This is a genomic window from Lampropedia cohaerens, assembly GCF_001005215.1.
Classification (GTDB): domain Bacteria; phylum Pseudomonadota; class Gammaproteobacteria; order Burkholderiales; family Burkholderiaceae_C; genus Lampropedia; species Lampropedia cohaerens.
In genome coordinates this window covers 1-55,096 of sequence record NZ_LBNQ01000033.1, presented here as the reverse complement: position 1 = coordinate 55,096, position 55,096 = coordinate 1, and the positions used below count along the sequence as shown (strand labels likewise).

Genomic DNA, 55,096 nt, shown 5'->3' with positions numbered 1-55,096 from the left:
TTCCACCCCCTGGGGCAGTACTTGCCCCAGCGGGCGGTGCTGTTCCCGTTCATCCGAGGACACCACCATGCCCGCAAACACTTCTTCCACGCTGTACCGCATCGACGAATGCCCGGACGTGATGGCCGACGCCTGCGTCGGCGATGACCAGGGCAACCTGATCTTCCTGTCCATCTGGGCGCGGGACACCGCCGTCCAGCAGTTCCTCGCTCGCCTGACCCTCGGGCGCGACGAGCAGGGACTGGACCAGTTCCACGTCATCACCGACCAGGGCGGCAGCGTCCCGGTATTCATCGGCAACGTCGATCGCCTGGAAAAGCGCATCACGCGCGCGTACCGGCGGACGCTGTTCGGCTCGCTGTCCAACGTGTGGCTGTTCGACCGGCGCTGCGTCAAGCCCGACAAGGCCAACGCCAGCGCATTGGCACTGCTGCCACGCGACAGCGCCCACAGGCTTGACCGCCTGTGGATGCTGGTGCGGGACACCTGCCCGTTGCCGCTGCTCGATCACTGGCGCGAGACCGTGCTGGAACTGCTGCAAACCCGCGAGATGCTGGCCCGCCTTCCGTTCGCCCTCGGGCCGCTGGAAGGCCATCGGCTCGCCATCGACGTGCCGGCGCTGACCCTGGCGCTCGGCTCCCTGATCCGCAGCGACGCGCTCACCGCCTATCCGTATCCGGCCAAGATTTGGACGCCGGAAGCGGTAGCGGCTTGACCCACCCTCGGAGGCACGCCTTGGCGTACTTCCGTGTTTCATCCCCGCCAACCAGGAGACTTCCATGGCCCTCATGTTCCCGCGGCTCGCCCGCAATTTCGTCAAGAACGGATATTTCCCGACCGACGAACCCACGCTCGAAAGAGCGCTCAACGCACTGATGCCCAGCGACGGGCCGATGTGCATCCTCGATCCCTGCGCCGGCGAAGGCGTGGCGATCGCCGAAGCCGCCCATGCCCTCGGGCGCGAGCAGGCAAAGGCGTTCGCCGTCGAGTTCGACGCGGAGCGGGCGCGCCATGCCCGCGGCCTGGTCGATCACTGCCTGCACGCGGACCTGATGGACACGATGGTCTCCAAGCAGTCCTTCGGGCTGCTCTGGCTCAACCCGCCGTATGGGGACCTGTCCAAGGACGTCAACGGCAACATCGGCTATCAGGGCCAGGGCCGTGCCCGCCTTGAAAAGCTGTTCTACCAGCGCACGCTCTCGCTGCTGCAATACGGCGGCGTGCTGGTTTTCATCGTCCCCGGCTACGTGCTCGACGCGGAGTTGGTCGGCTGGCTGACGCGCCACTACACGGACCTGCGCATCTACCGAGCGGTGGAGACGCAGTTCAAGCAGGTGGTGATCTTCGGACGCCGGGTGCGCCAGCGCGAGCAGGTGCCCGATGGCGTCAAGGCCGTGCGCAATCTGCTGTTGCAGGTAGGGCAAGGCGAAGTCGAAGCCGAGGAACTGCCGAGCGAGTGGCCGTTCCTGCCGTACATCGTCCCCGCCAGCCCGGCCGAGCCAGAGCATTTCTTCCGCGTGACGATGGAGCCCGAGCAGTTCGCCGATGAGGTTGGCAGGCTGCAAGGCTTGTGGCCATCGCAGGACACGCACCTGGGGGCTGCGCAGCAATCGCTGCGTCCACCGGCGCGGGCCTTGTCCCGCTGGCATCTCGCCCTGGCTCTGGCCGCGGGTGCGATCTCGGGGGTTGTGCGCTCCAAGACCGGGCGCGTGCTCGTCGTCAAAGGTGACACCCACAAGGACAAGACGCTCCAGCGGGAGTTCACCGAACGCGAAGACGGCTCCATCGCCGAGACCCGCATCCTCACCGACAAGTTCGTTCCCGTCATCCGCGCGTGGGACATGACACCTGGCTCCGCGACACGGGGCGAGGTGTTGACCATTCGCTGATCCACCGGACGCGCTGCCGTCCTGCTGTACCAACTCGAAGGAGAAACACCATGATCCCCAATCCGTTCAAGCGGCCTGCGCCGCACAAGCAACCGTTGTTCGCACCGAGTACGTTGAAGTTGAGCGAGAAGGTGCATTGGCTGGCCCGGCGAGGCCTGATCGACCCCTTGGCCTATGTCCAGCGCCATGTGCGCGGGGACTGGGGCGAGATCGATGAGGCCACACGCCAAGCCAACGACGTGGCGATCCAACAGGACAACCTAATGATCTCGCAGTTCAGGATCACGCCGGACCTGGCGCTGATCGTCAAGACCAGCGAGGACCACCAGACCACGGTGGTCCAGCTTCCCGAAGAGCGGGACCTGATCTGAGGCCCCACATCGTCATCCTCATCCACCTGACGGAGCCACTTCACTCCGGCAGGGGTGTCGTGGCTCAATGACTCATCAAGGAGGAGCCCATGGCATCGCATCGCATCGAAACCTACTGCCAGCGGCTGGCGTTCCCCATCGGGGCGCTCATCTTCAGCAGAGGTATCAACCGCCTGTTCAACGCGGGTCGCCTGGACCCGATTCCGTACTTCAGACGGCACGCCCGCGGCGACTGGGGCGACGTCACCGCCCAGCAATGGGAGGCCAACAGCTCTGCGCTTCAATCAGGCGCGCCGCTGGAATCGCACTACGTGATCCACCCGGGACTCGCCATTCGCATCATCACCGATACGGGGCGCAGCATCACCGCCATCGTGCTGCCGTCCGAGGACTGAGCACGGTTCACCCGCGGGCCACCCAGGCCAGCATCTTCAACCACCTTCGGCCACGCGCCGATTCTCCTCCCACCACGGGGCATGCCATTGCCCCGCTGGGGGTGGTGCATGCCCCATTTTTCTTTGGAGCATCACCATGTCCCTCGATCTCGAAACCACTGCCGCTGAAGCCACGCCCGTGCAGGGCGAACTGCTGGACGCGGAATCCAACCCTCTGACCCTGAGCCTTCAGGATTTCGTCGGCGAGTTCGGCGACGAACTGCTCGACGCCCTCAACAGCGCCAACCCGCCGGTCTATACCGGCCAACCGCAGGCGCACCGGCAACTCGTCGTCGCCAGCCTCAAGCGCAAGCTGTTCCCAGCACAGGCCGAAGTCGTCCACGCCGCCGCCGAGCTGCTGATCGACCGTGGCGAACGCGCCGCGATCGTCAATGGCGAGATGGGCTGCGGTAAGACGACCGTCGGCATCGCCGCGGCCGCCGTGCTCAACGCCGAAGGCTACCGCCGCACTCTGGTGCTGTCGCCACCGCACCTGGTTTACAAGTGGCGGCGGGAGATCCAGGAGACGGTGGCCGGCGCCAAGGTATGGGTGCTCAATGGGCCGGATACGCTCGTCAAACTCATCAAGCTGCGTGAGCAGTTGGGTGTGCAGCCCACGGGCCAGGAGTTCTTCGTCCTGGGGCGCGTCAGGATGCGGATGGGTTTCCACTGGAAGCCTGTCTTCACCACGCGACGCACCCGCCACGGCGACGTGGCGGCTTGCCCGGACTGCGGCACGGTCATCACCGACCTCGACGGCGAGCCGGTCAACCCGGTCGCTCTCCAAGCCGATGAGTACCGCAGGAAGTGCAGCCATTGCGCCGCGCCCCTGTGGACGCTGATCCGCCCGCGCAGCCTGTCCGGCAGCGATCAATCCTCGGCCGTGCTCAAAGCCTTAAAGCGCATACCGACCATCGGAGAGGTCACCGCGCAGAAGCTGATGCAGAAGTTCGGGGACGGGTTCCTGGCATCGATGCTCGGCGACAACATCCACGAGTTCATCAACTTGATGGACGGCAACGGCGAGCTGGTGTTTTCTGACCGTCAGGCCACGCGCATGGAACGTGCGATGGCCAACATGGAGTTCGGCTTCGGCGAGGGCGGCTACCAACCGTCCGAGTTCATCAAGAGGTACCTGCCGCAAGGCACGTTCGACCTGCTGATCGCCGACGAGGCCCATGAGTACAAGAACGGCGGCAGTGCCCAAGGCCAGGCCATGGGCGTGCTGGCGGCGAAGGCTCGCAAGACCTTGCTGCTGACTGGCACGCTGATGGGCGGCTATGGGGACGACCTGTTCTATCTGCTGTTCCGAGCCCTGCCTGGGCGGATGATCGAAGACGGCTACCGCCCGACCACGAGCGGCAGCATGACCTCGGCTGCGATGGCGTTCATGCGCGATCACGGGGTCTTGAAGGACATCTACTCCGAGAGCACCGGCACGGCGCACAAGACGGCCAAGGGCACCAAGGTATCGGTGCGCACGGTCAAGGCCCCGGGCTTCGGCCCCAAGGGCGTCTTGCGCTGCATCCTGCCGTTCACGATCTTCCTCAAGCTCAAAGACATCGGCGGCAACGTCCTGCCGCCTTATGACGAGGAGTTCCGTGAAGTCGCGATGGACACGGCACAAGCCGCGGCCTACCGCGATCTGGCGGGTCGGCTGACCGCCGAGCTGAAACAGGCTCTGGCGCGACGCGATACGACCTTGCTGGGCGTGGTTCTCAACGTGCTGCTGGCCTGGCCGGATTGCTGCTTCCGGTCGGAGACCGTGGTGCATCCGCGCACGCGCAACACCTTGGCGTTCGTCCCGGCTCAGTTCAACGAGTTCGAGGTGACACCGAAAGAGCGCGAGCTGATCGACATCTGCAAAGAGGAGAAGGCACAGGGTCGCAAGGTCCTGGCCTACACGGTCTATACCGGCACGCGCGACACCACGTCGCGCCTGAAGGTGCTGCTGGAGCAGGAGGGCTTCAAAGTGGCGGTGCTGCGCGCGAGCGTGGACGCCAGCCGCCGCGAAGACTGGATCGCCGAGCAACTGGACCGTGGCATCGACGTGCTCATCACTAACCCCGAGCTGGTCAAGACGGGGCTGGACCTGTTGGAGTTCCCGACGATCGTGTTCATGCAGTCGGGCTACAACGTGTACTCGCTCCAGCAGGCGGCACGCCGCTCCTGGCGCATCGGGCAAAAGCAGCCCGTGCGCGTGATCTACCTTGGCTATGCCGGTTCTTCGCAGATGACCTGCCTGGAGCTGATGGCCAAGAAGATCATGGTCTCGCAGTCCACCTCGGGCGACGTGCCTGAATCCGGGCTCGATGTTCTGAACCAGGATGGTGATTCCGTCGAGGTCGCACTGGCCCGGCAATTGGTCGCCGCCTGAACTTCACACAATGCCGACGACCGAGAGGTCGTCGGCTTTTTTCAGTGCCTCGCAGCGTCAAATTGCACCTTGCCGTACACGCTTGGACAGTGATTCAGCGCCCTCTTTGCGCTCGCTGTACCGATCCACCAGATACGGGACCGCGTCGCGCGTGAGCAGCGTGAACTTCATCAGTTCTTCCATCACGTCCACGATGCGGTCGTAATAGGCCGAGGGCTTCATGCGCCCGACCTCGTCGAACTCCTGGTATGCCTTGGCGACCGAGGACTGGTTCGGGATGGTCAGCATCCGCATCCAGCGGCCGAGCACGCGCATCTGGTTGACCGCGTTGAAGGACTGCGAGCCGCCCGACACCTGCATCACCGCCAGCGTCTTGCCCTGGGTCGGGCGCACCGCGCCGACCGACAGCGGAATCCAGTCGATCTGCGTCTTCATCAGGCCGGTCATCGCGCCGTGGCGCTCCGGCGAACTCCACACCATGCCTTCGGCCCATTGCACCAGTTCGTGCAGTTCCTTGACCTTGGGGTGATCAGCGGGTGCATCGTCCACCAGCGGCAGGCCGGACGGATTGAACAATCGGGTTTCACCGCCCAGCGCCCGCAGGATGCGGGCGGCTTCTTCGGCTGCGAGGCGGCTGAACGAGCGTTCGCGCAGCGAGCCGTAGAGCAGCAGGAAGCGCGGCGCGTGGGTGGTCCGTGCCGGCGCGAACAGGTGTTCGGCGTCTGGTTGCTGGAACAGCGCCGCGTCGATGTTTGGCAGGTCGAGGCGGGCTTCAGACACGACGGCCTTTCTCATCAACCAGCGGCTCGCCGTCTTCCTTGTTGAACGCGCCGCGCTGCGGTTGCGGCAGAAGGTCGAGCACGGCTTCCGATGGCCGGCACAGGCGCACACCCAGCGGCGTGACCACGATCGGCCGGTTGATGAGAATGGGATGCTGGAGCATGAAACCGATCAGGTCGTCGTCGCTCCACTTCGGGTTGCCCAGGTCGAGTTCGGCATAGGGCGTACCTTTCTCGCGCAGTATGTCCCGCACCGGCACGCCCATCGCCGCGATCAGCGCCTGGAGCGTGTCGCGGCCGGGCGGCGTCTTCAGGTACTCGATGATGGTCGGTTCCTCGCCGCTGTTGCGGATCAGGCCCAGCACGTTGCGCGATGTGCCGCAGGCTGGGTTGTGGTAGATCGTGATGGTGCTCATGGATGCCTCTTGGAGATTACGAAGTGGTCGCGCGGCGTTCGTACCAGCCGCGTGAGCGGTTGACCACCCGCACCACCAGCAGCATGACCGGCACCTCGATGAGCACGCCGACCACTGTTGCGAGTGCCGCACCGGAATGGAAGCCGAATAGGCTGATGGCGGCGGCCACGGCCAGCTCGAAGAAGTTGCTGGCACCAATCAACGCGGATGGCCCAGCGACGCAGTGCTTTTCGCCCGCCTGGCGGTTGAGCCAGTACGCCAGCCCGGAATTGAAGAACACCTGGATCAGGATCGGCACCGCGAGCATGGCGATCACCAGCGGCTGCCGGATGATGGCCTCGCCTTGGAAGGCGAACAGCAGCACCAGCGTCAGCAACAGCGCGGCGATGGACAACGGGCCGATGCGTTCCAGTGCCCTGTCGAACGCGGCCTGTCCCTTGCGCAGCAGCGCCCGGCGCCAAAGCTGGGCCAGGATGACCGGAATGACGATGTACAAACCCACCGACACCAGCAAGGTGTCCCACGGCACCGTGATCGAGGACAGGCCCAGCAGCAGGCCGACGATGGGTGCGAAGGCGAGCACCATGATGGTGTCGTTCAAGGCCACTTGCGACAGCGTAAATGCCGGATCGCCGCCAGTCAGTCGGCTCCAAACGAAAACCATTGCGGTGCACGGTGCGGCAGCCAGCAGGATCAGGCCGGCGATGTAGCTGTCGAGTTGGTCGGCGGGCAGCCAATCAGCAAAAGCGTGGCGGATGAAGATCCACGCCAGAAGTGCCATTGAGAACGGCTTGACGGCCCAATTGATGAACAGCGTGATCCCCATGCCTCGCCAATGCTGGCGCACCTGGCCGAGCGCGGCGAAGTCCACCTTCAGCAGCATAGGGATGATCATCACCCAGATCAGCAAGCCCACCGGCAGGTTGACTTGAGCGATCTCCATGCGGCCGATGGCCTGGAATGCGGCGGGCGCGAACTGGCCCAGAGCGATCCCCGCGATGATGCACACCGCCACCCATAGCGTCAGGTAACGCTCAAAGCCGCTCATGGCGGAGTTTGCTGGCGCGGGGCCGGCAGTATCGGTTGCGCTCATCGGGCGGGCCTCACTGGCGGCCGATGTCGCGCAGTTCACGCTGCAACGACATGGCATCGAGACTCTTGATCGGAAGCGACAGGAACAACTCGATACGTCGGCGCAGCGTCATGGCGGTATCGAAGAACGCCTTGCTTTGTCGTTCCAGGGTGCCTTCCACGGCTGCCGGGTCAGGCACGCCCCAATGCGCCGACACCGGCTTGCCCGGCCACAGCGGACACGCCTCGCCGGCTGCGTTGTCGCAGACGGTGAAGATGAAATCGAACACCGGCGCATCGGGCTTCACGAACTCGTCCCAGCTCTTGCTGCGGTAGCCCGTTGTCGGAAGGTGCAGCCGCTCCAGCGTGGCGAGTGCCAGCGGGTGAACTTCGCCTTTCGGATGGCTACCTGCCGACCAGGCGTGAAACCGCCCTTGGCCCATGTCGTTGAGGATGCCTTCGGCGAGGATGGAGCGGGCCGAATTGCCCGTACAGATGAACAAGGCGTTGTAAGTGGTATCGGTCATGGTCAGCAGCAGGTCTTGGATGGAGAAACCTCGCATACGCCACCTTGGCAGCAATGCTCGGTCAGGTAACCGATCAGACCGTCCATGCGGCCGTACTCGGCGCGATAAATCAGGTTGCGGCCCTGCTGCTCGATGCTGACGAGGCCAGCATGGGCCAGTTCCTTCAAGTGGAAGGACAAGGTGTTGCGGGCCACGTCGAGCTGGTCAGCTAGCGTGCTCGGCGTCAGTCCGCCCGGGCCAGCAACGACCAAGGCGCGGAACACGCGCAGGCGCTGGGTGTGAGCCAGGGCGTTTAAGGCGGAAATGGCTTGATCCTCTTTCATGATTCGATAATACAACATTTATAGAATTAATGTGCAAACCACAGTTGGATTTGCGGGTTGCGCTATGTGTTGGACTGCAAAAGCGGGCACCCCCCAGTTCGCATTTCTGACTGACCGCGCAGCCGCGCGCAGCCAAGGTATCGGCATCGCAACAGAAGAGCCGATGCCATGCCTGCAATCCATGTATCCCGGTGTCTGGTCGGTACCAGCCTCCTGGCCGCAGCCTTGGCCAGCGGCTGCGCGACCACGCCACCGCCGCTGGCCGCCAGCACCGTCGAGGACGTCCCACCCGCGCCCGAGGCTGCACCGCCCGAGTTCATTCCCGTCGTGCGCTATGGCCGCTACACCCTGGTGGAGCTGGCGCCGATGGCGGCGCAGCGCGATCTGCTGGTGCAGACCATCGACGTGTCCATGCCCGAGGAGGTCCGCGCCACGGTCGGCGACGGGCTGCGGCATGTGCTCAAACGCAGCGGCTACCAGCTTTGCGAGACCCCGCATGCGGTGATCGAGCTGTACGCGCTGCCGCTGCCGGCGGCGCACTTGCATCTCGGCCCCATGACCTTGCGCGATGCACTGCTCACCCTGGCCGGTCCGGCTTGGGAACTGCACGCCGATGACCGGACGCGGCAGGTCTGCTTCGAGCGGCCTGGTCGCGACACCGGTGCCGAGCCGGTGTCCGAGCCGCCTGCTGCCGAGGCCGTGCAGACGTTCCCCTTTGCGGGAGGCCAGCCATGAACGCGGCACAGCCGCTCCGGCGCCCGACCGCCGCCGTGGTGTTGCAAAGCCTGCTCTGGCTTTGGCTGCTGGGTCTCAGTGTCTTCGCGATCCTGGGCCACCAGACGATGACCGATCAGGCCGACCAGCAGCAGCTCGATGTCCGGTTGCAGCGCCTCGAAGCCCAGGTGACCGGGCTGGCCGAGACCACGCGGGCCTTGCAGCAGCAGCCCGCAGCCGCCACCGCCGCAGGCCTGCAAGACGCTCGGCAGGCAATGGAGGCGCGCATCGTTCAAGCCGAACAGGCGCTGGGTGGCTATGCCACCGCCGAGGACGTTCAGGCGCTGCGTACCGAAGTCGAGCAGATCAAGGTGCGCCAAGCGACTGCGCGTGCAGCGGCGCCTACCCAGCGGCGCACCCCGAGCCAACCGGCCACCGCCAAGTCCGAACCGCCGCCGCTGCCATTTCGTGTCGTCGGCGCTGAGCTGCGCGCGGGTCAGCGCAGCGTGTCCGTCGCCCCGAGTGCCGGAGATTTCACGCCCGATCAGCTCCAGGTGCTGCTGCCGGGTGATGCGCTGGGTCCGTGGCGCCTGCAGGCGATCGAGGGCAATGCCGCGGTGTTCCAGGCCGGCGACCAGACCCGTCGCGTGGCGATTCCTTGACCGGAGCCCACCACATGAAGCCGTCGATCATCCTGTACGCGTTCCTGCTGGGCTCCATGCAGTTGCCCGCCTGGGCGCAGCAGCCCGCCACGACCCCCGCCCGCAATGCGCAGAGCCAGGAGCGCCCGCTGGCCGCCCGCATCCTGGACGACCGGGTGGCAGGCGAATGGGGCCTGCAACCGCAGGAATGGGCGCGCTATCGCGACTTGATGGATGGGCCGCTGGGCATCTACTCGCCAAATCTGGACCCGCTGTCCGCCCTGGGCATCGAGGCGCGCACCGACGAAGAACGGCGGCGCTACGCAGAGCTGCAGGTGCAAGTCGAAGCGCGCCGCGTGGAGAAGCTGCTCGCGTACCAGCGCGCCTACGACGAGGCCTGGCAGCGCCTGAACCCCGGCATGCAGCGGGTGAACCTGTCTGACGAGAGGCCAGGCGCCGCCGCTGCGCGGGGCAGCGGTCGCACGGCAGTGTTCATCAAGGACGGCTGCGCGGCTTGCGGGCAACTCGTCCAACGCCTGCAATCCTCGGGTGCCGAGTTCGACCTTTACATGGTCGGCAGCCGCCAGGACGATGCGCGCATCCGCGACTGGGCCAAGCGCGCCCAGATCGACCCGGCCCGGGTGCGCAGCGGCGGCATCACGCTCAACCACGACGGCGGCCGCTGGCTGTCGCTGAGCCTGCCCGGCGATTTGCCTGCGGTTGTGCGCGAAGTGAACGGCCAATGGCAACGCCAGCCGTAACGGCGCTGCTGCGCGCACTGGCGCTCACTGCGGGCCTGTTCGCCTGCGCCGCCCATGCCCAGGAGGTTCCGCCACCGGCCTACCAGCTTGCCGCACAGCGCGCGGGCATTCCCTCGACGGTGCTCTACGCCGTGGCCTTGCAGGAGAGCGGCATGCGACGCAATGGACGCATCGTCCCATGGCCGTGGACCCTGAATGTCGCCGGCCAGTCGCGGCGCTTCGCCACCCGTGCCGATGCCTGCGCCGGTTTGCAGCAGGCGATGCGATCTACGCCACCCACGCGCATCGACGCGGGCCTGGGCCAGATCAACCTGGGCTACCACCCGCACCGCTACACCCATGCCTGCGACTTGTTGGACCCGTACCGCAATCTCGCCAGCGCCGCCGAGATCCTCAAGGAGCAGTACACCCCCGGTGAAGACTGGCTGCTGGCCATGGGCCGCTACCACCGGCCCGCGGGCGGTGAGCCTGCCGCCCGCTATCGACGCAGCGTATCCCGACACCTCGCCCGCGTGCAGGGCACGCACTCAATCGCCACGGCGCGAGCCGTGCGTCAGGAGTCGACCCCATGACGAAACCGCTCTGGACCCTGCGGGGCCTGCTCGCGCTGCTGGCGGCGCTGCCGTTGGTCGCGCATGCCGCCGAACCGCTGATCGTGGTCGAGGACCGCGGCGGCGCGTCGGCGCTGCCGTACTACGAAGCGCTTAACCTGCAGCCACGCGCCAACAGCGCGTTGCGGCCTCCCATTCCGACGCCGCAGATTCCCGCCACCCCCGCTGACGAGGCAGCGATGCTGCCGGTACGCAGCGCGAAGCTGATGCCCGGCTTCGTCGCGCGGCGCGTGATCGAGGCACCGGGCCTGCGGCCTTTCGTGGTCATCGGCGACGATGAGACCTCGCAAGCCTGGCTGCGCCGTCACGCGGCGTCGCTGCACGACCGCGGCGCGGTCGGCCTGGTGGTCAATGTCGAGACCGCGCAGGCTTTGGCGCGGTTGCGCGCACTGGCGCCTGGCGTGCCGATGGCCCCCGTGGCCGGCGATGATCTGGCCGAACGCCTGGGCCTGCGGCACTACCCGGCGCTGATCACGGCGACCGGCATCGAGCAATGAGGCCATGTCGGGGAAACAGCCCGTCGAAGTCCTGTTGCGCCCAGCGGTGGAGCTATACACCGTCGCGGCATGTGCGGGCGCCGCGTTTCTGTCCCTGGTGGCCCCGTGGTCGCTCGCGCTGAGCCCAGCCATGGGCGTCGGTGCCGCACTGGCGTTCGGCGCCTATGGCGCGATCCGCTACCGCGATGCGCGGGTGATCCTGCGCTACCGCCGCAACATCCGGCGCCTGCCGCGCTACGTGATGACGAGCAGGGACGTGCCGGTCAGCCAGCAGCGCCTGTTCGTGGGGCGCGGTTTCCTGTGGGAACAGAAGCACACCCACAGGCTGATGCAGACGTACCGGCCGGAATTTCGCCGCTACGTCGAGCCAACACCGGCATACCGGCTGGCGCGACGCCTGGAGGAGCGGCTGGAGTTCGCACCGTTTCCACTGTCTCGCCTCGTACGGCTCACGGGCTGGGATGTGTCATTCAACCCCGTGCGGCCACTGCCACCGGTAGGCGGCCTGCCGCGATTGCACGGCATCGAACCCGACGAGGTCGACGTCAGCCTGCCACTGAGTGAGCGCGTCGGCCATTCGCTGGTGCTGGGCACCACGCGCGTGGGGAAGACGCGGCTGGCCGAGTTGTTCGTCACCCAGGACATCCGTCGCACGAATGCAGACGGTGAGCATGAGGTCGTGATCGTCATCGACCCCAAGGGCGACGCGGATCTCTTGAAACGCATGTACGTCGAAGCCAAGCGAGCGGGTCGCGAGGGCGAGTTCTACGTCTTTCACCTCGGCTGGCCCGAGTTCTCTGCACGCTACAACGCGGTGGGGCGCTTCGGACGCATCAGTGAAGTCGCCACGCGCATTGCCGGGCAACTCTCCGGCGAGGGCAACAGTGCAGCGTTCCGCGAGTTCGCATGGCGCTTCGTCAACATCATTGCGCGCGCATTGGTGGAACTGGGGCAGCGCCCGGACTACATGCTGATCCAGCGGCACGTAATCAACATCGACGCGCTGTTCATGGAGTACGCCCAACACTACTTCGCCAAGACCGAGCCCAAGACCTGGGAGGTGATCGTCCAGATCGAGGCCAAGCTCAACGAGAAGAACATCCCAAGGAACATGATCGGGCGCGAGAAGCGTGTGGTGGCGCTGGAGCAATACCTCTCCCAGGCGCGCAACTACGACCCTGTGCTCGATGGCCTGCGCTCGGCGGTGCGCTACGACAAGACCTACTTCGACAAGATCGTTGCATCGCTGCTGCCGCTGCTGGAAAAGCTCACCAGCGGCAAGATCGCCCAACTCCTGGCGCCGAATTACTCCGACCTGTCTGACGCGCGCCCGATCTTCGACTGGATGCAAGTCATCAGGAAGCGCGCCGTGGTCTATGTCGGCCTGGATGCGCTGTCGGATGCTGAAGTCGCCGCGGCGGTCGGCAACTCCATGTTCTCCGACCTGGTGTCGGTAGCCGGGCACATCTACAAGCACGGGATCGACGACGGCCTGCCGGGTGCCTCGGCTGGCACGCGCATTCCCATCAACGTCCATGCCGACGAGTTCAACGAACTGATGGGCGACGAGTTCATCCCCCTTATCAACAAGGGCGGCGGTGCCGGGCTGCAGGTGACCGCGTATACGCAGACGCTCTCGGACATCGAGGCCCGCATCGGCAACCGCGCGAAGGCCGGCCAGGTGATCGGCAACTTCAACAACCTGTTCATGCTGCGGGTTCGGGAAACCGCCACCGCGGAATTGTTGACCCGTCAATTGCCCAAGGTGGAGGTCTATACCACCACCATCGTCTCCGGCGCGACCGATGCCTCGGACATCCGCGGGACGACGGACTTCACCAGCAACACGCAAGACCGCATCAGCATGTCGAGCGTGCCGATGATCGAGCCATCCCACGTCGTCGGCCTGCCCAAAGGCCAATGCTTCGCGCTGCTGCAGGGTGGTCAGCTCTGGAAGGCCCGGATGCCACTGCCAGCGCCTGACCCCGATGAAGTGATGCCGGCGGACTTGCAGCAACTGGCTGGGTACATGCGTCAGAGCTACAGCGAGGCCACGCAATGGTGGGAGTTCACCAGTTCCCCAGCCTTGCAGGAGGCTGCCTTGCCCGACGACCTGCTGGATGACGCCGCTCCGGCCGAGCCTGACGCGGTGGCCACCGGCGCCGACGACAGCACCGGCGAGGCCGCACCATGAAGGATGCCGCCTCGACCGCGCAGCGGGAGCAGAACCAGCGCCAGGGGCTGATCGTCGGCACCATCACCTTGCCGTTCAGGCTGCTCGGGGTGCTGATCGGTTCGCTGCTGTTCTCGATCGTGGTGGAGTGCGTCGGCATGCACCTGTTCTGGAAGGACCAGGGCTGGCGCCACTCCCAGCAGATGCTGCAGTACGAACTCGGGCACCTGTCGAACCACTTCACGCGCAGCGTGGTGGTGCAGGAGCCCGGGCGCACGGCGCACGAGCTGGTGGATACCGGGTACGGGTGGGTGTTCGTGCGCTCGGGGTTGCTGGAGCGCATGAGCCAGACCGCCGAGCGCGCCCGTGCGCCCAGCCGCGAGCCGACGCGCAACTTCCGCTATTACATCAGCCAGGCCTATGTCTGGGCCGAGAGCTACCTGATCGCCGCGGCCTTCACGACGCTCACGTTCCTCGTGCGCCTGCTGGTCCTGGTGCTCACGCTGCCGCTGATCCTCACTGCGGCATTCGTCGGCCTGATCGACGGCCTGGTGCGGCGGGACGTGCGGCGGTTCGGCGCGGGCCGGGAATCCGGCTTCATCTACCACCGCGCGAAAGCGAGCCTGATGCCGCTGGCCGTGCTGCCCTGGATCACCTACCTCGCGCTGCCGATCTCGGTGCATCCGCTGCTGATCCTGCTGCCCAGCGCAGCCTTGCTGGGACTGGCCGTGAGTCTGACCGCGGGCAGCTTCAAAAAGTACCTCTAGGCCATCAATCCGGTCGCTTCCGGGTTCCTATTGTTTGCGGCCTGAAACAGCCCTGATCTCCACGATCAACCCATTGCTGATCACACAGGAATGGCGCGATGTTGGCTTCGATCTGGCTGCGCGCCGCGCATCGCGGCGTGCCCACTTTTCTCGTGACGGCCCTCGTGCTGGGCCGGTCCCCGATGGCCTTGGCCGAGTCCCCGGCGCAGCGCCAGGAGTTGGTCGCCGCGCTGCGCCAGCTCGACGCGCTGGAACGCACCGTCGCGGACAGCGCCGCGCATACCCCCATCACACCGGGCGAGCGCTACCACTTCGATTACCCGCGGCTCCAGGCTGACTTGGCGCGCGTGCGCGCCGGCATCCAATTTCACCTGACGCCATCGCGCGCTCAACCGCGCGCCCCCTCCGAACTGGCCGGCGAATACCGCACCGAACGGGCGACCGAGCCGCTGCCGGCGACGACTGCGGAGGGCAAGCAATGAACGGCGCCCAGGTCTCGGCATTTCAAGCCAACAGCGGTATCGCGCCTTCCGCGATGGCGACCGTTCTGGTCGGCGTCGTGTTCGCGGTCCTGCTCGTGTGGGGCGTCTGGGCCATCCGAACGGCCTACGTGGGGTGGTCCGAGAGCCGCCTCAACCAGCGCCAGTTCCTCGGCGTCTGCATCCGCTTCGTCGCGATGTACCTCGTCCTGAGTTTCTTCCTTCTGTCCTGACCTGAAAGGCCCGACCATGCACAACCGCAACCTCACTTCCCGTTTTGCCCAGCGCGCCGCCGTGGCCCTGGGCGCCGCCGCGCTGCCGGCGCTGTCGTTCGCGCAAGGTCTGCCGCAATTGGAGAACCCCACGCGCGGCACCGGCAACGGCATCATGGAGACGATCCGCAACTACGGCTACGACATCATCATGCTCGTGGCCCTGCTGGTGGTGGCGTCGATGTTCATCGGCGTCTGCTACCACGCCTACGGGACCTACGCGGAGATCCACACCGGCCGCAAGACGTGGGGCCAGTTCGGCCTCACGGTCGCTATCGGCGCCGTGCTGCTTGTGATCGGCATCTGGCTGCTCACCGAAGCCACCGGCATCCTGTAAGCGAGGCCGGTATGTCCGAGCAGCAGCACGTCCGTGCGGACGGAACGGTCACCTTCCTTCCGCACCGGCTCAACCGCCATCCCGTTGTGGTGCGCGGCCTCACCGCTGACGAACTCTGGATTTGCTGCGGCCTGTCCGGTGCCGCCGGCCTGCTGGTCGGCGCGCCGCTGTCCTGGGTGTTCCGCACGATCGCGCTGGCGCCGACCTTCGTCGTCCTGGGCGTGGCGCTCGGCGTCTTCATCGGCGGCGGCATCCTGCGCCGCCTCAAGCGTGGGCGTCCCGACACCTGGCTGTATCGGCAACTGCAATGGCGCATCGCCACGCGCCATCCGCTGATGGCCGGCTGGGTGGGTGGCCATGTGCTGATCTCGCGCTCGGGCTTCTGGTCCACCCGCAGGAGCATGCGATGAGCCGCTTCAAAAACGAGATCACCCACCTGCAGGCGCACATCAAGACCTTGCGGCTGGCCGCGGGCGCGCTGGTCGTCGTCGCCCTGGTCATGGGCGGCGGCTGGTGGAGCGCGCCGCGCGACCTGACCATCCACGTCCCGCCCGACCTGCGCTCTGGCAGTACCCGCAAGTGGTGGGAAGTGCCGCCCGAATCGGTCTATGCGTTCACGTTCTACGTGTTCCAGACGCTGAACCGCTGGCCAACCAATGGCGAGGAAGACTACTCGCGCAACCTCCACACGCTCTCGCCGTACCTCACCCCGTCCTGCCAGGCCTTCCTGCGGGCGGACTATGACTACCGCCGCTCCACGGGCGAGCTGCGTCAGCGCGTGCGCGGCATCTACGAGATTCCCGGCCGCGGCTATGGCGACGACCCCACGGCGCGCGTGCGCACCGTGTCCGATCGCGACTGGGTGGTGACGCTGGACATCACGGCGGACGAGTACTACGGCGCCGAGCAGGTCAAGCGCGCCCTGGTGCGCTATCCGATCAAGGTCACGCGGGTGGACGTCGATCCCGCCCGTAACCCGTTCGGCCTGGCGCTGGACTGCTACGACGGCGCGCCCCAGCGCATCAGTGCACCGGAGCCGACGCGCCCGGCGCCGAGTGGCCTGTCTCCGCAAGCGCCTCAAGGAGGAAACACCCCATGAAGCACCCTGTACTCGCGCTGCTGGGGCTACTGGCCGTGGCCGCGGCACCCGTCGCCCATGCAGTGGAAATCCTGCGCTGGGAACGCATGCCACTGGCAGTGCCGCTGAAGGTCGGTCAGGAACGCATCGTGTTCATCGACCGCAACGTGCGCGTGGGCGTGCCCGCGGGCGTGGGCGAACGCCTGCGCGTGCAGAGTGCGGGGGGCGCGGTGTACCTGCGCGCCAGCGAGCCGATCGAGCCCACGCGGTTGCAACTGCAGGACGCCGACACGGGCGCGCTGATCCTGCTGGACATCGCAGCCGAACCACCCAAGGACGGGGAAGCCGAGCTGGAGCCGGTGCGCATCGTCGAGGGTGACAGCGCACCGGGACGCTATGGCGAGCAGGCCGACAGTGCCGAGGCCCCGGCACGCGCCCAGGGCCAAGCAGGTGCGCGGACCGCGCGGCGCGAAACTCCGGTCCCTGTCGTGCTGACGCGCTTCGCCGCGCAGAACCTCTACGCACCGCTGCGCACCGTCGAGCCGCTTCCGGGCGTCATGCGGGTCAACCTGCCCCGCGACCTCGACCTGGACACACTGATGCCAACGCTGCCCGTGCGCGCGGTCGCACTCGCGTCGTGGCGCCTGGAGGACCAGTGGGTCACTGCCGTGCGCCTAACCAACGGCAGCGGCGGCTGGATCACGCTCGACCCGCGCGTGCTGCAAGGCGATTTCCTCACCGCCACCTTCCAGCACGAGGCGCTGGGCCCGCGCGGCACGCCCGAGGACACGACCGTCCTGTACCTGGTCACGCGCGGCCGCGGTCTCGCGCAGTCGCTGCTGCCGGCGATTCACCGCTTCGACCCGGCCGTGCATCTGCCGCAGCCGGACGGCGACGAGAACACCAAGGAGGCCCGCCATGCGCAGTAACGGCCTGCTCAAGTGGCTGATGATCCCTGTTGCCATCCTGGTGCTGTTCGTCGGTATCCGGCTGTTCTCGGGTGGAGGCAGCACGGCGCCACCCGCGGCGGACAACGGCGCCCAGCTCACGCCCGATGAAATGAAGGCGCTGGGCATCGAAGGCGACACCCCGCGCGACACCGTGGCGACGCTCGTTGCCCAAGTGAAGCAGTTGCGCACCGAGCTTCAGACCGCGCTCTCGGACAACAAGTCGCAGCGTGAAGAGAACCAGCGACTGCGCCAGCGCGAGAACTCCATCGACCAGCGCATCAACTCGGCGCTCGAATCCGAGCGGTCCAACCTGCGCCGCGACCAAGAGCAGGCGGCCAGCGCGCGCCAGCAGACCGAAGGGCTGCTCGCCGACCTGCAGCGGCGTCTGGACAGCATCGGCGGGCGCGGCGGCGGCCATGCGGACCTGCCCGTGGGCCTGGGGCTGCAGGGCGGCGACGAGGCAGGCATGGAGGGCGGCGTGCGGTGGGTCGAGCCGGACGACGCAAAGCCCGCCGAGGGGCGCAACGGGGGGCGTGGCGCGAGCGGCGGCATGAGCTTCCCCACGAGCTTCGGCCCGGCGCAGAGCACGCTCGAAACCACTGCGGAAACCGTGGCCAACGCGGGCGCCCGCGCCGCCGGGGTCAAGAGTGCCAAGCCGGTCTACACCGTGCCGACCAACTCCACGCTCATGGGTTCGGTCGCCATGACAGCGCTGATCGGCCGCGTGCCGATCGACGGCACGGTCAACGATCCCTATCCGTTCAAAGTTCTGGTCGGGCCGGACAACCTGACCGCCAATGGCATCGACATTCCCGACGTGGCCGGCGCCGTGTTCAGCGGCACCGCTTCGGGCGACTGGACGCTCTCGTGCGTGCGCGGCCAGGTGCGCAGCATCACGTTCGTCTTCCACGACGGCACGATTCGCACGATCCCCGAAGACCGCGAGGGCAACCAGCAGAACAACCAACAGCGCGATGGCTTGGGCTGGATCAGCGATCCCCACGGCATTCCTTGCGTCAGCGGCGAGCGGCGCAGCAACGCCCAGCAATACCTCGGCTCGCAGGCCCTGATCACCGCGGCCGGCGCCGGTGTGGCCTCACTCATCGAGAGCGACAGCGGCCGCATGTCCTATGTCGGCTCGGACGGCTCCATCGGCACCGTGGGCATCACCGGCCAGGAAGCGGTCGGCCAGATTCTGGCGGGCGGCGTGCGGGACATGTCGGCCTGGGTCAACAAGTTGTACGGCCAGGCGTTCGCCGCCGTCTATGTCCAGCCCGGCGCCAAGGTTGCCGTCCACCTCGAAAAGCCGCTCGCCATCGACTTCGATCCCGAAGGCCGCAAGGTCGATCACCGCGCAGGAGAAAGCCATGCACTCGAACTTGACTAACCTGGCCCGTGGCCTGGCACTGGCCCTCGCCGTCGCGGTGCTTGGCGGCTGCGCCACCAGCAAGGAAAAGCTGCTGACCCACGGTGACCGCACGATGATGGACATCTGGCAGCAGGAGGCCGGCGACGGCGGTGGCGCAGCCGGACGGAACGCCGGCCGCCAGCTGCTCGATGCGCGCCAGAGCCTGCGTCGGCCCCTGACCGACGCCGACGTGCAGGTCGCACCCGTCGAGCAGATGCGCTACACGCGCACCGCGCGCAATGAGGTCCACCGCCAGTTCCAGCGTCTGCCCAATCCCGATCTCGTCATGTACGTGTATCCGCACCTGGCGGGCACGGACCCCGTGCCGGTGCCGGGCTACACGACGGTCTTCCCGCTCAACCAGCGCATCCAGTACGCCATGCCAGGCGAGCGCGTGGAGGCCTACTGATGCGGTGGAAACTTCCCTGGCCTAAGCCGGCCGCGCCGAAGCTGGCCGCATCCGGCGCTGGTGATGATGAGCAGCCGGACGGCTGGCAGCGCCACGTCGAGGCCTTGCGGCAGGTCGGCATCCCCGAACCCGGCTCGGCAGTCCGGGGCCGCAAGCCGGCGACGGAGGCCGACGAGCAGGCGCTGTACGACGTCGCACCGTCCTTCGTGGAACTGCTGCCCTGGGTGGAGTTCTTGCCCGAGTCGAAATCGATGCTCCTGGAGGACGGCCAATCGGTGGCCGCCTTCTTCGAGCTGGTGCCGCTGGGGACCGAGGGCCGGGAACCCGGCTGGCTCGCGCACGCCCGCGACGCCTTAGAAAACGCGCTCCAGGACAGCTTCGATGAACTGGACGAGAACCCCTGGGTGTTGCAGCTCTACGCCCAGGACGAACCGAGCTTCGACCAGTACATGCAGACGTTGCGCGACTACGTGCAGCCGCGCGCCCGTGGCACGGTGTTCACGGAGTTCTACCTGCGGTTCTTTGCCCACCATCTGCGCGCGGTGGCCAAGCCCGGTGGCTTGTTCCAGGACACGGTGGTCACACGCTTGCGCTGGCGCGGCCAGACGAGGCGTGTGCGCATGGTCGTCTATCGCCGCGTGACCGGACAAGGACAGGGCCAGGCAAACCGCCGGGGCCAGACACCCGAGCAGATGCTGAACATCGTCTGCGACCGCCTGTGCGGCGGGCTGGCGAACGCCGGCATCCAGGCTCGCCGCCTGGGTGCGGCAGACGTCCATGACTGGCTGCTGCGCTGGTTCAACCCGCGTCCGACGCTGCTCGGGCCTGGGGTCGAGGACCGGGAGCGCTTCTATGCGTTCGCGCGCTACCCCGCCGACACCGAGGCTGGCGAGATCGAACTGGCGAGCGGGCGGGATTTTAGCCAGCGGCTTTTCTTCAGCCAGCCACGCTCGGACGTGGAGCATGGCACCTGGCACTTCGACGGCATACCGCACCGTGTGTTGGTCACTGACCGGCTGCGCATGCCGCCCGGAACGGGACACCTGACTGGCGAAACCCGCAAGGGCGATGCGATCAACACGCTGTTCGATCAGATGCCCGAGGACACGACGATGTGTCTGACCATGGTGGCGACGCCCCAGGACATTCTCGAATCGCACCTGAACCACCTGGCGAAGAAGGCAGTCGGCGAAACACTGGCATCGGAGCAGACGCTCAAGGACGTGCAGGAGGCGCGCTCGCTCATCGGCAGCGCGCACAAACTCTACCGCGGCACGCTGGCCTTCTATCTGCGCGGACGCGACGAAGCCGAGCTTGACCGGCGCGGTCTGGACCTCGCCAACGTGATGCTCAACGCGGGGTTGCAGCCCGTTCGCGAGGACGATGAAGTCGCGCCGCTCAACAGCTATCTGCGCTGGCTACCGTGCTGCTACAACCCCGCGCAGGATCGGCGAAACTGGTTCACCCAACTGATGTTCGCCCAGCATGTGGCGAATCTCTCGCCGGCGTGGGGTCGCAGCCAGGGTACGGGCCATCCGGGCAACACGTTCTTCAACCGCGGTGGCGGGCCGATCACGTTTGATCCGCTGAACCGCTTAGACAGGCAGATGAATGCCCATCTATTCCTGTTCGGCCCCACCGGCTCGGGCAAGAGCGCCACGCTCAACAACCTGCTGAACCAGGTCACGGCCATCTACCGGCCGCGCCTCTTCATCGTGGAAGCCGGCAACAGCTTCGGGCTGTTCAGCGACTTCGCCAGGCGCCTGGGCCTGACGGTGAACCGGGTCAAGCTGGCCCCCGGATCGGGCATCAGCCTGGCACCGTTCGCGGATGCCCGCCGGCTGATCGAAACACCCAGCGACGTGCAGACGCTCGATGCCGATGCGTTGGACGAAGACCTGCCACCGGATGCCTCGGTCATGGAGGCAGACGAACAGCGTGACGTGTTGGGCGAGTTGGAGATCACGGCACGGCTGATGATCACCGGCGGCGAGGACAAGGAGGAAGCCCGGATGACGCGGGCCGACCGTTCGCTGATCCGCCAGTGCATCCTCGACGCCGCCGAACACTGCGTGGCTGAGAAGCGCACGGTGCTCACTCGCGACGTGCGCAACGCGCTGCGCGCCCGCGGTCAGGACTCGACGCTTCCCGAGATGCGGCGCATGCGGCTGCTGGAGATGGCGGACGCGATGGACATGTTCTGCCAAGGCACCGATGGCGAGATGTTCGACCGCGATGGCACGCCGTGGCCCGAGGCCGACATCACGCTGGTGGATCTGGCGACCTATGCCCGCGAGGGCTACAACGCGCAGCTCTCCATCGCCTACATCAGCCTGATCAGCACGGTGAACAACATCGCCGAGCGCGACCAGTACCTGGGTCGTCCGATCATCAATGTGACCGACGAAGGCCACATCATCACGAAGAACCCGTTGCTCGCGCCCTACGTCGTGAAAATTACCAAGATGTGGCGCAAATTGGGCGCCTGGTTCTGGCTGGCGACCCAGAACATCGACGACCTGCCGCGTGCCGCAGAGCCCATGCTCAACATGATTGAGTGGTGGATCTGCCTGTCGATGCCGCCCGATGAGGTCGAGAAGATTGCACGCTTCCGTGAACTCTCACCAGCGCAGAAAGCGCTGATGCTTTCTGCGCGCAAGGAGGGGGGGAAATTCACCGAGGGCGTGATCCTGTCGAAGTCGATGGAAGTGTTGTTCCGCGCGGTGCCGCCGAGCCTTTACCTCGCGCTTGCGCAGACCGAACCCGAGGAGAAGGCCGAGCGCTACCAGCTCATGCAGCAATACGGCTGCACCGAGCTGGAAGCCGCCTTCAAGGTGGCCGAGAAGATCGACCAGGCACGCGGCATCGAGTCGCCCGCCTTGGAACTGTCGTAAGCCGGAGAACGCCATGGAACACAAACATCCTTCCATCCCGATGCAGGTGCAGGCGTTCCGCCGTCGGCGCTGGGGGACCCGCTGGCCGTGGGCGTTGGCTGCAGTGCTGGTTGCGCTGCTGCTGATCTGGCTCGTGTCCCGTTCGCCAGGCGGGTCCACACCTCAGACTTCGGCGCCAGTCAGCGAGACACAGGTGGCAGGGCCTCCGTGGCAGATGGGCAATCCGGAAGGTCGTTTCACACTGACGCTGTACGCGGACCTCGAATGCCCGTTCTGCCGGTCCTATTTCCCTGTGCTCAAACGTTGGGTGGCCGGCAATGCCGACGTGGCCTTGCAATGGCACCACCTGCCGTTGGCCGCACATGAACCGGCCGCTTCTGCCGAAGCGCGTCTGGCGGAATGCGCCGGCGAAGCCGGCGGGCATGCCACCTTCTGGCAAGCCGTCGAGTGGGTATATGCCCACACGCGCAGCGACGGCCAGGGCTTGCCCGAGGACCTGCGCTACCCCGACCTGACGCCAGCCATCGAGCAGTGCATCGCGAGCGAGCGGCCCGACGCGGCGATTCGTACCCAAACTGCGGAAGCCACGAACAGCGGCGTGACCGCCACGCCGTCGCTGCGGCTGCACGATCGCGAAAGCGGCAAGGCGATCCTGCTGCAGGGTCCGATCGAGGGCGATGCCTTGCTGTCAGCCATGGACATGCTCGCCGCCGGCGATCCCGCCACCACACCCACATCGGAAATGCCTGCCGACGTCGTCGGCGACATGCCCAGGTAGCCCCGGTCTTCAAGGCTACGGCGCAGTCCGCTGCGCTGACCGCAACCCGTTCGCCTCGCGTCCTGGCCGCGAACGATCACCGCTACCGCGGTGATGGATGCACCTTGTTCGTTCCCCAGGAGGGCTTGCCCTCCCAGGGCGCGCGCCCTCCGATCTCACCGTCTGGAGGTTCGCCATGTCTTTCGTCGTCAATGACTCCTACCTGGAGTCGCTTTCCGCCATCGCTACCCAACACGAGGACTGGATCATCCAGCAAGCCATCGTGCTGCTGGAGAGACGGATCTTCAAAGCTGGACCGTGCCTCAGCCGACCGGCCGCTGTGCGGGACTACCTGCGTCTGAAACTGGTCGCTGAGCCCAATGAGATATTCGCCGCTGTGTTCCTGGACAGCATGCACCAGGTGCTGGCCTACGAGCCGTTGTTCAGGGGCACGATCAACTCGACATCGGTCTATCCGCGTGTCGTCGCGCAGCGTGTGCTGGAGTTGAATGCCGCCGCGGTGGTCTTCGCGCACCAGCACCCCTCGGGCATTTCCGAGCCGTCGAGCGCGGATCGCATGCTGACCCAGCAACTGCAGGCCGCGCTGGCGCTCATCGATGTGCGGGTACTGGACCACATCATCGTCGGCCAGGGTGCCCCGTTCTCCTTTGCGGAGTCCGGCCTGCTGTAAGGGTTGCACTGCTTCGTTGATCAGCGCGGAGGCTTCGGCCTCCGCTTTTTTCTTTGCGGCGACGCAAGCAGGTATGCGGGGTGGCCGCGATGCGCATTGTTTGTTGGGGCCGCCTGGGGTTCGGCGTTTGACTATGGCCCTGATCAACTTCCGGGGCACATGACATGCCAGCAGCTTTTACCCGGTTCGCACCAGGCTGGCGAACCCTTGGCCTGGCCGTGGCGCTGCCGACGTCTCTGGCGGTGTTCAGCCCGGCCACCTTCGCCGCCGACGTGGTGGTCGTCACCGACAGCCGCCACCCGGTCAAGACCATGGGCGGCGAGCGACTGATCGAGTTGGGCGAAACGCCCCGGATCGAGGCCGAGCTTTCCGCGAATCTTCCAGCCGACCCTGAGCGGGCAGCAGCCATCGTCCGGCAACGCCTGAAGCAAGGCGGCACCGATCTTCAGCGCCGCATCGGCACCGCCTACCAGGGCGTCACCGACGCATGGAGTTTGGGTGTCACGACCATCCCGGCCGTCGTGGTGGATCAACGCTTTGTGGTCTATGGCGAGCCGGACGTGGCCCGGGCCGTCGCGCGCATCGAGCAACACCGGAGGACGCAGCCGTGACCCATCGCCCATTCGACCTGCTGCGCCGCCTGCGCGTCGCCGTGGCCTCGCTGCTGCTGATCAGCGCCACGGGCAGCTACGCCTTGAACACCGCCACCATCGTGTCCTCCGTCATGTCGCCGGACTGCCTGGAGTACCGGGTGGTGGGCATCTGCTACTGGCTCTACTGCACCTGGACGGGCTGCACGGTGCGCACATCCACCAAGGTCCGGCACTACGTGCCCGATGCGGTCGTCTCCAGCTACAGCAACACCGGAGAGAACCCCTGGGTCGAGGTGCAGGCGATGAGCACGCCCAACCCATCCGCACAGGCAGGTGGGGATGGGACCACGAACGAAGACCACGAAAACAACCTCGCCAAATTCAAGAACAGCGATGTTATCGGCCATCCCGGCGGCGAGGTGTTCAACCAGTTCGCCTCGTCCTCCGGCTACTTCTGCCAAGGCGCGGGCACGGCCTTCATGCCGTATCTGCTCAGCACCCTGGACACGCTGGCCTGGCGCTACAACGTGCCCGAGATGGCCTACCCGGAGGCGTTGATTCCGGGCATGCGTGAGGTCGGTGCGCGCACCACGATGAACCTCTGGGGCAATGTCTATCCACGCGGTGGCTTCCTGCACCAGACCGACGACCACAAATCCGGGGCGGTGGTGGCCCAGCGCGCGGGCGATGTCGTCACGCGCCGCGGGCAGTTGCACGTGTACCAGCCACTGCTCGCCAACGCCCGTGACGGCTACTGGCCGGCCGGGGCGCTGGTCGAAGGCGATACCTCCACCGGGAAGTGGCAGGAGCTGACCCCTCGTCTGTCGAACACCTGCGTGGTCTTCCCCCACAGCGGCACGCTGACCCAGGCCCAGCAAGGCGACTACGCCTGGGCGCTGTGGCGGCCGTATGCCTGCTGCGAACGCCGCGGGCAGGTGTTCCTGGGCAGCGTCGATTTCCTCTGAGGTGCCACGATGAAGCGTCCTGAACCGATGAACCTTTCCGCCAAGGCGTGCTACTTGCTGCGCCCGACGGCGCTGGCCGGCACGCTCGCTCTGGTCTGCGGCCTGGCGTGGGCGCAGGTCGGATACCAGAACAGCGGCCCCGTCATTGGCGATGACGTCATGTACTCGATCGGAGGCGGCAGCGCGGTGTCCATGGGCCGCGCGGCTGGCATGCGCTCCATCGGGGTCGGCTTGGGGTGGAACAGCAACCTGATCTGCGGCGACATGAGCATCCAGACCACGCTGCGCAACCAGCTCAACGGCATCACGAACGGCTTCCAGCAGATCATGAGCAACGTGATCCAGAGCGCCACCAGCGCGGTGGCGTCCCTGCCGGCGCTGATCATTCAGCGCGCCGATCCCGGCCTGTACAACCTGCTGACCAACGGCGTGCTGCAGGCGCGGCTGGACTTCGACCGCTCCAAGCTGACGTGCCGCGCGATGGCCGAGAAGATGGCCGAGACGGCGGGCGGCCAGCTTGGCTGGAGCCAGATGGCCGAAGGCATGGCCCTGCGTGACGCGGTTGGCAGCAACGATGCCGTTTCGGCCGTCGAGCAGGCTGAGACGCGCCGCGGCAACGACGGCGTTCCCTGGGTGGGCGGCAGCAATGCCGGTGGCGCAGGCCAGTCCGCCATTCGGGTGGTCGGCGACGTCACCCGCGCGGGCTACAACCTGGTCAACGGGCGCGGCGTGACGGACACACCCTCCATCGCGCCCGCCAGTTGCGCGAGCCTGTCCTGCCAGACCTGGACGTCGCCGCAGCAGGCGACCGAATGGGCCACCCGGGTCCTCGGGGAACAGGTGCAGCGCACGTGCGATTCCTGCACCAAGACCGAGACGGTGCCCGGCGTGGGGCTGACGCCGCTGATCCAGGAGGAGTACGAAGCCAAACTGGAAGTCTTGCAGGAACTGGTTTCCGGCGTGCGCAACACCACCTTCGAGAACTTGCGCGAGGCCGGCAGCACGTCGCTGCCGATCACGCGCGGCGTCATCGAGGCGCTGCGCGACGAGCCGGACCAGGACCTGCTGGCGCGGCGCCTTGCGTCCGAGGTGGCGCTGTCGTCGGTGCTGGAGAAGGCCTTGTTGCTCCAGCGCACGCTGCTCACGGGAAAGAAGGAGCCCAACGTGGCGGCCAACGAGTTGGCGGTCGAGGCTGTGAACCACGAGAGCGATACGCTCGACCGGGAGATCCGCAACCTGAAAACGGAGCTGGAGCTGCGCCGCGAGCTGGCGAACAACTCGCCGATGGCGATCATCCAGCGCCATGGTACGCGCGCGGCCGGCTCGCGCGGCATCTACGAGGGCGATCCGGTGCCCGACCGCCTCGACCAGTTGCAGAAGGGCAATCCGGGAGTCCGGCCATGAGCGCAATGCGCATGACCTGGCGCCCCTTGCGCTGGCTGTTCAGCCGGCGCGCGGCGAAAGCACTGCTGTGGGCGGTGGTGATCGTCGCCGCTGCGGTGGGGGCCAACGTCGCCGGCATCTACCTGGTCGGGAGCGTGGCCGGCTGGGAGCGGTGGCTCGCGGCCGCATCGGGCTACTTCTTCGTGTGGCGGTTGTGCCTGTACGGGGCGACGGCCTATGGCTGGGTCTGGATGCGGCGCCGGCTGCTGGTACGTGAGGACGACGCCCAGGCGCGGCGCCGCCTGGTGCGCACCGAGGTCGCGGGCGTCGTCGCCATCGTGGCGCTGGAAGCCAGCCTGCTGATGCAGGCCGGTTGAGGGGAGATGGCGCGATGACGCTTTTCACGACCGACTACCTGGAGTACTACCTGACGCTGGTGTCCTGGATCGTCAACAACGGCATCTGGGCGGTGCTGGTATCCAGCGGGGTATTCGCGCTGCCTTTCGTCGCCATCATCGTGCAGGAGTGGTTGAAGGCCCGTGCGGAAGGTGCCGACGAGGGCAATAAAGGCGTGCTGAGCGCCGCCCGCATCGAGAACCGGGTCTTCGTCGCCATCGTGGTGGTGATGTTCGCCGGCATTCCGTTCATCGACGTGGACCTGAACACCATCCAGTACGACAGCTCGCGCTCGGCCCAGTGCCAGGTCAGCGTGCCGCAGCCCACGGATACCGGCTGGTCGCAGTCCTTCAGCACCATCAACAACCAGTCGGCGAAGGTGCCCGTCTGGTGGGCGTTCATGCATGCACTCTCGCGCGCCGTCACGAGCGCCTCGGTGGCGGCGATCCCGTGTGGCACGGACCTGCGGCAGATGCGCATGGAGATCGACGCCACGCGCATCGATGACCCGGTGCTGGCTCAGGAAGTAGCGGATTTCTCGCGGGATTGCTATGGGCCTGCACGGGCCAAATTGTTCATGCAGCGCCCTCAGCTCGATGAGCAGCAGATGCACGACGTGACCTGGATCGGATCGCGGTTCTTCACCGACACGAACGGCTACTACGACACGTACCGTTCCAGCACGCCGCGCGATGACTGGCCCTATGACAGCAACCGCGACGCCGGGCTGGCTCAGGTATCCAGTGGCGGTGGCTACCCGACCTGCAGGCAATGGTGGGCCGATGGCGGTAATGGCCTGCGGGCACGCTTGCTGGGACAGGTGGACCCGAGCCTGCTCAATCGCCTGGCGGGCTGGGCCGGGTTCCTGAGCCGAGCCGAGGTGGACGACTCGGTAATCCGCACGATCGCGTCACCGCGGCAGCAGAAATTGAACCAGGGCAGCGTCTATACCGACTACGGCGGCCAGATCGACAAGACCCTGCCGAACATTGTGACGCGGGCCACGGGCGATGTTGGGATGGCAGTCGGCGCGATTGCCGCGTTTCCAGCCATGGACGTCGCGAGGCAGGCCCTGCCCATGGTGCTTGCATTGCTCAAGATGGCACTGGTTATCTGCATCCCGCTCGTGCTGGTCGTGGGCACCTATGACCTGAAGACGGTGGTCACGGTCAGCGTCGTGCAGTTCGCGCTGTTCTTCACGGACTTCTGGTTTCAGCTTGCACGCTGGATTGACAGCACCATCCTCGACGCGCTCTATGGCTGGGGGTTCGGCTGGAACCGGCCGCACACCAATTTCGACCCGTTGGTAGGACTGAACAACGCCTTCGGTGACATGCTCCTAATGTTCGTCACGGGCACGATGTTTCTGGTCCTGCCGACGTTTTGGGTCGCTGCCTTGGGGTGGGTCGGAGTTAAGGCTGGGGTGATTGCTCAGAACCTTGCTGTCGGCTCCAAGGAAGCGCGTGATAGCGCCGGGTCAGGTGTAAACAAGGTAGCCGGCAAGGTTCTGTGACGGACAGTCCAAACCTCAGTCATCGAACGGATCGTTCGGGTCGTGAGGGTCGAGCCGCTGGCCATTGGAAGAATACAGGCCAAAGCCCGCCTCGCCATTGCGCAGTTCATCCTGTTGCGCCCAGCGGTCATCATCCCTAGCCGAATTGCCAGCCAACCATGCCGCCGCAACGCCCAGCAGTAGCAACACCGCCAGCCAGAAGGTGGTGTACAGCAGCACCCCGAGCGCAACCAGCTTGACCACCCACACGAACGCGGTGGCACCGGCCGCCGGCATCCCCTTGGACACCAACCAACTCGATGCCCGGCGTTCGCCGCGCACGTAGGCACGCCATCCGCGACCCAAGGTGCGGCCGAGGCGTTCTGCGGTGCTGATGCGTGTCGTGGTGTTCATGGTCGTCTCCTGCTACTGAGGGATGCCTATTCCAGTTTGCTCCAATCCTGCTTGCTTGCCTGTATCAGCGCGTGCCAGTCGTCTGGTGGGTTCCCGCGTCCGAGCATCTTCTCGAACACGACATACGGGTCCGATTTGCTACCCGAAGACCGCAGGGTCTGTTCATCGTTGACCCAGGCGTACACAATGACCTTCGCCTTCGAGTCGTACCGGAAGAACAGCCGGAACCGCCGTCCGATCTTGGCCCTTCGCCAGTGGCGGTGGGCAGGTCCCAAGGTGTTGCCCTGGCGGTACTCGTCGCGTGCCGGATCGCCTGGCACCACATCCAACATCAACTGGCTCAGGGCCCGGAAGAGCTTGACGTTGGCATTGGACTCGAAGCCCGCCGGGTCATTCTCCTGCGCGCGCCTCGCGGCCGCATGCAGTTTCTGCAACTGCTCGATCACGCAGTCGTGGAAGAGCAGCGTCCAGCCATGCCGTTGCATCAGAGTTCCACTTTCCCGTCGATCTCCTCGTCCAGGTTCACACCGTGGCCAGCATGCTCCAGCATGGCGCGCGCCAGATCCTCGGGCAGGCCCCGGACGTTCCGGCCAGCTTCGATGTCGCGGGCCAGCAGGCTCAGAAACGCGCCAATGGCGGGGTCCTCGTGCTCGGCATCAACACGGGTGACGACGACTTCGCTGCCCCGCAGATCGAACGCGAGCTTGCCGCCGGCATCGACGCCGAGCGCCTGCCGGATGGGCTTGGGCAGCGTGATCTGGCCTTTAGAGGTCAGCGTGGCGACTTCGTGGATGGCAGGCATGGCGACTCTCCTGATTGCGATACCTGCATGGTAAGGAAATTTCCTTACTTTGTCAATCTGAGGCCTCACAGCGTTCTCCCGAGTCCAAGAATCGGCCCATCGTAGGGCGTGAACAGCCAGCCTTCCTGTATCAATACGGCCCTTCCGCAACCCGCATTGGCGGTGGACGGTCAGCACCCGTCGCCCTATACCCAAAGGCTGTAAAGGGTCGAAATGGCGAGGGAATGGGTTGCAAGGGGAATGGCCCTACCTCGAAAAGGCAAAAAGGCACCCCGCTCGGCCCGCGACAGGACATCCGCATGCTCTCTCTGTTCCAGCGAAAACGGCCCGCGGTCGCTACCGCTCCGACGCCACCTCCCGCATCCGACCTCCCGAAAGGGTTGATGCGGCCCGAGTCGGCCGCATCGCTGCTGGCCACCCCGCGCCGGCAGAAACTGCTGGAGCACATCTGGCAGCGCACGTCGCTCTCACGTAAGCAGTTCGCCACCTTGTACCGGGCGCCACTGGAACGCTACGCCGAGCTGGTCCAGGCTTTCCCGGCTTCCGAGGCGCATCACCACGCTTACCCCGGCGGCATGCTGGATCACGGGTTGGAGATCGTCGCCTATGCGCTCAAGCTGCGGCAGTCCCATCTGCTGCCCATTGGCGCCAGTCCCGAAGACCAGGCGGCGCAGTCTGAAGCCTGGACTGCCGCAGTCGCTTATGCCGCGCTGCTGCACGACATCGGCAAGATCGCCGTCGATCTGCACGTCGAACTGTCCGACGGCTCGCTGTGGCACCCCTGGCACGGCCCGCTGCACCAGCCATACCGCTTCCGCTACCGCGACGATCGAGAATATCGGCTCCACAGCGCTGCGACAGGTTTGCTCTACCGCCAACTCCTCGACCGTGATGCCCTGGACTGGCTCAGTGGCTATCCCGACCTGTGGGGACCGCTGCTCTACGTCCTGGCCGGCCAGTACGAGCACGCCGGCGTGCTGGGCGAACTTGTCGTACAGGCCGACCGCGCTTCCGTGGCCCAAGAGTTGGGAGGCGATCCCGCGCGCGCTATGGCCGCCCCCAAGCACGCGCTGCAACGCAAGCTGCTGGACGGGTTGCGCTACCTGCTCAAGGAAGAGTTGAAGCTGAACCAGCCCGAAGCCTCCGATGGCTGGCTCACCGAGGACGCCTTGTGGCTGGTGAGCAAGACGGTTTCGGACAAGCTACGTGCGCACCTGCTGTCAGAGGGCATCGATGGCATCCCTACGAACAACACTGCGGTGTTCAACGTGCTTCAGGACCACGGCATATTGCAGCCGACGTCGGACGGGAAGGCGGTCTGGCGCGCGACCGTGACCAGTGCGACCGGCTGGTCCCACTCATTTACCCTGCTGCGTCTCGCTCCCGCGCTGATTTGGGAGTCTGGAGAGCGGCCAGCGCCCTTCGCAGGGGCAGTGGCAATCGACGGGACACCGGCAGACAACAATGCCGATGCCTTGGTGCCCTCGCCGGCAATGACGGCAAAGCCAGCCACCGACGATCAAAAGTCTCTTCCATGGGAGGGCGTCGACGCCGCAACTCCGGTTCACCCGCCTGCCGCACACGCCGCACCCGATGTCATGGAGGACCTGCTGGCGATGGTAGGAATCGGCGATTTGCTTGTTCCCCAACAGGACGCGGAAGCCGTCTCGGGCGACGCACCCGCCGCTGGCTTTCAAACGCCACCGTCAACCTCGATGGCGCCCGTGCCGTCATCAGCGCCGGTGCCCACGTCCTCGCCGGCGCAGCCATCGGGCGAGCACTTCATGGCGTGGCTGAAACAGGGTATCGCTACCCGCCGGCTGGTCATCAACGACGCGAAGGCGCTCGTGCATACGGTGGGCGACACGGCCTACCTGGTCAGCCCCGGGGTATTCCAACGCTACGCACAAGAACACCCCCAGGTCGGGACTCTGGCCAAGCAGGAGAACCAGCAGGATTGGCAATGGGTACAAAAGCGCTTCGAGCGCCTGCAACTGCATCGCAAAAAGCCCAGGGGCCTGAACATCTGGACGTGCGATGTCACAGGCCCCAGGAAGTCCCGCCGCCTGTATGGCTATCTATTGCACGATGTTCGGCTCCTGTTCGCAGAGCCACCACCGAACAATCCTTACTTGTCACTTCTCGCGTAACCGGCGGCTCAAGAGCCGTCCAAAAATGCGACGCGGCGGACCAATCCGCAACGGCGCGAATCAGAACGTCGATATCGCTTGACCTCAAGTTTTGAGGCTTTGTAATGCCGCCGAGGTCGGTTTGCGCGCGCGTTCTGCGACGAGACGAGAAGCCGACAACCAACGGGATTCGATCTCTGCCGCATCTGTCGCTCATGGTCTTGCGCTGCCAAGAAAGCAGCGTCAGGGGACAGCGTGCAGCGCGATCGCGCTCGCTTCATTCGCTTTACGACCTGACCACGGAACCTGTTCAGATGACGACTTCCAGCTCCGACCCTCGCGGCGTGCGCCTGCTTTGGATACTGATCTCCCTCAGCGCGATGGCGCTCGCAGGTTGTAAAGAGAACGCCGGAGCTGGCGCCGGAGGCCATCCACCGCCGCCGCAAGTCAGCGTCGCGCAGGTCGAGATCAAGCCCATCACGTAATGGGACGAATACAACGGACGCATCGAAGCCATCGAGAGCGTCGAGCTGCGCCCACGGGTGTCTGGCTACGTCGAGCGGGTCGCCTATCGCGAAGGAGACGAGGTCAAGAAGGGCGATGTGCTCTTCATGATCGATGCCCGAAGCTACCGCGCGGAACTGGCCCGGGCCCAGGCGCAATTGACCCGGGCGCGCAGCGAAGCCGGCCGCAGCAGAAGCGAGGCGCAACGTGCCAAGGTGCTGGTCGAGCAGCAGGCTGTCTCCACCGAGGCCTGGGAGCAGCGCCGCGCCGCTGACGAGTCCGCGCAGGCTGAGGTGCAGGCCGCGCAGGCTGCGGTGGAGACGGCGCAGTTGAACCTGGAGAGGACCCAAGTGCGCTCGCCCATCAACGGGCGCGCCAGCCGTGCCCGCTTTACCGCAGGCAACCTGGTGGCCGCCAGCGATGCAGCCAGTGTGCTAACCACCATCGTGTTCCAGGACAGGGTCTATACCTACTTTGAGGCCGATGAGAAGGCGTTCCTGCGCTACTCGCGCATGGCGCGCAAGGGAGAGCGCCCCAGCGAGCGAGGCGGCCAGCTGCCGGTCCAGATCGCCCTGGCGGACAAGGCGGACTTCTCTCACACCGGCACGGTGGACTTCCTCGACAACCAGGTGGACCGGGGCAGCGGCACGATCGCCGTGCGCGCGGTGCTGGACAACAAGGATCGCGTTTTCACGCCGGGCCTCTATACCCGCGTGCGACTGGTCGGCAGCGGCGAATTCTCGGCCGTGTTGATCGACGACAAGGCGGTGCTGACCGACCACGACCGTAACTACGTCTACATCGTAGACAAGGATGGACTGGCGCAGCGACGTGATGTGAAACTGGGTGGCAGTTCCCATTGGCTGCGCATCGTGCGAGGGGGGCTGGCGGCGGGCGACCGCGTGATCGTCAACGGCGCGCAGAAGGTGTTCTTGCCGGGCATGCCTGTGCAGGCCACGGCGGTGCCCATGGTGGCTGCTGCGGCGCCCGCGTCCGCCACCAAATGAAGCACCACGCCGGAGCGCGCCACCGATCGGACGTATCACACAACGAGCGGCGCGGCGCGCTTCCCCCTGGACTCCTTTCAAGGTATTAGCCCATGGACCTCTCCAAGTTCTTCATGGACAGGCCGATCTTCGCGGCTGTGCTGTCGATCGTCATCTTCGTCTCGGGCCTGCTCGCGATCCCGGCGCTGCCGATCAGCGAATATCCCAAGGTCGTGGTGCGCGCCGTGTATCCGGGCGCCAACCCCAAGGTGATTGCCGAGACCGTGGCGACACCCCTGGAGGAGCAGATCAACGGCGTCGAAGGCATGATGTACATCAAGTCTGTCGCCGGCTCCGACGGCGTGCTGGTGACCACGGTCACCTTCCGTTCTGGCATCAACGCCGATGACGCGACGGTGCGGGTACAAAACCGCGTCGCCCAGGCTCAGGCCCGGCTGCCCGCGATGTGGTGCGCCAGGGCATCACCGTCCAAAAGCAGTCCCCCGCCTTCCTGATGGTGGTGCACCTGACATCGCCCGATAAGCAGTACGACACGCTGTACCTTCGCAACTACGCCCGGCTGCACGTCAAGGACAGTTGCACATCGAGCCGCGCAAGACCGACAACGAGTAGTCCTGTCCCAAGCAGTCGGGCGTCCCGGCGTGCCGCCGTCGCGCTGTCGTGCTGCGCATTGAGCCTCGCTGCGCGAGTCTCGCCCCTGTCGGGCTTCCATCGCTGGCGCCTCCGGCCCGGCTCGCTGATCCGTGCCTGCGCGCTCCGCTTGCCGAAAACCGGCGTGCGTGGGTGGCGTGAGGGGGCGGTCTTGCTGTGTCCCTTCGCCGACGACCACGCCGCGCAGGAAGCCACGTTCTATGGTGCGCCGGAATGGCAGCGCAGCCCGTCCAAGCTGCGCGAGCGCCTGACCGAGCGCGAAATCGACGCCGCGCACGCGCTGGTGCGCTTCGTCGGGCTGGACGCCTACCGGCAGGCAGGCGGCGGCATCCGCCGCGACCTGTTCGCGGAAGGCGATGCCGGAACCTACCTCACCGATACCGCAGTGCTGGAAACGCTCGTGCGCGACAAGCTGGCAACGCTGGCCGAGGACGTGCGCGCCGAGGGCTGGGCATGGGTGGAGGCCGTGCCGCATCTGGCCTACGAGGAACGGCAGGCGTTCCAGAACGCCCCGCGCCACCGCCGCGAGCCGACCACCCGCGAGGCCCGCCGCATCGCCTCGCTGGAAACCCGCCTCGAAAAGATCGACGCCGAACTGGAAGAAGCCTGCGACGCCGAGGACGAGGCCAAGGCCGAGAAGCTGGAACAGCGGCGCGATCAGGTGGTCGGAGAACTGCAAGACGCGGAGAATGCCTTGCAAGGCTACGCCCCCGAAGTGCGCGAGGTGGCCGGTGCCATCGTCACCATCGACCGCAACGGCGAGGCTGTTATTCATCGCGGCCTGCTGCGCGAAGCCGAGGCCAAGGCGCTGCGCACGCTGGAAAAGCTGCGGCGCGGCTTCGGCAGCACCGAAGGCGAAGCCGCCAACGAGGAGCACGAGGACGCCGACGACCCGCCCAAGGCCGCGAGCCTGTCCGACCAGCTGGCGCAGCGGTTGAGCGCCCACCGCACGGCGGCGCTGCAAATCGAAGTGGCCCGGCATCCGCACGTCGCGCTGGCCGCGCTGGTGCATGGCATGGTGCAGAAGGTTTTGCAGGACAGCTACCACGGCCACGACCTGCCGCTGGGCGTGAGCCTGAAAGTGCAAGACCGGCTGGAAGGCATGGCCCCGGACTGGCCGGAGTCGCCCGCCGCTGTGGCGCTGCGCGAACTGCAACAGGTAGCCGGGGAAGCCTTGCCGGAGGACAGCGCCGAACTGTTCGCCGCGCTGCTGGCGAAGTCGCAAGACGAACTGGTGCGGCTGCTGGCCGTGTGCGTGGCTTCCACGGTGGACGTGGTGACGCCCCGTGCCACGCCGCACCAGCCCGGCGCAGAACTGGCGCAGGCCGTGGGCCTCGACATGGCCGCATGGTGGAAGCCGACCGCAGAAGGCTACTTCAAGCACGTTTCCAAGGCCGTGATTCTGGATGCCGTGGGCGCGTTTGCACCGGAATTCGTCACCCGGCTGGCGAAGCTCAAGAAGGCCGACATTGCCAGCGAGGCCGAGCGGCTGGCCGATGGCACCGGCTGGATGCCCGCCATCTTCAAGGCCGAAGGCCCGCAGGAGGCCGCGCAGGAAGAAGGCCCGGAGCAGGACGCCCCGGAGGATACCGAGGCAATGGCGGATGAACCCGCCGAGGCACTGGCCGCTTGACCCGCGCCGAAGGCAAGCGCCCCGGCCTCGACCGGGGCGCTTCGCTTTGTGTGGTGGCGCATCGAGACGAAGGAATAACCGCGATCAGCACCGCGCCCAGGCCGTTCCGCCCTGGGCGCGGTGGACGCGAAATCCGGGTGCGACAGTGGCCGCGCCCGGTGTTCAAGGCCAATAGCCGAATTAAAACGCCGCCGCCTTCGCGCTGGCTCAGGCGGCGGCGTTGAAGGCATCGCTGTAGTGCGCGATGCCTTCCGGCACTGTCCCATGCAGGGCCAGCGCCATGAAATAGCCGGGCGGCACGCCCGGCAGTTGCAAGCCCGCATGGGCCTGGAAGCCAAAGCGCGTGTAGTACGTTGGATCTCCCAGCAGCACGCAGCCTGCGGCCTGCATAGCCCGCAGTTCAGACAGCGCCTGTTCCATCAGGCGCGAACCGATGCCTCGCCCCTGCCTTGGCGGCAGGACGGAGATCGGCCCCAACCCATACCAGCCCTCGGTCTTTCGCCTGTGCTCATGGGTGATCGTTACTGGCGACAGCGCGACGTGACCGACGACGCGCCCATGTTCTTCGGCCACGATGGAAAGCGTCAGTTCGTTGGCGGCACGCAAGGCGCGCACGATGAATTGCTCGGTGTGGCTGGTGTGTGGTGCATCAGCGAAGGCGGCGGTCGTGACCGCTTCGATGGCGGCAATGTCGTCGGCGGTTTCGTGTCGGAGCTGGATGGTCAGGGTGTGCCACATGAGATTCAGACGCCCATCGCCATGACCCAGCCCACCAGCCCGGCTAACAGCACCACGAGCGCCGGCGGCACGCGCCCCACCGTCAGCAGTCCGAACGAGAGCAGCGCCAGCCCAAAATCCGCCTTGCTGTGGATGGCACTCGTCCATACCGGGTCATAGAGGGCGGACACCAGAATACCGACCACGCCGGCGTTGATGCCGGCCATGGCCGTCTGGATGCCCGCGCGGTGGCGCAGCCCTTCCCAGAACGGCAGTGCACCGACCAGCATGAAAAAAGCGGGGAGGAAGATCGTGCCCAGGAGTGCCAGCCCGCCGATCCAGCCATGCAGCGGTCCGTGGGCGACCGCGCCGAGGTAGGCCGAGAAAGTGAACAGCGGCCCCGGCACGGCCTGCGCCGCACCGTAGCCGGCCAGGAAGTCGGCATTGCTCACGACGCCGCTGGGCACCACCGAGGCCTGCAGCAGCGGCAGCACAACGTGTCCACCGCCGAAGACCAGTGCACCGGAGCGGTACACCCCTTCCAGCAGGGCTATCGTGGACGAGTCCGTGGCTGCCGCCCACAGGGGCAGCCCGACGAGCGGTGCGGCAAACAGCAGCAGCGCCACGATGCCCAGCTTGCGCGAGACGGGGTAGCTGTGGGCGTGGCCGCCGCCGGGTTGCGCGATCTTCAATGTCCACCAGCCCAGCAGCCCTGCCACCGCGATGGCGGCAAGCTGTCCCGCGGCCGAGGGCAGGACCATGGTCAGCAGCGCCGCCAGAATGGCCAGCGCGGCGCGCGGCCGGTCCGGGCACAACGACTTGGCCATCCCCCAGACCGCTTGCGCCACGATGGCCACGGCGACGACCTTGAGCCCGTGCACCCAGCCGGACTGGGCCAGCCCCTGGTACTCGGCGATGCCAAAGGCGAACAGGATCAGCGCAATCGCCGATGGCAAGGTGAATCCGGCCCAGGCCGCCAGCAGCCCCAGCCAGCCCGCGCGGCCCAACCCCAGCGCCATACCGACCTGGCTGCTGGCCGGCCCCGGCAGGAACTGGCACAGGGCGACCAGATCGGAGTAGCTGCGGTCATCCAGCCAGCGGCGACGCTCGACGAACTCCGAGCGGAAATAGCCCAGATGCGCGATCGGCCCGCCGAAGGAGGTCAGCCCCAGCTTGAGGAAGGCGCCGAAGACTTCGACGGGTGAGCCGCGCGCGGCAGCGGCCTCATGCTGCAAGGTGTTGGTGGAATCTGTCATTTGTGCATCGCCTCCCCGGTGAACTCCCGGATGCGGTCCTTGGCCAGCGCCAAGCCTTCCTTGCCCTTGGGCGTGATCGTGTAGAGCTTGCGCACGGTGCGCCCTTCACGCTCCTGGCGGGAGACGAGGTAGCCGTCGCGCTCCATCTTGTGCAGCATCGGGTACAGCGTTCCGGGGGAGAGGCGGTAGCCGTGGTGGGCCAGCTCGTCGATCATCCATTGCCCGTAGATCTCCTGCTCGGCTGCGTGGTGCAGCACATGCAGGCGGATCAGCCCCGACAGCAGGTCGTGGTGCTCCATGGCACGTGGAGTAGGTTTCTCTTTCATATCGAATATCGATAACGAAATTCGATAATACCAGCCTCACTTCAGATTGCCTGCCGCTTGTGCGGGAGGTCTCAGACCCTGCGACCCTCCGCATCCACCACGGCTTCGCCGTCTTCCTTGCGGAACGCGCCGCGCTGCGGCTGCGGCAGGATGTCCAGCACGGCCTCTGAGGGCCGGCACAGGCGCGTGCCCAGCGGGGTCACCACGATGGGCCGGTTGATGAGGATGGGGTGCTGGAGCATGAAGCCAATCAACTGCTCGTCACCCCACTTCGGGTCATCGAGGCCCAATTCCGCATAGGGCGTACCCTTCTCACGCAGCACGGCGCGCATTGGCGCGCCCATGTCCGTGATCAGGCGTTGCAGCGTTTCGCGGTCAGGCGGTGTCTTCAGGTATTCGATAACGTTCGGCTCTTCGCCGCTGTTGCGGATCAGAGCCAGCACGTTGCGCGACGTGCCGCAGGTGGGGTTGTGGTAAATGGTGATGTTGCTCATGAGTCGTGTCTTGGTTATCCGCGGGCAGGGTTCGGGCCGCACTCATACCAGCCCTTGCTTTGGTTGACGATCCGAACGACCAGTAGCATGACTGGCACCTCGATCAGCACGCCGACCACGGTGGCCAGCGCGGCGCCGGACTGGAAGCCGAACAGGCTGATGGCGGCGGCTACGGCAAGCTCGAAGAAGTTGCTGGCGCCGATCAGCGCCGAAGGACAAGCGATGCTGTGCTGCTCGCCCGCCTTGCGGTTGAGCCAGTAGGCCAGGCCGGAGTTGAAGAACACCTGGATCAGGATCGGAACGGCCAGCATGGCGATGACCAGTGGCTGGCGGATGATGGCCTCGCCCTGGAAGGCGAACAGCAGCACCAGCGTGAGCAGCAGCGCCGCGATGGACAGCGGCCCGATGCGCTCCAGCGCCCGGTCGAAGGCGGCTTGGCCCTTGCTCAGCAGGGCGCGGCGCCAGAACTGGGCCAGGATGACGGGAATCACGATGTACAGGCCGACCGATACCAGCAGCGTGGCCCACGGCACCGTGATGGACGATAGGCCCAGCAGCAGGCCGACGATGGGCGCGAAGGCGAACACCATGATGGTGTCGTTCAGCGCGACCTGCGACAGCGTGAACACAGGATCGCCCCCGGTCAGCCGGCTCCAGACGAACACCATGGCTGTGCAAGGTGCGGCGGCCAGCAAGATCAGGCCCGCGACATAGCTGTCGAGCTGGTCGGCGGGGAGCCACTGCGCGAAGACCTGGCGGATGAAGATCCACGCCAGCAACGCCATCGAGAATGGTTTGACGGCCCAGTTGATGAACAGCGTCACGCCGATGCCGCGCCAGTGCTGCTTGACCTGGCCGAGAGCGCCGAAGTCCACCTTGAGCAGCATGGGAATGATCATCACCCAGATCAGCAGGCCCACGGGCAGGTTGACCTGAGCCACTTCCGTGCGGCCGATGGCCTGGAACACGCCCGGCGCGAACTGGCCGAGCGCGATACCGGCGACGATGCACAGCAGCACCCACACGCTCAGGTAGCGCTCGAAGACGCTCATGGTGGGGGCGGCCGGCACGCGGCCGGCCGTTTGGGTTCCAACACTCATCGCGCCAACCTCACTTCGTACCAATGCTGCGCAGCTCGTGCTGCAGCGACATGGCATCCAGGCGCTGAATCGGCAGCGACAGGAACAATTCGATGCGTCGGCGCAGCGTCAGCGCCGCATCCGTGAACGCCTTGCGCTTCTGCTCGTCGGTGCCTTCAACGGCTGCAGGATCAGGCACACCCCAATGCGCCGACATCGGGCGCCCCGGCCACACGGGGCAGACCTCGCCGGCGGCGTTGTCGCAGACCGTGAAGATGAAATCCAGCTCCGGCGCACCGGGCGCCGCGAACTCGTCCCAGTTCTTGCTGCGGTAGCCGGCGGTCGGCATGTGCAGCCGCTCCAGCGTGGCGAGCGCCAGTGGGTGGACTTCGCCCTTGGGGTGGCTGCCCGCCGAGTAGGCGCGAAAGCGCCCCTGGCCCAATTCATTGAGGATGCCTTCGGCCAGGATGGAGCGGGCCGAGTTACCCGTGCAGATGAACAGGGCGTTGTAGGTCTTGTCGGTGGTCATGGGTATCTCACATCAGCAGCAGGAGGAAGCCGGCTTCACCGCAACGCCCACCGGCTTGCCGCGCACCGGGGTACAGCACGCTGCGGCGGAAGTCGCTGCAGGCGCCGCTTCGTTAAAGACCGGAATGTTGCCCAGCGTGTGGAAGTGCTCCCAGGCCACGCCCTGCGGATCGGTGATCCAGTGCTTCTCGCTGCGCGCGTAGCAGCAGGTCGTGGTGCCCTCGTCCAGCAGCGTCATGTCGGCCGCCTCGGCGCGGGCCTTCAGCACCGCCAATTCCTCGGCATCGTCGGTCTGGATACCCAGGTGGTCGATGCCCGGCTTGTTGCCACGTGTGGAGATGGCGAAGTTGACCGGCGGGTCTTCGAGCATCCATTTGGCGTAGTCGCCTTCGACGCGCGCGGGCTGCGCGGCGAACAGTTGGGAATAGAAGCCGATGCTGCGGTTCAGGTCATCGACGTGCAGGTGGACGTGAAAGCGCTTCATGGGGGTGATCCTTTCAGCAGGAAGTACAGGCAGAGGAGGATTCGGTGACCTCGCACGCGCCGCCCTGGCAGCAGTGCTCGGTCAGATAGCCGAGCAGCCCATTCATCTGGGTGAAGTCGGCGCGGTAGATCAGGTTGCGGCCCTGCTGCTCGATGGTGACCAGGCCGGCATGGGCCAGTTCTTTCAGGTGGAAGGACAGGGAGTTGCGGGCCACGTCGAGCTGGTCGGCGAGGACGCTGGGTGTCAGCCCTTCGGGGCCGGCGACCACCAGGGCGCGGAACACGCGCAGCCGCTGGGTATGGGCCAGGGCGCCGAGGGCGGAAATGGCTTGGGTCTCGTTCATGATTCGATAATACAACATTTATTGAATCATTGGCAAAACGCTTCAATTGAATGGAGCCTGCGCGCTTGCGAGGCTTGACTTTCAAGACAGTTGCTCACGCCTTCGCGCCTGCGGCGCTGCGCGCTTCGCTTGCCTCCAGGGGAAAGCCCTGCGGGCTATCCCCGCCGCGCGATGCTTGGCGCCCCTCGATGCCGCCGAACCGGCTGCGCCGGATCGGCCCGGCCAGCGCCCCGCCGCGATGGACGGGACGCTGGCGAACACGCTGGCGCTTGCTGCGGCAGGTTGTGCAGGTGCGTGCCGTCCTCAACGCGGTTCAGGGACAACCCGCCCGGCATCGCTATGGAGCTTCCACGCCACGCCTCAAGACCGGCGCTGCAAGGCATGGCGGGGCGTTCTCGCCTGTCGTTGTGGGGTTGACCTGGCCCGCGTCAGCGGGCGAGTCGGAGAAGCCTTCGGGCGGGGTGCAGTGGTCAAGTTTTAGTGGACACCTGCATAGGTAGTTTTGGCGGTTGGCTGCGTTCATATGCAGCCGGCGCCTGATAGCAGTACCTTGATCTTGATCAATAAGACTCTCTGTACCCAGCTACGGGTACATATACCCGCGCAACGAACCAGCAGACCAACTTCCAACTCACCTCAGGGGCTCAGCGCACACAGCCAGGTCTGCGCGCGATCGAGGCGCCGAGCAGGCAGACGTTCGGCACTGACCGCTGAGGCTATCGACGATCGGTGACCGGATCACGACCGAGCAAAGGCCCCCGCGCGCGGTGTGGACGTAGCGATGGGATACACAAGCGCATGATGTCGGCGCCTGCCGCTAGGACTGGGCACGTGGCAGTCACGGAGAAAAAATGTCCCGCTCGCGTAGCAACGTGGCCGGCCGGGTAGATCCCAGAATCAGGCAAAGAGATACGCCAGTTGGCTGGACGGACCGCAGCGCCCTCGGACTACTGCCGCAGATGGGGCAATACCAAGTCAAACCTGGTGACAAGCTCACTGGAGGTCACGGCAACGGAGCCACCATGTGCCTCCGCAATCGATTTCACGATGGCAAGGCCAAGACCGGCGCCCGCCGTATTTCGTTGCCGTGCCGGATCAACTCGGTAGAAGCGGTTGAAGAGCTTTGGTAGATCGCGCTCAGGAATTCTCTCACCGGGATTGACCACACTGATCGTTGTCCACTGCTCGTCCTGCGAAAGCAAGACCGTGATGCTCTTGCCGCGAGGCGTGTGTCGAATTGCATTCGAGAGAAGATTGTTCAGCGCCCGGGTGAGCATTTCCCGATCCGCCGCTATGCTGCCGATCGCCCCTTTAACACCAAGCGTAATGCCGCTATCTTCTGCCAGCGCCTCGAAATAGTCGAACAGACTCCGCACCAATTCGGACAGATCAATGGTAGACAGACGCAAGTTGCGGGGATCATTTTCCGTTTGGGCAAGAAACAGCATGTCACCAATCATGCGTCCCATCCGATCAAACTCTTCCAAATTTGAATAGAGGATTTCTCTGTATTCCTCGTTGCTGCGCGGCTGGCCAAGCGCCACGTGAGTCTGCGTGACCAGGTTGGTGACGGGCGTGCGCAACTCGTGCGCGATGTCTGCGGAAAAGTGTGATAGCCGGGTGAAGCCTTCCTCGATTCTCGCCAACATATCGTTGAAGGCGAATACCAGTTCCGCCAGTTCGATCGGCACATCCCGAGGATCCAGCCTCACATCCAGCTTTGAAGAGCGAATCGCCCGAATCTCTTCATTGACCTTGCGAATCGGCAGGTGGCCCCACTGCACCGCCAGCCAAGCCACACCGAGCGCCAGGCACATGACCAAGCCGGTTGCCCACCAGAGCATGCGCTTGAACTCCGCCAGGAAGTCGAGATGAAAGCCGATGTCCATGGCAGCGACGATGCGGTAGCCGGGCGCCGCTGAATCGTCAGCAGGCAGTTGCAGCACCACACCTCGATATGACCTCTGATCCTCCTGCCACACGATCAAATCGTCAGCGGTGATGCGGTTGACCAACTTTTTGCTACTGGCAAGTTTAGACAGGTCAGGACCGGGCGTGGCATAGATGCTATTGCCAGCCCCATCGTAGACGCCGTACGTCATCCCATGATGTCCTGCGACTGCGTTGGCCAAGTGTTGCTTCAGTTCGTCGCTTGCGATGTCACTTGCAAGCTGGTGCAAGGGCTGAGCCAAAGCGGTTGTCACTGCCTCCAGTTCGTGGGCATCCTGTTGAGCAAAGTGGTGCTCCAACGACCGGAGAATGACCCAATTGAACACAAGAAACACCAAGGTCGTGGCGATACCAACCAGGGCCGTGACCCTCAATGCAAGCGACGCTGGACGGCTTTGCCGCGGCTTATGGCGCAGGGGCATCATCGGGCGCATCGAGCGTGTATCCCATTCCACGCACGGTGTGGATGAGCTTCGGATTGAACGCATCGTCTATCTTCGCGCGTAGGCGGCGGATGGCTACATCGATGACGTTGCTGTCGCTGTCGAAATTCATGTCCCATACCTGCGACGCGATCAGAGAACGTGGAAGGACTTCCCCCTGGCGACGGGCCAGGAGCTCAAGCAACGCGAACTCCTTGCTGGTGAGATTGATGCGTTGGCCAGCGCGCGTTGCACGTCGGCGCGCCAAGTCCAGTACCAAATCGGCAACCTGGATGCGATCAGGCTGGCTCGGAGCGCTTCCGCGTCGCAGCAGCGTCCGCACCCGCGCCAGCAACTCAGAGAAGGCGAATGGCTTGACGAGGTAGTCGTCCGCTCCCAGTTCCAATCCCTTGACACGGTCGTCCACACCGCCACGCGCCGTCAGAAAGAGTACAGGGACCTGTTTACCGGCATCTCGAAGGGCACGCACGATGCGCCAGCCATCGACATCCGGCAGCATGACATCCAAGACCACCAGATCGTATGTCTCGCCCATGGCCAGGTGGTGTCCGTCCAATCCGTTGCGCGCCAGATCCACTACGAATCCCGCCTCCATGAGACCTTGGCGGACGTAATCCGCCGTCTTGTTCTCGTCTTCAACGACCAGCAGTTTCATCGCATGTCCCATGAAATCGCTGCGGCGCAGAAAAATAGCCGCTCACGATGTACGCATTCATCCACTTCAATCAGCAATTTACTGGTTGCCAGCTTCCACGAACATGACACGAACATTACATGAATGTAATTCAAGGGTCATTCGGTGGAAAGTGCCCAACCCATAGCATGACCTGCATTGCGTCGAACTGTGCCGCTCAGGATGGGGTGGCGTTTAGAACGACTTCCGAGTCATCTATGGAGGATTTCAGGCCATGCCGCCTCGTTCACCCTTTTTTATCGTGCCCCCACAGGGCCTTTCTCGTCGGCGTTTCGTCCAAGGGTTAGCCGCCGGCGGCGTTCTCGCTGGGCTGTCCACGCCGGCGTTCAAGGCATTTGCCCAGCAAGGCTCCGCGACGCGCGGTGCCGCCCCTGTGCTAAAAGGCACCGAGTTCGACTTGGTGATCGCCGAATCGCCCGTGAACTTCACGGGCAAGCCAGGCGTGGCTACGACCATCAACGGCTCGCTGCCGGCACCGACATTGCGTTGGCGCGAGGGTGACACCGTCACAATCCGTGTGACCAACAAGCTGCGTGAAGCCACATCCATCCACTGGCACGGGATCATCCTGCCGTATCAGATGGATGGCGTGCCGGGCATTAGCTTCAAAGGCATCGCTCCCGGCGAGACCTTCACGTACCGCTTCAAGGTTCAGCAAAGCGGCTCCTACTGGTACCACTCGCACTCCGGCTTCCAGGAACTCACGGGCATGTACGGGGCGATCATCATCGACCCCGCTGGCGCCGAGACCATCCGCGCCGACCGTGACCACGTGCTGCTGTTCTCGGATTGGACCGACGAAGACCCGATGCGGGTGTTCACCAAGCTCAAGTCCCAAAGCGACTACTACAACTACAACCAACCTACCGTCTTCGACTTCTTCCGGGACGCCTCGCGCGACGGCATGGCCGCTGCGATCGACAAGCGCAAGATGTGGAACGAGATGCGGATGAATCCGACGGATCTCGCCGATCTGTCCGCCGCCACGCTGACCTATCTGGCCAACGGCGTCACCCCCGCCGGCAATTGGACGGCGTTGTTCCGACCGGGGGAGCGCGTGCGGCTGCGCATGGTCAACGGTGCGGGCAACACCTTCTACGACGTACGCATTCCCGGACTGAAACTCACGGTGGTGCACGTCGATGGTGTTGACGTGGAGCCGGTGACGGTCGATGAGTTCCGATTCGGTCCGGGCGAAACCGTCGATGTGATCGTCCAGCCACGGGATGACGCTTACACGATCTTCGCCCAGGCGATGGACCGGACAGGCTACGCGCGTGCCACGCTGGCCGTGCGTGAAGGTCTTCAAGCTCCCGTGCCTGCCCTCGATCCGGTCGAATGGCTGACCATGAACGACATGATGGGCGGCATGATGGGGGGCATGGACCATGGCGGGTCCGGCCAGGCCATGGAGATGACCGGGATGACGGGCATGACGGGCATGACGGGCATGACGGGCATGACGGGCATGACCGGGATGACCGGGATGACCGGGATGACCGGGATGACCGGGATGACCGGGATGACCGGGATGACCGGGATGACCGGGATGACCGGGATGACCGGGATGACCGGGATGACCGGGATGGGCTCGGGTTCGATGTCCGGGATGGATCATGGGGCGATGGCTGGCATGAACCACGGTGGCATGGCGATGGATCACAGCCAACACGCCGCGGCTGCGGGGGGACTGGCCGTGCCCAGCACTACTGCCCGCCACGCTCGCACCGAGTATGGTGCCAGCACGGACATGCGCGTTGACATGGCGCGCACCAACCTCGATGACCCCGGCATTGGACTGCGCAACAACGGTCGGCGCGTGTTGACCCTCGCGGATCTGCATACCCCGTCGGGGCCGCTGGACAAGAGAGGCCCTGGCCGGGAGGTCGAATTGCACCTCACGGGCAACATGGAACGCTACGCATGGTCCCTGGACGGGCTGGAGTTCGGAAAGTCCACGCCGGTGCACTTCAAACACGGCGAGCGGCTGCGGGTCATTCTGCACAACGACACCATGATGACCCATCCCATGCACCTGCACGGCATGTGGAGCGAGCTGGAAAGCCCCGACGGTCGCTTCCTTGCGCGCCGCCACACCCTGCCGGTGCAGCCGGCACAACGCATCAGCTTCCTGGTGACAGCCGACGCGCTCGGCCGCTGGGCGTGGCACTGCCACCTGATGTTCCACATGGATGCCGGCATGTTCCGCGAAGTCGTGGTGTCTTGAACCCAGCGCACAAGGAAGACCAAGAATGTCCAAAGCACTCCCCACTCGCGCACTGGCCACGACGCTACTGGCCCTGGTAAGCGTCGCCGCACAGGCACAAGCACAGAACGACCATGCTGCGCACGGCCAGGCCGACTCTCAAACGGCCGCGCCATCCACTCAGACCGTGGCTCCTGCCGCCGACCCGCACGCGGGTCACGCGGCGTCGGCGAGCGGCTCGACCGCGGCCCCGGCCATGGATCACGGCAACATGCAGATGCAGGGCGGGTCGGCGCCTCCTGACGCCCGCGATCCGCATGGCTACTCCAATGGCCTGACATTGGGATCGGGCGACTACGCCGTACCCGGTGTGCCGCGGCTGATGCTGGCCGACGAACACAGGTTCTTCTCGTTGCGCGGCGAAACCCTGGAACGCCGCTTCACGCGCAAAGGGGACGATTCCACGGCCTACGACCTCCAGGCGTGGTATGGGACGACCTACAACAAGGCCGTCGTGAAGGCCGAAGGCGATATCGCCAAAGGAAAGCTCGAAGAATCGCGTACCGAGCTTCTCTGGGGGCACGCCGTCGCACCGTACTGGGACACCCAGCTCGGCATTCGGGTGGATAACGGCGAAGGCCCGAGCCGTCAATGGTTGGCTTTCGGCATCCAGGGCCTCGCCCCCTACTGGTTCGAGCTGGAGGCGACGGGCTACGTGGGAAGTGGCGGACGTACGGCGCTGCGTGTCGAAGGCAGCTACGAGCTGCTGCTGACCCAGCGACTGATTCTGGAGCCTCGCGCCGAGTTGCAGTTCTATGGCAAGGACGACCCGGAACGCGGTATCGGCAAGGGCTTGGCCGAAGCGTCTGCTGGCTTGCGCCTGCGCTATGAATTCAGTCGCCAGTTCGCCCCCTATATCGGCGTGGAACGGGCGGGCAGCTTCGGACGCACCGCGGACTATGTGCGTGCCGAAGGCGGCCGCGCGCAGCAGACGCGCTGGGTGGCTGGCGTGCGATTCTGGTTCTAGAACCTAGCGGGTTTGATCATCTGATGAGAGGCAATCTATGAACATGCACTACGACAGAAGCCAGGGCAAAGTGCCGAGACGCCAGGCATTGATCGCTGGCTTGTTGGTGATGGCACTCGCAGGACCGAGCCTGGCGCAGAGCCGACCGATTGCCAAGGTCTGGAAGGACCCGAGCTGCGGATGCTGCAAGGACTGGGTCTCACACCTGCAAGGCGCAGGCTTCGATGTGCAGGTTCTCGACACCGGGAACACGGCAGCGCGCACGCGGCTGGGCATCCCGCAGAAGTACGGTTCGTGCCACACGGCGCAGATCGGCAGCTATGCCATCGAGGGTCATGTGCCTGCCTCGGACATTCAACGCTTGCTGCGCGAAGCCCCGCAGGCCATCGGCCTTGCGGCGCCCGGCATGCCGGTCGGTTCGCCCGGCATGGATGGTCCGGCCTATGGTGGACGCAAGGACGCCTACGACGTGCTGCTGATCGGGAAAAACGGTAGCAGCACGGTCTATCAGTCGCATCGCTGACCATCCATCAACCCTTCTCCGTGGAGATATGCCATGCAGCATCAGCACACACATACCCCCAGCGATCGTCCCCGGTTCTGGCGATCGCGCTACGGCGTGGCGTTCCTCATCATCGCCGCTGTCGCCGCGTATTTCCTGCTCAAGGAGCACACGGCACATGTTGCCGGCTATCTCCCCTTCCTGCTGCTGGCGGCTTGTCCGCTGATGCACCTGTTCATGCACCGTGGTCACGGCCACGGCGGACACGATCATGCCGCGCGTCAGGGTGAGGAAGGTGCCGCAGCCTCCAAGGAGCAGAAGCAATGAGTCGAGGCACTCGCACCGTGCGAGCACGCGACGCCGCGCTTGTCTCCTTGCGCGCGTGCGGCCTGCTGCGATCACCAGACACCAACGGTTAACGGCGGAGGGCACTTGTCACTATGAATTCACCCAGCAAGTCTTCAGGACATGAGCACGCAGGCATGGCGGCGGGTGCCACAACGTCCGGCACGCATACCCACCACCATCACGCCAGCCATGCTGGAAGTGACGATGCGGGCGGGCCCTCAAGCCACTCGCAGCCCGATGCCTCGACACGAGATCCGGTGTGTGGGATGGCGGTCACGGCGGCGTCGGAGCACCGCTCCACGCACTTGGGGAACACGTACCTGTTTTGCAGCACCGGATGCAAGGCCAAATTCGACGCCGATCCGGCGCGATATGCCAGCGGTGGCGCGGGCATAGGCACAGGCAGCGGCCATGCACCGCATCACCATGCCAGCACCGCGATTTCACCGGCCCCGGCGGCATCGCCAACCGCACCCGGAACAATCTACACCTGCCCGATGCACCCGGAGATCCGCCAGGATCATCCGGGAATCTGCCCCAAGTGCGGGATGACGCTGGAGCCTCTGCTGCCCGACCTCGACGACGACAACCCGGAGTTGCGTGACTTCTCGCGTCGCTTCTGGTGGACCTTGCCGTTGACGCTCGTGGTCCTGGCGCTGGCGATGCTGGGCGAGCGGCTACACCTGATGGACATGGCTACACAGAGCTGGGTCGAGTTGGTGCTGTCGTTGCCGATCGTGCTGTGGGCCGGCTGGCCCTTCTTCTCCCGCGGCTGGCTGTCCGTGGTCAACCGCAGCCCGAACATGTGGACACTGATCGGCCTGGGAACGGGTGCGGCATTCATCTACAGCGTCGTGGCAACCGTTGCGCCGGAAGTGTTTCCAGCTTCCTTCATGTCCATGGGACGGGTCGGCGTGTATTTCGAGGCCGCCGCCGTCATCATCTCGCTGACACTGCTCGGCCAGGTGCTGGAACTCAAGGCGCGCTCCCAGACTTCGGCGGCCATCAAGTCGCTGCTGGGGCTGGCGCCCAAGACCGCGCGGCGCATCAATGCGGACGGCAGCGAGGAAGACGTGCCGCTCAGCCATGTGCACGTCGGCGATCTGCTGCGCATCCGACCCGGCGAGAAGGTGCCGGTGGATGGCATCGTGCACGAGGGCAGCAGCTCGATTGACGAATCCATGCTGACCGGCGAACCGCTGCCCGTAAGCAAGCGCGCGGGCGACAAGGTCATCGGGGCCACACTCAACACCAGCGGCGCGCTGGTCATGCGTTCGGAGCGGATCGGCTCGGACACCGTTCTGTCGCAGATCGTCCAGATGGTCGCCCAGGCGCAGCGTTCCAAGGCGCCGATGCGACGCATGGCCGATGTCGTTGCCGGCTACTTCGTGATGGCCGTCGTTGCCATTGCGGTCACGACGCTCTTTGTATGGGGATTCTTCGGGCCGCAGCCCACCTGGGTCTATGGACTCATCAATGCGGTGGCCGTTCTGATCATCGCCTGCCCGTGCGCGCTGGGTCTGGCCACGCCGATGTCGATCATGGTCGCAACGGGCCGTGGCGCCACGCAGGGCGTGCTATTCCGCGATGCCGCGGCGATCGAGAATCTTCGCAAGGTCGATACCCTCGTCATCGACAAGACAGGAACCCTGACCGAAGGCCGACCTGCTTTCGATCAGGTCGTCGCAGCACCCGGCTTTACGAACGATGAGGTGCTGCGTCTTGCGGCCAGCCTGGACCAGGGCAGTGAACACCCCCTGGCCGACGCCATCGTGCAGGCCGCGCGTGCCCAGGGCCTCCAACTCGTGAAGCCTCAGAGCTTTGAATCGGGAACCGGCATCGGCGTGCGCGGAAAGGTTGAGCACCGGCAACTCGCGTTGGGCAACACAGTGCTGATGGAACAGTCTGGCGTATCGGTGGAACCGCTCGTACCCCAGGCCGAAGCTCTGCGCGGCGAAGGGGCAAGCGTCATGTACTTGGCTGTGGACGGGCAGCTCGCGGGCTTGCTCGCCGTATCCGATCCGGTCAAGGGCAGCACCCCCGAGGCCCTGGCCGCGTTGAAGGCTGCGGGCCTGCGGGTCATCATGGCCACCGGGGACGGGCAGACCACCGCCAAAGCCGTCGGTGCACGCCTAGGCATCGACGAGGTGCATGGTGAGGTCAAGCCGGCGGACAAGCTCATGTTGATCGAGCGGCTGCAGAAAGAAGGACGCATCGTCGCCATGGCCGGAGACGGCATCAACGACGCGCCGGCCTTGGCGAAGGCAGACGTGGGCATCGCCATGGGAACGGGGACCGACGTGGCGATGAACAGCGCCCAGGTCACGCTGGTCAAGGGCGACCTGCGTGGCATCGCTGTCGCTCGCACGCTCTCGGTGAGTACCGTGCGCAACATGAAGCAGAACCTCATGTTCGCCTTCCTCTACAACGCGCTGGGCATCCCCATCGCCGCCGGGGTTCTCTATCCCCTCACGGGCTGGCTGCTGTCGCCGCTGATCGCAGCATTGGCGATGAGCCTGAGTTCGGCGTCGGTCGTTGGCAACGCCTTGCGCCTGAGAGCGAGCCGACTGTGACCGGATTTTCTTTCTGAACCTACAGGAGCCTGCTATCGCCCAGCGAACCGTTTCTTTCGTTCCACGCCGTTGCGAAGGTGCAAGCCTTATCTCGGCACTTCGTTCTTAAACCACTCCTCACACATCAAGGTAGAAATCTCTATGACCCGTTCACATTTCATCGCCAAGCTCGTCGCGCCGATCGCTGCTGGTCTGTTCGCCACCGCCGCATTCGCGCATCCTTCGCTGGTGTCTTCAACGCCAGCCGACAAGTCGCAGGTTTCCGCGCCAGCCACCATCGAGCTGAAGTTCTCCGAAACGCTGGTGCCGCAGTTCTCCGCCGCGAGCCTTGTCATGACTGGCATGCCGGGAATGGCGAGCCATGGCCCGATGAAGATCAACGCCAGCGTCGCGGGTGCCGGCGACGGCAAGACCATGGTCATCACGCCAGCACAGGCGCTCCAGCCCGGCGACTATCGCGTCGAATGGCGTGCCGTCTCCTCGGACACGCATCCGATCACGGGTAACGTCACCTTCAAGGTGAAGTAAGCCCATGGCCGGGGATTGGTTGACCATCGTCCTGCGCCTGGCGCTTTATCTGGACCTGGCGGCGGCGTTTGGCGTCGCCATGTTCGGACTCTATGCTTTGGGCAACGACGAGCGATCCTCGACGATCTCGCGCCGCTATCGCGTCCTCATTGGCGCATCCGCTGCCATCGGCATTGCCCTGTCGATGTGGGGCATGACGGTCATGGCCAAGGCCATGTCCGGCGCCCAAAGCTACGCGGAGCTGTCAACGCACGTTTTCGACATGCTCATTACGGGCACGCACATGGGCATCGCCTGGTGCATTCGCATCCTCGCGCTGTTGGTGTGTGTGCTCGTCGCAATGTTGAAATTGAACGCTACCTTGCGATTTGCAGTGATGGCGCTCTCCACCGGCGTGGCGCTGGCGACCCTTGCGTGGGCAGGCCACGGCGCCATGGACGACGGCGTTCGCGGCTACATCCATCTTGCGTCGGATATCACCCACCTCTGGGCAGCGGGCGCTTGGGTGGGCGCATTGTTGGCGTTCTTGATGCTGGCATCCCACAAGCGGGATGTCGCGCAAGACCCGGTAGCGGTCCTCAGTCGGACGTCGAATGGCTTTGCTCGCATAGGTACAGCGATCGTGGCTGCACTCGTCGTGAGTGGAACTCTCAATTACCTGTTGATCGCCGGACCATCGTTTGATCCGCTCATCTCGACGCTGTATGGCCGGCTGCTGATGGTAAAGCTCCTGCTTTTCGCAGGCATGCTGGCGTTGGCTGCTGCCAATCGGTATCGGTTGAGCCCGAGCCTGGAGGCAGCTTTGAAGGCAGGCAATCGCGCACAGGCAGTCATCAAGCTTAGGCAGAGTCTGTTCACGGAGGCAACCTTGGCCGTTTTGGTTCTGGCGAGCGTTGCATGGCTTGGCATCTTGTCTCCCACTGGAACCTAATCCTTCATGGGCGGCAGATGACAGCGCATGAATTGAATGTAATGCACGGGTAAGCCCTCTGTAGACCGCCTGCTTCTACATTTAACGACGCGGCGCAAGTTGTCGTCGTTTTTACAAAGGAGTCGATCATGAAATCGCAAATTGTCATTGCCGCCCTGTTGAGCGCTCTCTCCGTGCCAGCCTTCGCCGGTCATGCAGCAGCCCAAGCAGCCAAGGAGATGGTTCCCTTGGCTGACGGGGGAACGCTGTACATCTTCAAGGACGGAAAGATGGCACAGGAAAGCCGCTTCGGGCGCGCCGTCTATCTCAATGTCGGGGCTTCGGTGTCGACGAAGGATGGGCGCAACATCGCGATCACCAGCAATGAAGTCGCTCGCCTCGGCTCGCTGCTACAAAAAGAGCACGGCGGATGACGCCGCGGGTGTGCGGTGCTTTTCAAAGCTTCTGCACAGTGTGACAGAGACGCGCGCCCCGATTGGGCGCGCGCGATTGGGACGCGTCACGAGCAACCACGAGCGCTCAAGATGCCAGTTTTTGCGATGTCAAGCGCATCAACTTCCCTGGAATGGATCCAGCCTCCACATCCACCGTGATTCGTCCACGGGACATCTTGCGCGAATGAGAACCTGCGAGGAGCCCGATTTATGGAGTTGCGTCATCTACGATGCTTTGTCGTCTTGGCAGAGGAGTTGCATTTCACGCGGGCGGCCGAGAGGCTGCATATAGAGCAACCCCCCTTGTCTCGCGCGATCAAGGAATTGGAAGATGAGCTTGGGGTCACGCTGTTTGACCGCGACCGCAGGGGTACACGGCTGACCGTGGCGGGGGCGGCATTCTTGCAGGACACCCGCCGACTCTTCACTGTCCTGGAGCAAGCGCGTGAGAATGCCAGAGCCATTGCCGCGGGCCTGAGGGGCAGCCTGCGCATTGCAATTTCCGATGGTGCGATGGACCCACGACTATCGGCGTTCCTAGCTCGTTGCCGCGCGGAAGAGCCCGAGGTCGAGATACGTCTCTCCGAGGTACCGCTGACCGAGCAGATACGGGGCCTACGGTCTGGCGACTTCACGATCGGATTTGCACACGCGGCGGATGTTGGCGAAGGCATCGTGGCTGAACCGATCTGGCGAGACCCGATTGTGATCGCCGTGCCAGCGCGGCACTCGCTTCTTGCGCACAAGCAAGTTCCGCTCAACGAACTTCAGGGTCACCCACTGGTTCTGTGCGACAAACTGGCCTGCGAAGGCTACTGCCGAGAACTAAATCGGCTGCTACAGGTTCTGGAACACAGGCTCAACGTTGTCGAAGAAGTGTCGTCGCTGGACATGATGCTAACGCTGGTCGGCGCAGGCTATGGGATTGGTTTCATGACAGCGACCAAGATTCCCATCAGCCAGAGGCCGGACGTGGTGATTCGCCCTCTGGCGCAGGACACGGCGGTAATCACAACCTATCTGCTTCGGCCAGAAAGCAGCAACTCATCGGTTTCGCTGGATCGCTTCATGGAACGTCTGCGAGGACCTCCGGATGACTAAAGCGTCAATGCCCATCTGAATCGTGCGCCGCAGCACGAAGATTGCGTTCGGCTGCGCTGACGAGTTCCGCAGCACTAAGCTTGAGTCCGGCGGCGATTCTTAAGATCAGAGCGAGAGTGGGCATGTGCTCCCCACGCTCTATTTTGCCCATGTGCGATCGCTCGATCCCTGCTTTCGCAGCCAGTTCTTCCTGAGCAATACCTTGCGTCAGGCGGGCGACACGAACGGCCGCTCCGAATGCCAACGCTGGCTCGGCGTCGAAAGTGGTAGTGCCTGGGGGACGGCCTCGTCGGACAGTTCGCTTCTCCTGACCTGCCCCCAGTTTTAGTACCGTTTCCTAGTTAGTAGGCCCTGGGGTTGATGTTAGTTTTTCATGTCGGGGTTGCTGTTGGCTTGCCCTCCAATGCGCAGCGAATTCTGCCGGGGTGTGATTCCCGATAGCGCTGTGCGGTCGGTGTTCGTTGTAGTCCCTTCGCCAGGCCGCGATGCGGATTCTGGCCTCGGCCAGTGAGCAGAACCAGTGCTCATTCAGGCATTCATCCCGAAACTTGCCATTGAATGATTCGATGAACGCATTCTGTGTCGGCTTGCCAGGCTGAATCAGCTTCAGCTTGATGCCGCGCTGATAGGCCCATTGATCAAGAGCCTTGCCGGTGAATTCGGGGCCCTGGTCGGTGCGGATTGCCTTGGGGTAACCGCGGAATCGGGCCATTTCATCTAATGCGCGAGTAACACGAAAGCCGCTGATGCCGTGATCCACAAGAATACCCACCACCTCCTTGGTGAAATCATCGACCACCGTCAGACATTTGATCCTACGTCCCGTACTGAGTGCATCGAAGACGAAGTCCATCGACCATACCTGATTCGGCGCGCTCGGCAGACTCAGCCGCTCGCGCTCTACGGCGACACCGTGGCGGCGCCTCCGGCGCTTCACCATCAACCCGGCAGCCCGGTACAGGCGATAGATCCGTTTAGGGTTGACCTGCATGCCAGCCCGCCGCAGCAGGATATGCAGGCGCCGATAGCCAAAGCGCCGACGCTCCTGTGCCAGCTCCATAAGTTGGGATTGCAGCCTGGTGTTTTGCTCGCTGGAACGGGGTTGATAGCGCAGCACCGAGCGAGACAGCCCGATCAGCTGACAGGCACGGCGCTCGGAGATACCGGTTCTGGCCTGCATCTCCTGCACCGCCTCCCGCCGTGCTGTCGGGCTTACCCTTTTCCCCGGGCGACCACCTTAAGTGCCTCGATATCCAGATGGGCTTCGGCTAGCAGCTTCTTTAGCCGGCTGTTCTCCAGCTCGAGATCCTTGAGCCGCTTGGCGTCCGGCACGGTCATGCCACCGAACTTGGCACGCCAAGTGTAGAAGGATGCATCACTGAAGCCATGCCGCCGGCACAGCTCCTTCACCGGCACGCCGGCCTCTGCCTGCTTAAGAAAGTCGAGAATCTGTTCTTCTGTAAAACGCTTTTTCACTACCGTCTCCTGCTCGGAAAACGGACTCTACTAAGTTCGGCGTGGTACTGAAATCGGGGGG

58 protein-coding genes and 3 pseudogenes are annotated in these 55,096 nt (G+C 65.0%); 41 read left to right on the top strand and 20 right to left on the bottom strand.

Going from position 1 to position 55,096, the window contains the following annotated elements; translation table 11 throughout:
- Positions 1-67: 67 nt before the first annotated feature.
- The 5 genes from AAV94_RS10665 (at position 68) to AAV94_RS10645 (ending at position 5,071) form a co-directional block, all read left to right on the top strand.
- On the top strand, positions 68-715 hold the full coding sequence (locus tag AAV94_RS10665) for a hypothetical protein (RefSeq protein WP_003116820.1): 648 nt from the start codon (positions 68-70) through the stop codon (positions 713-715).
- A 40-nt stretch (positions 716-755) separates the two neighbouring features.
- A complete protein-coding gene (locus AAV94_RS10660) occupies positions 756-1,889 on the top strand; it encodes a DUF6094 domain-containing protein (protein ID WP_223224654.1) in 1,134 nt (377 codons plus the stop codon).
- Between the two features lie 50 nt (positions 1,890-1,939).
- Positions 1,940-2,260 (top strand): hypothetical protein, encoded by a 321-nt coding sequence (locus AAV94_RS10655; RefSeq protein ID WP_003116818.1) that lies wholly within the window; start codon positions 1,940-1,942, stop codon positions 2,258-2,260.
- Positions 2,261-2,349: 89 nt separating this feature from the next.
- Positions 2,350-2,655, top strand: coding sequence for a hypothetical protein (locus AAV94_RS10650; protein ID WP_046742258.1), 306 nt, complete (start codon positions 2,350-2,352; stop codon positions 2,653-2,655).
- 136 nt (positions 2,656-2,791) lie between these two features.
- Positions 2,792-5,071, top strand: a complete 2,280-nt coding sequence (locus AAV94_RS10645; protein WP_006226018.1) for a helicase-related protein — start codon at positions 2,792-2,794, stop codon at positions 5,069-5,071.
- 57 nt (positions 5,072-5,128) lie between these two features.
- On the opposite strand, the gene arsH is transcribed toward AAV94_RS10645, so the two are convergent.
- From arsH to AAV94_RS10620, 5 genes are read right to left on the bottom strand one after another with little or no spacing between them, the layout of a single operon-like run.
- Entirely contained in the window at positions 5,129-5,851 is a 723-nt protein-coding gene (gene arsH / locus AAV94_RS10640; RefSeq protein ID WP_003120015.1) for an arsenical resistance protein ArsH, read from the bottom strand.
- Positions 5,844-6,266, bottom strand: a complete 423-nt coding sequence (arsC, locus tag AAV94_RS10635; RefSeq protein ID WP_006217715.1) for an arsenate reductase (glutaredoxin) — start codon at positions 6,264-6,266, stop codon at positions 5,844-5,846. Before arsC (AAV94_RS10635) ends, arsH begins: the two co-directional genes overlap by 8 nt.
- A 16-nt stretch (positions 6,267-6,282) precedes the next feature.
- Positions 6,283-7,359 carry an ACR3 family arsenite efflux transporter gene (arsB, locus tag AAV94_RS10630; protein ID WP_006226019.1) on the bottom strand — a complete coding sequence of 359 codons (1,077 nt, stop codon included), beginning with the start codon at positions 7,357-7,359 and terminating at the stop codon, positions 6,283-6,285.
- A gap of 10 nt (positions 7,360-7,369) precedes the next feature.
- Complete coding sequence (locus tag AAV94_RS10625) at positions 7,370-7,864, bottom strand: arsenate reductase ArsC (protein WP_013391797.1); 495 nt, start codon at positions 7,862-7,864, stop codon at positions 7,370-7,372.
- Positions 7,865-7,866: 2 nt separating this feature from the next.
- Entirely contained in the window at positions 7,867-8,187 is a 321-nt protein-coding gene (locus tag AAV94_RS10620) for an ArsR/SmtB family transcription factor (RefSeq protein WP_016445103.1), read from the bottom strand.
- 168 nt (positions 8,188-8,355) lie between these two features.
- Here AAV94_RS10620 and pilL2 point away from each other — a divergent pair, with 168 nt between their 5' ends.
- From pilL2 to AAV94_RS10505, 23 genes are all read left to right on the top strand, one after another.
- Positions 8,356-8,922, top strand: a complete 567-nt coding sequence (gene pilL2 / locus AAV94_RS10615; RefSeq protein WP_013391799.1) for a PFGI-1 class ICE element type IV pilus protein PilL2 — start codon at positions 8,356-8,358, stop codon at positions 8,920-8,922.
- A complete protein-coding gene (locus AAV94_RS10610) occupies positions 8,919-9,563 on the top strand; it encodes a hypothetical protein (protein WP_013391800.1) in 645 nt (214 codons plus the stop codon). The genes pilL2 and AAV94_RS10610 overlap by 4 nt, the downstream gene beginning before the upstream one ends.
- Before the next feature lie 14 nt (positions 9,564-9,577).
- On the top strand, positions 9,578-10,303 hold the full coding sequence (locus AAV94_RS10605; protein ID WP_013391801.1) for a TIGR03759 family integrating conjugative element protein: 726 nt from the start codon (positions 9,578-9,580) through the stop codon (positions 10,301-10,303).
- Complete coding sequence (locus tag AAV94_RS10600; RefSeq protein WP_013391802.1) at positions 10,285-10,875, top strand: transglycosylase SLT domain-containing protein; 591 nt, start codon at positions 10,285-10,287, stop codon at positions 10,873-10,875. The genes AAV94_RS10605 and AAV94_RS10600 overlap by 19 nt, the downstream gene beginning before the upstream one ends.
- The gene (locus AAV94_RS10595) at positions 10,872-11,411 is read left to right on the top strand and encodes an integrating conjugative element protein (RefSeq protein ID WP_013391803.1); all 540 of its coding nucleotides are present in this window, start codon (positions 10,872-10,874) and stop codon (positions 11,409-11,411) included. The genes AAV94_RS10600 and AAV94_RS10595 overlap by 4 nt, the downstream gene beginning before the upstream one ends.
- Positions 11,412-11,415: 4 nt before the next feature.
- The gene (gene traD / locus AAV94_RS10590; RefSeq protein ID WP_046742257.1) at positions 11,416-13,605 is read left to right on the top strand and encodes a type IV conjugative transfer system coupling protein TraD; all 2,190 of its coding nucleotides are present in this window, start codon (positions 11,416-11,418) and stop codon (positions 13,603-13,605) included.
- Entirely contained in the window at positions 13,602-14,351 is a 750-nt protein-coding gene (locus AAV94_RS10585) for a TIGR03747 family integrating conjugative element membrane protein (protein WP_013391805.1), read from the top strand. Before traD ends, AAV94_RS10585 begins: the two co-directional genes overlap by 4 nt.
- Before the next feature lie 98 nt (positions 14,352-14,449).
- A complete protein-coding gene (locus tag AAV94_RS10580) occupies positions 14,450-14,833 on the top strand; it encodes an integrative conjugative element protein, RAQPRD family (protein ID WP_013391806.1) in 384 nt (127 codons plus the stop codon).
- Positions 14,830-15,063 (top strand): TIGR03758 family integrating conjugative element protein, encoded by a 234-nt coding sequence (locus AAV94_RS10575; RefSeq protein ID WP_003050225.1) that lies wholly within the window; start codon positions 14,830-14,832, stop codon positions 15,061-15,063. The genes AAV94_RS10580 and AAV94_RS10575 overlap by 4 nt, the downstream gene beginning before the upstream one ends.
- Positions 15,064-15,079: 16 nt before the next feature.
- Positions 15,080-15,439, top strand: coding sequence for a TIGR03745 family integrating conjugative element membrane protein (locus AAV94_RS10570; protein WP_003090173.1), 360 nt, complete (start codon positions 15,080-15,082; stop codon positions 15,437-15,439).
- Positions 15,440-15,450: 11 nt separating this feature from the next.
- The gene (locus AAV94_RS10565; RefSeq protein ID WP_003050133.1) at positions 15,451-15,849 is read left to right on the top strand and encodes a TIGR03750 family conjugal transfer protein; all 399 of its coding nucleotides are present in this window, start codon (positions 15,451-15,453) and stop codon (positions 15,847-15,849) included.
- A complete protein-coding gene (locus AAV94_RS10560) occupies positions 15,846-16,538 on the top strand; it encodes a PFL_4703 family integrating conjugative element protein (RefSeq protein WP_003116810.1) in 693 nt (230 codons plus the stop codon). Before AAV94_RS10565 ends, AAV94_RS10560 begins: the two co-directional genes overlap by 4 nt.
- Entirely contained in the window at positions 16,535-17,446 is a 912-nt protein-coding gene (locus AAV94_RS10555) for a TIGR03749 family integrating conjugative element protein (RefSeq protein WP_003116809.1), read from the top strand. The genes AAV94_RS10560 and AAV94_RS10555 overlap by 4 nt, the downstream gene beginning before the upstream one ends.
- Complete coding sequence (locus tag AAV94_RS10550) at positions 17,436-18,854, top strand: TIGR03752 family integrating conjugative element protein (RefSeq protein ID WP_003116808.1); 1,419 nt, start codon at positions 17,436-17,438, stop codon at positions 18,852-18,854. The genes AAV94_RS10555 and AAV94_RS10550 overlap by 11 nt, the downstream gene beginning before the upstream one ends.
- Positions 18,835-19,284: a TIGR03751 family conjugal transfer lipoprotein gene (locus AAV94_RS10545; RefSeq protein WP_003116807.1), complete on the top strand. Its 450-nt coding sequence runs from the start codon at positions 18,835-18,837 to the stop codon at positions 19,282-19,284. The genes AAV94_RS10550 and AAV94_RS10545 overlap by 20 nt, the downstream gene beginning before the upstream one ends.
- A complete protein-coding gene (locus AAV94_RS10540; protein ID WP_013391807.1) occupies positions 19,284-22,178 on the top strand; it encodes a conjugative transfer ATPase in 2,895 nt (964 codons plus the stop codon). Before AAV94_RS10545 ends, AAV94_RS10540 begins: the two co-directional genes overlap by 1 nt.
- Positions 22,179-22,191: 13 nt before the next feature.
- Positions 22,192-22,956 (top strand): DsbA family protein, encoded by a 765-nt coding sequence (locus AAV94_RS10535; protein ID WP_003116805.1) that lies wholly within the window; start codon positions 22,192-22,194, stop codon positions 22,954-22,956.
- A gap of 175 nt (positions 22,957-23,131) precedes the next feature.
- Positions 23,132-23,626 (top strand): JAB domain-containing protein, encoded by a 495-nt coding sequence (locus AAV94_RS10530; RefSeq protein ID WP_046742256.1) that lies wholly within the window; start codon positions 23,132-23,134, stop codon positions 23,624-23,626.
- A 164-nt stretch (positions 23,627-23,790) separates the two neighbouring features.
- Positions 23,791-24,237, top strand: a complete 447-nt coding sequence (locus AAV94_RS10525) for a TIGR03757 family integrating conjugative element protein (RefSeq protein ID WP_003109772.1) — start codon at positions 23,791-23,793, stop codon at positions 24,235-24,237.
- Positions 24,238-24,320: 83 nt separating this feature from the next.
- Positions 24,321-25,184, top strand: coding sequence for a TIGR03756 family integrating conjugative element protein (locus tag AAV94_RS10520; RefSeq protein ID WP_425337662.1), 864 nt, complete (start codon positions 24,321-24,323; stop codon positions 25,182-25,184).
- Between the two features lie 9 nt (positions 25,185-25,193).
- Entirely contained in the window at positions 25,194-26,588 is a 1,395-nt protein-coding gene (locus AAV94_RS10515; protein WP_046742255.1) for an integrating conjugative element protein, read from the top strand.
- Positions 26,585-26,944: a hypothetical protein gene (locus AAV94_RS10510; RefSeq protein ID WP_009518522.1), complete on the top strand. Its 360-nt coding sequence runs from the start codon at positions 26,585-26,587 to the stop codon at positions 26,942-26,944. The genes AAV94_RS10515 and AAV94_RS10510 overlap by 4 nt, the downstream gene beginning before the upstream one ends.
- Positions 26,945-26,958: 14 nt before the next feature.
- Positions 26,959-28,476 (top strand): conjugal transfer protein TraG N-terminal domain-containing protein, encoded by a 1,518-nt coding sequence (locus AAV94_RS10505; protein WP_009518523.1) that lies wholly within the window; start codon positions 26,959-26,961, stop codon positions 28,474-28,476.
- Between the two features lie 15 nt (positions 28,477-28,491).
- On the opposite strand, the gene AAV94_RS10500 is transcribed toward AAV94_RS10505, so the two are convergent.
- The 3 genes from AAV94_RS10500 to AAV94_RS10490 are packed head-to-tail and all read right to left on the bottom strand — an operon-like array spanning position 28,492 to position 29,671.
- The gene (locus AAV94_RS10500) at positions 28,492-28,869 is read right to left on the bottom strand and encodes a DUF3742 family protein (RefSeq protein ID WP_009518524.1); all 378 of its coding nucleotides are present in this window, start codon (positions 28,867-28,869) and stop codon (positions 28,492-28,494) included.
- A 26-nt stretch (positions 28,870-28,895) separates the two neighbouring features.
- Positions 28,896-29,354, bottom strand: coding sequence for a type II toxin-antitoxin system YhaV family toxin (locus tag AAV94_RS10495; RefSeq protein ID WP_009518525.1), 459 nt, complete (start codon positions 29,352-29,354; stop codon positions 28,896-28,898).
- Complete coding sequence (locus tag AAV94_RS10490; protein WP_023098543.1) at positions 29,354-29,671, bottom strand: type II toxin-antitoxin system PrlF family antitoxin; 318 nt, start codon at positions 29,669-29,671, stop codon at positions 29,354-29,356. Before AAV94_RS10490 ends, AAV94_RS10495 begins: the two co-directional genes overlap by 1 nt.
- A gap of 299 nt (positions 29,672-29,970) precedes the next feature.
- Here AAV94_RS10490 and mobH point away from each other — a divergent pair, with 299 nt between their 5' ends.
- The 4 genes and pseudogenes from mobH to AAV94_RS10465 form a co-directional block, all read left to right on the top strand.
- Complete coding sequence (gene mobH / locus AAV94_RS10485) at positions 29,971-31,821, top strand: MobH family relaxase (protein ID WP_023657325.1); 1,851 nt, start codon at positions 29,971-29,973, stop codon at positions 31,819-31,821.
- Positions 31,822-32,114: 293 nt separating this feature from the next.
- Positions 32,115-33,311, top strand: a pseudogene (locus tag AAV94_RS10475) (efflux RND transporter periplasmic adaptor subunit).
- 92 nt (positions 33,312-33,403) lie between these two features.
- Positions 33,404-33,885: pseudogene (locus AAV94_RS10470) on the top strand (efflux RND transporter permease subunit); the annotation flags it as partial.
- 243 nt (positions 33,886-34,128) lie between these two features.
- Positions 34,129-35,595 (top strand): annotated as a pseudogene (locus AAV94_RS10465) (chromosome partitioning protein ParB); the annotation flags it as partial.
- 207 nt (positions 35,596-35,802) lie between these two features.
- Here the strand turns inward: AAV94_RS10465 and AAV94_RS10460 are convergent.
- The 10 genes from AAV94_RS10460 to AAV94_RS10410 all read right to left on the bottom strand — a co-directional run bounded on the left by AAV94_RS10460 (position 35,803) and on the right by AAV94_RS10410 (position 43,870).
- The gene (locus AAV94_RS10460) at positions 35,803-36,321 is read right to left on the bottom strand and encodes a GNAT family N-acetyltransferase (RefSeq protein WP_023980163.1); all 519 of its coding nucleotides are present in this window, start codon (positions 36,319-36,321) and stop codon (positions 35,803-35,805) included.
- A gap of 17 nt (positions 36,322-36,338) precedes the next feature.
- Positions 36,339-37,568 (bottom strand): chromate efflux transporter, encoded by a 1,230-nt coding sequence (gene chrA, locus AAV94_RS10455; RefSeq protein WP_003107233.1) that lies wholly within the window; start codon positions 37,566-37,568, stop codon positions 36,339-36,341.
- Positions 37,565-37,867, bottom strand: coding sequence for a PadR family transcriptional regulator (locus AAV94_RS10450; protein WP_003107234.1), 303 nt, complete (start codon positions 37,865-37,867; stop codon positions 37,565-37,567). The genes chrA and AAV94_RS10450 overlap by 4 nt, the downstream gene beginning before the upstream one ends.
- 98 nt (positions 37,868-37,965) lie before the next feature.
- Positions 37,966-38,388: an arsenate reductase (glutaredoxin) gene (arsC, locus tag AAV94_RS10445; protein WP_003107236.1), complete on the bottom strand. Its 423-nt coding sequence runs from the start codon at positions 38,386-38,388 to the stop codon at positions 37,966-37,968.
- 14 nt (positions 38,389-38,402) lie between these two features.
- On the bottom strand, positions 38,403-39,488 hold the full coding sequence (arsB, locus tag AAV94_RS10440) for an ACR3 family arsenite efflux transporter (protein WP_003109696.1): 1,086 nt from the start codon (positions 39,486-39,488) through the stop codon (positions 38,403-38,405).
- Between the two features lie 10 nt (positions 39,489-39,498).
- Entirely contained in the window at positions 39,499-39,996 is a 498-nt protein-coding gene (locus AAV94_RS10435) for an arsenate reductase ArsC (RefSeq protein ID WP_003107241.1), read from the bottom strand.
- Between the two features lie 12 nt (positions 39,997-40,008).
- Positions 40,009-40,479 (bottom strand): ArsI/CadI family heavy metal resistance metalloenzyme, encoded by a 471-nt coding sequence (locus tag AAV94_RS10430; RefSeq protein ID WP_003107243.1) that lies wholly within the window; start codon positions 40,477-40,479, stop codon positions 40,009-40,011.
- A 13-nt stretch (positions 40,480-40,492) separates the two neighbouring features.
- Positions 40,493-40,822, bottom strand: a complete 330-nt coding sequence (locus AAV94_RS10425) for an ArsR/SmtB family transcription factor (RefSeq protein ID WP_003116799.1) — start codon at positions 40,820-40,822, stop codon at positions 40,493-40,495.
- Positions 40,823-41,769: 947 nt separating this feature from the next.
- Positions 41,770-43,194 (bottom strand): Cu(+)/Ag(+) sensor histidine kinase, encoded by a 1,425-nt coding sequence (locus tag AAV94_RS10415; RefSeq protein WP_003121551.1) that lies wholly within the window; start codon positions 43,192-43,194, stop codon positions 41,770-41,772.
- Positions 43,178-43,870: a heavy metal response regulator transcription factor gene (locus AAV94_RS10410; protein ID WP_003097513.1), complete on the bottom strand. Its 693-nt coding sequence runs from the start codon at positions 43,868-43,870 to the stop codon at positions 43,178-43,180. The genes AAV94_RS10415 and AAV94_RS10410 overlap by 17 nt, the downstream gene beginning before the upstream one ends.
- A 253-nt stretch (positions 43,871-44,123) precedes the next feature.
- Here AAV94_RS10410 and AAV94_RS10405 point away from each other — a divergent pair, with 253 nt between their 5' ends.
- From AAV94_RS10405 to AAV94_RS10365, 9 genes are all read left to right on the top strand, one after another.
- A complete protein-coding gene (locus AAV94_RS10405; protein ID WP_084824876.1) occupies positions 44,124-46,136 on the top strand; it encodes a copper resistance system multicopper oxidase in 2,013 nt (670 codons plus the stop codon).
- A gap of 25 nt (positions 46,137-46,161) precedes the next feature.
- Positions 46,162-47,142, top strand: coding sequence for a copper resistance protein B (locus AAV94_RS10400; RefSeq protein WP_013391821.1), 981 nt, complete (start codon positions 46,162-46,164; stop codon positions 47,140-47,142).
- A 37-nt stretch (positions 47,143-47,179) separates the two neighbouring features.
- The gene (locus tag AAV94_RS10395; protein ID WP_013391822.1) at positions 47,180-47,665 is read left to right on the top strand and encodes a DUF411 domain-containing protein; all 486 of its coding nucleotides are present in this window, start codon (positions 47,180-47,182) and stop codon (positions 47,663-47,665) included.
- A 33-nt stretch (positions 47,666-47,698) separates the two neighbouring features.
- Positions 47,699-47,971 carry a DUF2933 domain-containing protein gene (locus AAV94_RS10390; RefSeq protein ID WP_013391823.1) on the top strand — a complete coding sequence of 91 codons (273 nt, stop codon included), beginning with the start codon at positions 47,699-47,701 and terminating at the stop codon, positions 47,969-47,971.
- A 155-nt stretch (positions 47,972-48,126) separates the two neighbouring features.
- The gene (locus tag AAV94_RS10385; protein WP_456236138.1) at positions 48,127-50,565 is read left to right on the top strand and encodes a heavy metal translocating P-type ATPase; all 2,439 of its coding nucleotides are present in this window, start codon (positions 48,127-48,129) and stop codon (positions 50,563-50,565) included.
- Between the two features lie 141 nt (positions 50,566-50,706).
- Complete coding sequence (gene copC / locus AAV94_RS10380; RefSeq protein WP_008063308.1) at positions 50,707-51,093, top strand: copper homeostasis periplasmic binding protein CopC; 387 nt, start codon at positions 50,707-50,709, stop codon at positions 51,091-51,093.
- A 4-nt stretch (positions 51,094-51,097) separates the two neighbouring features.
- On the top strand, positions 51,098-52,024 hold the full coding sequence (copD, locus tag AAV94_RS10375; RefSeq protein WP_016445094.1) for a copper homeostasis membrane protein CopD: 927 nt from the start codon (positions 51,098-51,100) through the stop codon (positions 52,022-52,024).
- Between the two features lie 128 nt (positions 52,025-52,152).
- Positions 52,153-52,437, top strand: a complete 285-nt coding sequence (locus AAV94_RS10370) for a CopK family periplasmic copper-binding protein (RefSeq protein ID WP_003090336.1) — start codon at positions 52,153-52,155, stop codon at positions 52,435-52,437.
- Between the two features lie 231 nt (positions 52,438-52,668).
- The gene (locus AAV94_RS10365; protein ID WP_013391826.1) at positions 52,669-53,559 is read left to right on the top strand and encodes a LysR family transcriptional regulator; all 891 of its coding nucleotides are present in this window, start codon (positions 52,669-52,671) and stop codon (positions 53,557-53,559) included.
- Between the two features lie 4 nt (positions 53,560-53,563).
- Here AAV94_RS10365 and AAV94_RS10360 read toward each other — a convergent pair whose 3' ends face one another.
- Complete coding sequence (locus AAV94_RS10360; RefSeq protein WP_046742251.1) at positions 53,564-53,881, bottom strand: helix-turn-helix domain-containing protein; 318 nt, start codon at positions 53,879-53,881, stop codon at positions 53,564-53,566.
- Positions 53,882-53,896: 15 nt separating this feature from the next.
- Positions 53,897-55,035 (bottom strand): IS3 family transposase gene (locus tag AAV94_RS10355; RefSeq protein WP_156167861.1). Its coding sequence is split into 2 segments (ribosomal slippage): positions 53,897-54,786 and positions 54,786-55,035, totalling 1,140 coding nucleotides; the frame shifts between segments, so codons are not numbered across the junction.
- Positions 55,036-55,096: the final 61 nt, after the last annotated feature.

Coding starts and splice junctions, on each gene's coding strand:
- AAV94_RS10665 (WP_003116820.1), top strand. CDS start 68: ATGCCCGCAAACACTTCTTCCACGCTGTACCGCATCGACGAATGCCCG.
- AAV94_RS10655 (WP_003116818.1), top strand. CDS start 1,940: ATGATCCCCAATCCGTTCAAGCGGCCTGCGCCGCACAAGCAACCGTTG.
- AAV94_RS10650 (WP_046742258.1), top strand. CDS start 2,350: ATGGCATCGCATCGCATCGAAACCTACTGCCAGCGGCTGGCGTTCCCC.
- AAV94_RS10645 (WP_006226018.1), top strand. CDS start 2,792: ATGTCCCTCGATCTCGAAACCACTGCCGCTGAAGCCACGCCCGTGCAG.
- arsC (WP_006217715.1), bottom strand. CDS start 6,266: ATGAGCACCATCACGATCTACCACAACCCAGCCTGCGGCACATCGCGC.
- arsB (WP_006226019.1), bottom strand. CDS start 7,359: ATGAGCGCAACCGATACTGCCGGCCCCGCGCCAGCAAACTCCGCCATG.
- AAV94_RS10625 (WP_013391797.1), bottom strand. CDS start 7,864: ATGACCGATACCACTTACAACGCCTTGTTCATCTGTACGGGCAATTCG.
- AAV94_RS10620 (WP_016445103.1), bottom strand. CDS start 8,187: ATGAAAGAGGATCAAGCCATTTCCGCCTTAAACGCCCTGGCTCACACC.
- pilL2 (WP_013391799.1), top strand. CDS start 8,356: ATGCCTGCAATCCATGTATCCCGGTGTCTGGTCGGTACCAGCCTCCTG.
- AAV94_RS10610 (WP_013391800.1), top strand. CDS start 8,919: ATGAACGCGGCACAGCCGCTCCGGCGCCCGACCGCCGCCGTGGTGTTG.
- AAV94_RS10605 (WP_013391801.1), top strand. CDS start 9,578: ATGAAGCCGTCGATCATCCTGTACGCGTTCCTGCTGGGCTCCATGCAG.
- AAV94_RS10600 (WP_013391802.1), top strand. CDS start 10,285: ATGGCAACGCCAGCCGTAACGGCGCTGCTGCGCGCACTGGCGCTCACT.
- AAV94_RS10595 (WP_013391803.1), top strand. CDS start 10,872: ATGACGAAACCGCTCTGGACCCTGCGGGGCCTGCTCGCGCTGCTGGCG.
- traD (WP_046742257.1), top strand. CDS start 11,416: ATGTCGGGGAAACAGCCCGTCGAAGTCCTGTTGCGCCCAGCGGTGGAG.
- AAV94_RS10585 (WP_013391805.1), top strand. CDS start 13,602: ATGAAGGATGCCGCCTCGACCGCGCAGCGGGAGCAGAACCAGCGCCAG.
- AAV94_RS10580 (WP_013391806.1), top strand. CDS start 14,450: ATGTTGGCTTCGATCTGGCTGCGCGCCGCGCATCGCGGCGTGCCCACT.
- AAV94_RS10575 (WP_003050225.1), top strand. CDS start 14,830: ATGAACGGCGCCCAGGTCTCGGCATTTCAAGCCAACAGCGGTATCGCG.
- AAV94_RS10570 (WP_003090173.1), top strand. CDS start 15,080: ATGCACAACCGCAACCTCACTTCCCGTTTTGCCCAGCGCGCCGCCGTG.
- AAV94_RS10565 (WP_003050133.1), top strand. CDS start 15,451: ATGTCCGAGCAGCAGCACGTCCGTGCGGACGGAACGGTCACCTTCCTT.
- AAV94_RS10560 (WP_003116810.1), top strand. CDS start 15,846: ATGAGCCGCTTCAAAAACGAGATCACCCACCTGCAGGCGCACATCAAG.
- AAV94_RS10555 (WP_003116809.1), top strand. CDS start 16,535: ATGAAGCACCCTGTACTCGCGCTGCTGGGGCTACTGGCCGTGGCCGCG.
- AAV94_RS10550 (WP_003116808.1), top strand. CDS start 17,436: ATGCGCAGTAACGGCCTGCTCAAGTGGCTGATGATCCCTGTTGCCATC.
- AAV94_RS10545 (WP_003116807.1), top strand. CDS start 18,835: ATGCACTCGAACTTGACTAACCTGGCCCGTGGCCTGGCACTGGCCCTC.
- AAV94_RS10540 (WP_013391807.1), top strand. CDS start 19,284: ATGCGGTGGAAACTTCCCTGGCCTAAGCCGGCCGCGCCGAAGCTGGCC.
- AAV94_RS10535 (WP_003116805.1), top strand. CDS start 22,192: ATGGAACACAAACATCCTTCCATCCCGATGCAGGTGCAGGCGTTCCGC.
- AAV94_RS10530 (WP_046742256.1), top strand. CDS start 23,132: ATGTCTTTCGTCGTCAATGACTCCTACCTGGAGTCGCTTTCCGCCATC.
- AAV94_RS10525 (WP_003109772.1), top strand. CDS start 23,791: ATGCCAGCAGCTTTTACCCGGTTCGCACCAGGCTGGCGAACCCTTGGC.
- AAV94_RS10515 (WP_046742255.1), top strand. CDS start 25,194: ATGAAGCGTCCTGAACCGATGAACCTTTCCGCCAAGGCGTGCTACTTG.
- AAV94_RS10510 (WP_009518522.1), top strand. CDS start 26,585: ATGAGCGCAATGCGCATGACCTGGCGCCCCTTGCGCTGGCTGTTCAGC.
- AAV94_RS10505 (WP_009518523.1), top strand. CDS start 26,959: ATGACGCTTTTCACGACCGACTACCTGGAGTACTACCTGACGCTGGTG.
- AAV94_RS10500 (WP_009518524.1), bottom strand. CDS start 28,869: ATGAACACCACGACACGCATCAGCACCGCAGAACGCCTCGGCCGCACC.
- AAV94_RS10495 (WP_009518525.1), bottom strand. CDS start 29,354: ATGCAACGGCATGGCTGGACGCTGCTCTTCCACGACTGCGTGATCGAG.
- AAV94_RS10490 (WP_023098543.1), bottom strand. CDS start 29,671: ATGCCTGCCATCCACGAAGTCGCCACGCTGACCTCTAAAGGCCAGATC.
- mobH (WP_023657325.1), top strand. CDS start 29,971: ATGCTCTCTCTGTTCCAGCGAAAACGGCCCGCGGTCGCTACCGCTCCG.
- chrA (WP_003107233.1), bottom strand. CDS start 37,568: ATGACAGATTCCACCAACACCTTGCAGCATGAGGCCGCTGCCGCGCGC.
- AAV94_RS10450 (WP_003107234.1), bottom strand. CDS start 37,867: ATGGAGCACCACGACCTGCTGTCGGGGCTGATCCGCCTGCATGTGCTG.
- arsC (WP_003107236.1), bottom strand. CDS start 38,388: ATGAGCAACATCACCATTTACCACAACCCCACCTGCGGCACGTCGCGC.
- arsB (WP_003109696.1), bottom strand. CDS start 39,488: ATGAGTGTTGGAACCCAAACGGCCGGCCGCGTGCCGGCCGCCCCCACC.
- AAV94_RS10435 (WP_003107241.1), bottom strand. CDS start 39,996: ATGACCACCGACAAGACCTACAACGCCCTGTTCATCTGCACGGGTAAC.
- AAV94_RS10430 (WP_003107243.1), bottom strand. CDS start 40,479: ATGAAGCGCTTTCACGTCCACCTGCACGTCGATGACCTGAACCGCAGC.
- AAV94_RS10425 (WP_003116799.1), bottom strand. CDS start 40,822: ATGAACGAGACCCAAGCCATTTCCGCCCTCGGCGCCCTGGCCCATACC.
- AAV94_RS10415 (WP_003121551.1), bottom strand. CDS start 43,194: ATGCCCCTGCGCCATAAGCCGCGGCAAAGCCGTCCAGCGTCGCTTGCA.
- AAV94_RS10410 (WP_003097513.1), bottom strand. CDS start 43,870: ATGAAACTGCTGGTCGTTGAAGACGAGAACAAGACGGCGGATTACGTC.
- AAV94_RS10405 (WP_084824876.1), top strand. CDS start 44,124: ATGCCGCCTCGTTCACCCTTTTTTATCGTGCCCCCACAGGGCCTTTCT.
- AAV94_RS10400 (WP_013391821.1), top strand. CDS start 46,162: ATGTCCAAAGCACTCCCCACTCGCGCACTGGCCACGACGCTACTGGCC.
- AAV94_RS10395 (WP_013391822.1), top strand. CDS start 47,180: ATGAACATGCACTACGACAGAAGCCAGGGCAAAGTGCCGAGACGCCAG.
- AAV94_RS10390 (WP_013391823.1), top strand. CDS start 47,699: ATGCAGCATCAGCACACACATACCCCCAGCGATCGTCCCCGGTTCTGG.
- AAV94_RS10385 (WP_456236138.1), top strand. CDS start 48,127: ATGGCGGCGGGTGCCACAACGTCCGGCACGCATACCCACCACCATCAC.
- copC (WP_008063308.1), top strand. CDS start 50,707: ATGACCCGTTCACATTTCATCGCCAAGCTCGTCGCGCCGATCGCTGCT.
- copD (WP_016445094.1), top strand. CDS start 51,098: ATGGCCGGGGATTGGTTGACCATCGTCCTGCGCCTGGCGCTTTATCTG.
- AAV94_RS10370 (WP_003090336.1), top strand. CDS start 52,153: ATGAAATCGCAAATTGTCATTGCCGCCCTGTTGAGCGCTCTCTCCGTG.
- AAV94_RS10365 (WP_013391826.1), top strand. CDS start 52,669: ATGGAGTTGCGTCATCTACGATGCTTTGTCGTCTTGGCAGAGGAGTTG.